This is a genomic window from Pseudomonas linyingensis (genome assembly GCF_900109175.1).
Classification (GTDB): domain Bacteria; phylum Pseudomonadota; class Gammaproteobacteria; order Pseudomonadales; family Pseudomonadaceae; genus Geopseudomonas; species Geopseudomonas linyingensis.
The window spans coordinates 109,491-167,161 of sequence record NZ_FNZE01000009.1; the positions used below are offsets into that span (position 1 = coordinate 109,491).

Consider the following 57,671-nt stretch of genomic DNA (forward strand, 5'->3'; position numbering starts at 1 on the left):
CTTGGCCTGGCGGATGTAGGGCAGGCCGATGAAGCCGATGCCCTGCGGGTCCTGGCTGACCGAATCGGACAGCTTGACGCTCGACTCGAAGCGCTTTGCCGACGCGGCCAGGCTCTTGCCCTGGCTGCTCAGCACCAGCTCCTTGAAGGTGTCCCAGGTGCCCGAGTTGTCGTCGCGGGCGTACAGGTTGATCGCGCCACCGCGACCACCCAGTTCCTCCCAGGTCTTCACCTCGCCGGCGAACACCTGGCCCAGCTGCGCGACCGACAGTGCCGTCAGCGGGTTGGCGGGGTGCAGGATCACCGCCAGGCCGTCGATGGCGATCACCTGTTCGCCTTCCGGGCTCTTCAGGTCGCCGAGGCGGGCCAGACTGGCGGCTTCACTGTCCTTGATCGGGCGCGAGGAAGCGGCCAGCTCGGCGCTGTTGTTGTCCAGAGCGACGAACCCGGTGCTCGAACCGTGGGCAGCGATGGCGATGTTGACCAGGCGACCCTTGTCGTCACGCGCGGTGACACGTTGCTCGTTCTCGCCGCTGTCCTCGATGCGCACCTCGGTGAAACCGTCCTTCTCCAGCATGCCGCCGACCAGCGCCGGCCCCAGCTTGGCGCCGATGGTGTTGGAACCCTGCAGGCGCAGGGCCGGCTTGCCGTCGGTGGGCAGGGGCAGGGCGGCGAAGCTGCCGAGCGGAGTGGCAATGGCCAGCAACCCGCCGAACAGCAGACGGGCAGTGAAAGGCAGACGGCGGGGGGAGCGCAGCATGGCGGCAGGGAACCTTGTTGGTCAGGTTTGAAGATGCCGCGCAGATTAAGTCAATGCGATGACCGTTCTGTTACAAGACAACCGCGCAAGTGTGAACTGGTTCACGCCAGCTCAAGCCATATCGGCGCGTGGTCGGAAGGCTTGTCCATGCCGCGCAGGTCGTAGTCGATGCCGGCAGCCTGCAGGCGCGGGATGAGGCCGCTGGAGGTCATGATCAGATCGATGCGCAGGCCGCGCTTGGGCTGGTCCTCGAAGCCGCGGCTGCGGTAGTCGAACCAGCTGAAGCGGTCGCAAACCTCGGGGTGCAGCTGACGGAAGCTGTCGACCAGCCCCCAGGCGTGCAGGCGGGCCATCCACTCGCGTTCTTCCGGCAGGAAGCTGCACTTGCCGCTGCGCAGCCAGCGCTTGGCGTTCTCTGCACCTATTCCAATATCAATATCTTGCGGCGAAATGTTGAAGTCACCCATCACCACCAGGCCGTCCTGCGGAGTGAAGCGTTCTTCCAGCAGGCGCTGCAGATCGGCGTAGAACTGCGTTTTGGCCGGAAACTTGATCGCATGATTGCGGCTCTCGCCCTGGGGGAAGTAGCCGTTGAATACGTGCAGTGGCTGGCCGTGCTCGTCGGTGAAGGTGGCGCCGATGAAGCGGCGTTGCGAGTCCTCGCCGTCCCAGGGGAAGCCCTTGAGCAGATTCTGCGGTGCCTGGCGCGACAGCAGGGCAACTCCGTAGTGGCCCTTCTGGCCGTGGTACTCGACGTGGTAGCCAAGCGCCTCGATGTCGGCATGGGGAAACTGCTCGTCGGCTACCTTGGTTTCCTGCAGACCGATGACATCCGGCTGGTGCCGCTCGATCAGCTCAGCCAACTGATGAGGACGTGCGCGCAATCCATTGATATTGAAGGAAACGAGTTTCACGGAGTAGTTTTCCATAGCGACAGTTCAGCGGCGATCCTAACCGATCGTGCGGGCGGACGACCAGATTGCCTGGCGCGACGCGGAGTCGTCAGTAGTGGCGCAAAGTGCATGGAATTGTCTGTTCGGCTGCATGCTAGGCTTTTACGGATAAGTCGCTGCCTGACCGCGATCTCGCGACTGGGCAGGGCTCGATGGCAGTTCATGTGGAATATCATTATCCGCGCTCAACCACCTTGATTAATAAGGAAAAAGAAATGACTCAAGTAACCCTGAAAGGCAACCCGGTTCGCGTCGACGGCAACCTGCCGCAGGTCGGCAGCCAGGCCCCGGCCTTCCACCTGGTGGGAACCGATCTGTCCGAGCACACCCTGGCCGACTTCGTCGGCCGCCGCAAAGTGCTGAACATCTTCCCGAGCATCGACACTCCGACCTGCGCCACCTCGGTGCGCAAGTTCAACGTCGAGGCCGGTGGATTGGACAACACCGTGGTGCTGTGCATTTCCGCCGACCTGCCGTTCGCCCAGAAGCGCTTCTGTGCCTCCGAAGGCCTGGACAATGTGATCAACCTGTCCACCCTGCGCGGCCGCGAGTTCCTCCAGGACTATGGCGTGGCCATCGCCGAGGGCCCGCTGGTCGGCTTGGCCGCCCGTGCCGTGGTGGTACTGGACGAGCACGACAAGGTGCTGCACAGCGAGCTGGTATCCGAGATCGGCAACGAGCCTGACTACGCCGCGGCACTGGCCGTGCTCTGATCGGCCTCGGGCGCGGTGGGCTGCCCTGCGGCCCATCGCGTTTGCCGATGAACCACCGATTGCATGCCTGGCCCCGCAGACGCCGATTCGTCAGCTAGCTTTAAACCAGTTAGGGCGAATCACGGGGCAGCAGCCAATGGCCAAGGGAAAGAAGAAACAAGCAGCGGAAACAGCGGTTGAGAAGGAAAGACTGGGCCGCAAGGACTATGAAACCGAGTTGAGGCGGCTGCACGTCGAGCTGGTCAAGCTGCAGGAATGGGTGGTGGCCAAGGGCCTGAAGGTGTGCGTCGTCTTCGAGGGCCGCGATGGTGCAGGCAAGGGCGGCACGATCAAGGCGATCACCGAGCGGGTCAGCCCGCGGGTGTTTCGCGTGGTGGCGCTGCCGGCGCCCACCGACCGGGAAAAGACCCAGATGTATGGGCAGCGCTACCTCGTCCATATGCCGGCAGCCGGCGAAGTGGTGATCTTCGACCGCAGTTGGTACAACCGCGCCGGTGTCGAGCGGGTGATGGGCTTCTGTACCGAGGAGCAGGCCCAGCGTTTCCTCGGCATTGTGCCGCTGTTCGAGAAGATGATGGTCGAGTCCGGGATCATCCTCATCAAGTACTGGCTCGAGGTGAGTGCCGAGGAGCAGCAACGCCGCCTGGAGGACCGCATCGACGACGGGCGCAAGATCTGGAAGCTGTCGCCCATGGACCTGAAATCCTTCAGTCGCTGGGACGAGTACACCCGCGCCCGCGACGAGATGTTCGCGGCCTCCGACACCTCCTGGGCCCCCTGGTACATGGCGCGCTCCGAGGAAAAGCGGCGGGTGCGCCTGAATATCATCAGTCACCTGCTCCAGCAGATTCCCTACGAGGACATCACCCGGCAGGAGAAGGTCAAGCTGCCCAAACGCACCAGGATCGGCCGCTACAAGGCAGTGCCGTATCCCTTCAGGATGGTGGAAGAGCGCTTCTGAAGGGTGACGCACAAGGCAAAGGCCCGCGGACATGCCGATGGGCCTTTGCCGACAAGCAACGGCATTCAGCGGTAGGTCAGGCCCGCTTGCTGGGTGGTGACGCGAGTGCCGGCGGTGCCCTGGACGATTGCCTCGATATCCGGCAGCGAACCGATCACCGCCACCTTGCCGGTATGGCGGGCGAACTCGCAGGCGGCCTGGACTTTCGGACCCATGGAACCGGCGGCGAAGCCGAGGCGCTCCAGCTCGTCCGGGTGCGCCTCGGCGATGGCTTTCTGCGTCGGCTTGCCCCAGTCGATATAGGCCGCGTCGACGTCGGTGGCGATCACCAGCAGGTCGCTTGCCAGCTGTTCGGCCAGCAGGGCCGAGCAGAGGTCCTTGTCGATCACCGCTTCCACGCCCTGCAGCTTGCCGTCCCGATACAGGGTCGGGATGCCACCACCACCGGCGCAGATCACCACCGAGCCCTTTTCCAGCAGCCACTTGATCGGGCGGATCTCGATGATCCGTCGCGGGCGCGGGCTGGCCACCACGCGCCGGAACTGGTTGCCATCGGGGGCGATGCTCCAGCCTTTGTCCCGGGCCAGGCGCTCGGCTTCTTCCTTGGTGTAGACCGGGCCGATCGGCTTGGTCGGCTTCTGGAAGGCCGGGTCGGCGCCGTCCACCTCGACCTGGGTGAGGATGGTAGCGAAGGGCAGCTCGGCCGGCAGCAGGTTGCCCAGCTCCTGTTCGATCATGTAGCCGATCATGCCTTCGGTCTCGGCGCCGAGTACGTCCAGCGGGTAGGGGTTGGCGGCATCATAGGCCGCGCCCTGCAGGGCCAGCAGGCCGACCTGAGGGCCGTTGCCATGGGCAATCACCAGTTCGTTGCCGGCGGCCACCTTGGCGATCTGCTCGCAGGCGACGCGCACGTTCTCGCGCTGATTCTCCGCGGTCATGGCCTCGCCACGGCGCAACAGGGCGTTGCCGCCCAGGGCGATGACTAGTCGCATGCTCGATCTCCTCTCAGATGTCCGCCAGGGTCGATACGAGGATCGCCTTGATGGTGTGCATGCGGTTTTCCGCCTGGTCGAAGGCGATGCAGTAAGGCGACTCGAAGACGTCGTCGGTCACCTCGATGCCATTGGCCAGGTGCGGATACTGCGCGGCGATCTGCTGGCCGACCTTGGTCTCGCTGTTGTGGAAGGCCGGCAGGCAGTGCATGAACTTTGCCCGCGGGTTGCCGGTGGCCTTCATCATGTCCATGTTGACCTGGTAGGGCAGCAGTTGCTGGATGCGTTCGCCCCAGGCCTCCACCGGTTCGCCCATGGACACCCACACGTCGGTGTGGACGAAATCCACGCCCTTGACCGCGGCCTTGGCATCTTCGGTGAGGGTGATGCGGGCGCCGGTTTCCTCGGCGAACTTCTTGCAGGCGGCGACGTGTTCGTCGCTCGGCCAGAGGGCCTTGGGCGCGGCGATGCGCACATCCATGCCCAGCTTGGCGCCGATCAGCAGCAGCGAGTTGCCCATGTTGTTGCGCGCGTCGCCCAGGTAGGCGTAGCTGATTTCGTGCAGCGGCTTGTCGCTGTGCTCGCGCATGGTCAGCACGTCGGCGAGCATCTGGGTCGGGTGGTATTCGTCGGTCAGGCCGTTGAACACCGGCACGCCGGCGTACTTGGCCAGGTCTTCGACGATTTCCTGCTTGAAGCCGCGATACTCGATGGCGTCGTACATGCGACCGAGCACGCGGGCGGTGTCCTTCATGCTTTCCTTGTGGCCGATCTGCGAGGAGCCCGGATCGATGTAGGTGACGCTGGCACCCTGGTCATAGGCGGCCACCTCGAAGGCGCAGCGGGTGCGGGTGGAGGTTTTCTCGAAGATCAGCGCGATGTTCTTGCGCTTGAGGTGCTGCTGTTCGGTGCCGGTGTACTTGGCGCGCTTGAGGTCGCGGGACAGGTCGAGGAGGTAACGCAGTTCGCGGGTGCTGTGGTGCATCAGGCTGAGCAGGTTGCGGTTGTGCATGTTGAAAGCCATGACGGATCACCTCTGGTGAAATCTGGGCTGAGCTGTATGAACGTGGACCAGCGCGGCGGTCGGGAGAGGCCGCTGCGCTTGCGAATCAGTAGTCGACCGGGTCGCGGATGATCGGGCAGGTCATGCAGTGGCCACCGCCTCGGCCGCGGCCCAGTTCACCGGCGCTGATGGTGACCACTTCCACCCCGGCCTTGCGCAAGAGGGTGTTGGTGTAGGTGTTGCGGTCGTAGCCGACCACCACACCGGGCGACAGGCAGACCACGTTGTTGCCATCGTCCCACTGCTCGCGTTCGACCTCGTAGGCGTCGCCACCGGTCTCGACCACGCGCAGCTTCTTCAGGTTGAGGGCCTCGCCAACTACCTGGATGAAGTGTTTGCCCTCGCGGCGGATGTCCAGACCGCCCGGCTTGCTGGCGTCGGGGCGGATGCTGAACGGGACGATCTGGTTGACCACTTCGGGGAAGACGGTGACCAGGTCGCGGTCGCAGAAGGTGAACACCGTATCCAGGTGCATGGCGGCGCGCGACTTGGGCAGGCCGGCGACGATCACGCGCTCGGCCGCGCCCTTGGCGAACAGGGCCTGAGCCACCTGACCGATGGCCTGGCGTGAGCTGCGCTCGCCCATGCCGATCAGCACCACGCCGTTGCCCACCGGCATCACGTCGCCGCCTTCAAGGGTGGCGGCGCCATGCTCTTCATCCGGATTGCCCCACCAGATGTCGAATTCGGCATTCACGAAGTCCGGGTGGAACTTGTAGATCGCCGTGGTCAGCAGGGTTTCCTGGCGGCGAGCCGGCCAGTACATCGGGTTGAGCGTCACGCCGCCGTAGATCCAGCAGGTGGTATCGCGGGTGAACTGGGTATTCGGCAGCGGCGGCAGGATGAAGCTGGTGTTGCCGAGGAAGTCGACCAGCATCTTCAGCACGCTGCTGTCGCCGAGACCCTTCTGCAGGTCGGCGGCCGAGACGCCACCGATGAGGAACTCGGCCAGCTGGCGGGCCTCCAGGCCTTCCAGCCAGCTGCGCATTTCCTCGCCGAAGCCAACGCCGACCTGATTGGCCGACAGCTTGCGGTCGAGGATCCACTTCAGCGCTTCCTTGTTCTGCACGGTGTCGGTCAGCAGGTTGTGCATCTCCACCACGTCGACGCCTCGGTCGCGCATCTTGGTGGCGAAGTCGAAATGGTCGCGCTTGGCCTGGGACACCCAGATCACATCATCGAACAGCAGCTCGTCGCAGTTGCTCGGGGTCAGGCGCAGGTGCGCCAGGCCCGGCGAGCAGACCATCACCTTGTGCAGCTTGCCGGCTTCGGAATGAACGCCGAGTTTGATCTTGGACATCGGGAACTCCTTCTCTATTAGAGACTGACGAAGCCTGCGTAGAGACCGCAGGCGGCAATTCCGGCTGCGATGACGGCACCTCTGAAAGTCAGCTTTTTCACGCTGTTAACACCCGCTGGTTCTGCTTGCGCTTGCCCTTGGCGATTCAAGAACGTCCGCGAGCTCCCGGCTCAGGGCGTCCAGTCCACCCCGTGATCGCCGAGGTAGTCATCCACGCCGGCGCCCACGGTGGGCTGGAAGATGTTTCCGCCGAACACTTCCAGCAGTCCGAAGCGCTTGAACTTGTCCTTGACCGGGTCCTTCATCTCCGCGAAATGCAGCTCGATATCGCGCGCGCGCAGGGTTTTGCACAGCTCGGCGAGCATGTCGGCGGAGGTGACGTCGATGCTTGTAACCGGCTCGGCCGCCACCATCACCCGGCGTACCGGCGTCGGCGACTCCGCGATGGCCTCCAGCAGGCACTCTCGGAACAGCTCGGCATTGGCGAAGAACAGCGGCGCGTCCCAGCGGAACAGCACCAGGCCGGGCACCCGGCGGGCTTGCGGATAACGCTTCACATCGTGAAAGCCACGCACGCCGTCGGCGCGACCGAGAATGGCGTAATGCGGGCGCCAGCCATCCCACAGGTACTCGATCACGGCGATACCCACCGCCAGGCCGATGCCGGGGATGGCGCCGAAGACGGCGACCCCGGCAAAGCAGGCCATCGACAGCCAGAACTCCCAGCGCTGGATGCGGTAGATGCGCTTCAGGTCGGTGAACTCGAACAGGCCGATGACTGCGGCGATCACCACCGCGGCCAGCGCGCTGCTGGGCAGGTAGCGCAGGAGATCTGGAGCGACCAGCAGCAGGGCCGCCACCGCCAGGGCGCCGACCACCCCGGTCAGCTGGGTCTTGGAGCCAGCCGCCTCGGCCACCGGCGTGCGCGAGGAGCTGCTGCTGATGGGAAAACCCTGGAACAGTCCGGCGGCCAGGTTGGCGGCGCCCAGACCGATCATCTCCTGGTTGGGGTCGACCTGGGTTTGCGTGCGCGCGGCATAGGTACGCGACAGCACGCTGGTATCGGCGAACGACACGATGGCGACGGCGCAACCGCCGAGCACCACGGTGGCGATGTCGACGCCGCTGAGCCAGGGCAGGGTGAAGGTGGGCAGACCCTGGGGCAAGTCGCCCAGCACCTTGACGCCATGGCTGCTGAGATCGAAGAAGCTGACGGCCAGGGTCGCCAGGATCACCACGATGAGAATGCTCGGCAGCCGCTCGAAGCGCTTGAGCAACAGGATCAGCGCCAGGCTGCCGCCGCCGACCGCAAAGCTGTACCAGTTGGCCTTGCCGGTAGCGATGGCCTCGACCAGATGCCACAGGTCGAGCAGGGGGCCTTCGCCGTCGATGGAAATGCCGAACAGCTTGGGCGTCTGGGCGATCAGCACGACCAGGGCAATGCCGTTCATGTAGCCGTAGCGGATCGGCGTGGACAGCAGCTCGGTGATGAAGCCCAAGCGCAGCAGGCCGGCGAGGATGCACACCAGTCCGGAAACCACCGCCATCATGCTGGCCAGGGTGATGGCGCGCAGCGGGTCGCCGCCGGACAGCGGCAGCACCACGGCGAGGATCAGCGCGGCGAGCGACGAATCCGGGCCGAGCACCAGAATGCGGCTGGGGCCGAACAGGGCGTAGGCCAGCAGCGGAATGATGGTGGCATACAGGCCGTAGATGCCCCGCACGCCGGAGGCTTCGGCGTAGGCAATGCCAACCGGCACCAGCATGGAGGTGAGTACCAGGCCGGCAGCGATATCCTTGGGTAGCCAGTCGAGGCGGTACTGCTTGAGCATCAGCAGCCCCGGCAGCCAGCGCAACCAGGAGGAAGCAGTGGGCGGGCTGGCTGGGCTGTCGGGCTCTGGGCGCATGCGAAGGTGTCCTTGTCGAGCGCACGAAACCGGCTCGGAAGGCCGGGTTGCTGGTGATCAAGAAGAAGACTAGGCCGAGAATCGGGGATATGCCCGCGAGACAGACGAAGACATGCAGGCGGCTGGCGGGAGGAGCGGGTAGTTCGAGACGCTGGCGGGATTGCACACAGCCGTGCCGGGAGGCCGACAGCAAGAAGCCCGCATTGCGCGGGCTTCTTGCGATGAGCGATGTGCTCAGCCGGGCAGGGGTTTAGCGCCCCATGTTGTTGCCGACCGCACCGCCAGCCGCGCCGCCGAGGCCCGCGCCGATGGCGCCGCCGGTGCTGCCGCCGAGGGTGTTGCCCAGCAGCGAGCCGCCGGCCGCGCCGAGGCCACTGCCTACGGCGACTTTGGTCTTTTTGCCATCCTTCGCGGTGACCGCGCCACCGGCCGCAGCGCCCAGGCCGGCACCGACTGCAGCGCCAGTCTTGCCGCCGAGTGATTGACCGAGGACGTTGCCCAGGGCACCGCCGAGACCGCCACCGACCGCCGCACGAGTAGTGCTATCGGCCATGGCGCCCTGGGCGCACAGCAGGCTCAGGGTCAGGACGGAAAGTGCTTTACGCATGTTGTGAACCTCGTTGAAAAAAAACAGTGGATTGTCACGGGCGGCTCGACACTAGGCAAACGTCAAGCGCGCCGGTTGAGAACTGCCGCGCCCATTGGGGCAGGCGCGGCGGTGAGTATTCATGCGCGGCATTGTCGCGTGCAGTTTCCGGAGACCAACGGTCAGATGACGCTGCGGTGCCGCCGCCGCAACGTCTGACAACAACGAAGGAGCCGGGTTCGCTGGAGCGCGAAGCTGGGCTGCAAGCTTGCGTCAGGTGGAGCCGGCGTCGGCCAGATCCATCTCGCCGCAATGCGCGAGTATGGCGCTCCTGGCACCCTCGCGCAGGGCGAGCGCGGCGTGCCAGTCCTCACCCTCGGGGGCAAGCGGCGGGCAGACGGTTACCGCCAGCGGGCCGCGGCGCGGGCGCCAGGAGCCGTCCGGCAGGACCTGACGACTGCCGGCGAGCGCCACCGGCACCACCGGCAGGCCCTGCTGCACGGCAATCAGGAAAGCGCCGAGGCGGAACGTCCGCAGTCCAGGTTGTGCGCCGAAGGTGCCTTCGGCGAAGAACAACAGCGGCGGTGAATCGCTGGCCAGCGCAGCGAGCGTTTGCACATCCTCCATTCCCTGCAGGGAGTCGCCGCGCGCGACGAAGCGCGTGCCCATGCGCTCGAGCAGTCGCCGCAGCAGCGGCCAGCGTTTGAGTTCAGCTTTGGCGACGAAGCCGACCGCCTGCGGCAGGCTGGCGGCCAGCAGCAGGGCGTCGATATAGCTGGCATGGTTGGCGACCAGCACGCAGGGGCCCCGGGGCAGCCACTCCAGGCCGGCGACCCGCAGCGGGCAGGCGCAGAGGGCGGCGAGCAGGCGGGCTAGGCCCTGGGCTACCGTCCAGCGCAGGTCCAGACCCGGGAGCAGGAAGATGGCCAGCACGGCGAACGGCGCCAGCAGCCCGAAGCAGCTCCAGGCCCAGACACCGTAGAGCCAGGCGCCCAGGCTGCCGATACCGTTGCGCAGCCGCCCTGGCAGGCTGGCGCCGGCCAGGTGCAGCAGCTGCAGCCAGGGTGCCTGTGCCGACGCGCCGAGGGTGCCGCGCTCGAAGGCCTCGCGGATGGCCGCCCGGCGGATCTTGCCGCTGGAGGTTTTCAGCACGCTGTGTGGCGGCGCCAGCACCACCACGTCCGGCGGCAGTCCGAGCTGCTCGGCGGCCAGCGCGACGATACGACGCTCCAGCGCGGCGCGGGCGCGGGTGTCGCGTTCGCGGGTCTCGGCGACCACCACCAGCCGCTCGCCCGCGCTCGCCGTGGCGGGAATGCCGAACACCGCCACGCAGCCGCGGCGCACACCGGCGAGTTCGCCGACCGCCTGCTCCAGGTCATAGGGGTAGAAGTTGCGGCCGCCGCGGATGATCAGGTCCTTGCTGCGCCCGGTGATGTGCAACTCGCCGCCGGCGAGATAGGCATAGTCGCCGGTCACCAGCCAGTCGTCATGGAACAGCCCGGCGCTGGCCGTCGGGTTGCGGTAATAGCCGGCGGTGGCCGAGGGGCCGCGGAACTCCAGGTGGCCCACATGGCGCTCCGGCAGCGGCAGGCCGGCATCGTCGACGACCCGCAGCGCGTGGCCGGGCAGCGGCGGCCCGCAGGATACGAAGCGCAGTGCCTGGGCATCTTCGGCCGCCGCGGGCTTCGCGAGGCCGCGGGTGATGAACGTCTCGCGCACGATCCGGTCGACCTGCACGCCGCGTCCCGGTGGCGGTACGGCAAGCCCCACGGTGGATTCGGCGAGGCCATAGGCCGGCGTCAGGATCTCGCGGCGCAGACCGTAGCGGGCGAAGCAGTCGGCGAAACGCTCCAGGGTGTCCGGGCTGACCGGCTCGGCGCCATTGGCTGCCAGCCGCCATGACGACAGGTCAAGGCCGGACAGCGGGCGGTCGGCGAGGCGGCGCACGCAGAGGTCGTAGGCGAAGTTCGGCGCTGCCGCGACGGTGCCGTGATGCCGATGGATGGCCCACAGCCAGGACTCCGGACGGGCCAGGAAGTCCAGCGGCGAGAGCAGCACGAGCGGGCAGGCGTGATACAGGCTGCCCAGCCAGGCGACGATCAGCCCCATGTCGTGATACAGCGGCAGCCAGCTGACGCAGACGTCGGTCGAGGACAGGTCGATGGCACCGCCCCAGGCGCGGATGTTGGCGAGCACGTTGCGGTGGGCGAGGGCGACGCCCTTCGGATCGCCGGTCGAACCCGAGGTGTACTGGATCAGGGCCAGCGAGTCCGCTCCGGCCGCCCGCGGCGCCAGCGGTGTCGTGGCCTGCAGTTGCTCGGGCAGCAGCACCTGCCGGAGATCGGGGGCGAGCCCGGTAAGCAGCCGGGCCAACGGGCGAACCAGCCCGGAGGTGATCAGCACCGGCGCCTGGCAGTTGCGCAGGATGCCGGCCTGGCGACGCAGGTGGTCCTCGATCTGCGCGGGGCGCGCTGGCGGGTACATCGGCACCGGAATGCCGCCGGCGAACAGGATGCCGAAGAAGCAGCGGAAGAAATCCAGCCCCGAGGGCAGCATCAACGCCACGCACTGTCCCGGTTGCAGGCCGCCTGTCGCCAAGGCGGCAGCGATCCGTCCGGCTGCATCGGCGAGCTGGGCGTAGGTCAGGGTTTCGGTCGTCTGCTCGTCGCGATAGAAGATCACCTGGGGGCGATCGGGGTGGCGGTCGACATGCCATTGCAGCACCTCGACCAGCGTCGCCTGCGCCTCGGGGCGGCCCTCGGCCTGCTCCGGGCCGGACTGGCGGGTATGGGGCGCTTCGGCGGGGGCGGGGCTCAGGCCGGCGGTCTCGAGGGCGGTGAGCAACTGACGCGGGGTGAGCGCCGTGGCCAGGGTGGCGCTGGGCAGGCGCAGGCCGAACGCAGCCTCGACGCGGGCCAGCAACTCGACCCGGGCCAGACTGTCGAGGCCCAGATCGCGGTCGAGCACGCTGTCGAGCGTGGCGCGCACCGGCATGCCGGGCTGAACTTCCTGGATCAGCTGATCGACCAGCGCCAGCAACCGGGCGGCCTCGGACGGTTGAGCGGAAAACTTGGAACGAGGCATGCCTGCAGTGTGGGGAGCGGGCGGGCGCTTGGCAAGTGGCGCGTCAGGTTCGTCGCAGAGCGAGTCTGGCGCGCTGGCGGCTCCATGGCCAGGCCCACAGGAGCCGATTTATCTGCGCTCACTAGCTGGACGCTGAGCCGAATAGATCGCACAATCGGCTCACTTTATGAGCTGAATAGCGCTGCGATTCGGCTCGCCACCCGGGGGCAGGCCCAAGATGGAAGACTCACGCTGGATCTGGCAGCAGCCGGATTGGCCGCATTTCTGCTGGCAGGCCGAGCGCCTGGCGCCGTTGCTACGCGACTGTGCGCAGGCTCAGGGGCGCCTCCTCGGTATGGCCGGAGCGGTGGGGGGCGAATTCAGCGTGCAGAGCGAACTGGATGCCCTGCTGCAGAACATCGTCACCTCCTCGGCCATCGAAGGCGAGCAACTCAACGTCGGCTCGGTTCGCTCCTCGCTGGCGCGCCGCCTGGGCCTCGAGACGGACGGCGACAGTCGTGTGAGTGCGCGCAGCGAAGGCCTGGCCGAGCTCATGCTGGATGCCACCCGGCACTTCCAGCAGCCGTTGACGCTCGATCGCCTGCGGCACTGGCACCGCCTGCTGTTCCCCGAGCAGGACCGCGACCTGCTGCCACGGAACATCCGCGTCGGTGCCCTGCGCGGCGATGAGCCGATGCAGGTGGTCTCCGGACGTCTCGACCGCCCCACCGTGCACTTCGAGGCGCCGCCGCGTGACGGGCTGGAGCAGCAACTGGCCGCCTTCCTCGACTGGTTCGAGGCGAGCCGCAGCGATGCCGGCCTCGACCCGCTGCTGCGCGCGGGCATCGTCCATTTCTGGTTCGTCACCCTGCATCCCTTCGACGACGGCAACGGTCGCCTGACCAGGGCGATCACCGACCTGGCGTTAGCGCAGGCCGAGCGCCAGGCGCTCCGCTTCTACGCCATGTCGGCCAGCATTCTCGACGACCGCCAGGGCTACTACCGCATCCTCGAAGCCAGCCAGAAGGCCACGCTGGAGATCACGTCCTGGCTCGAATGGTTCCTGCAAACCCTGCTGTGCAGCCTGCAACAGGCCCTGGCGCGCATCGACCGCGTGCTGGCCAAGTCGCGCTTCTGGCAGCAGCACCGCCAGCTGGCGCTGTCCGCCGAACAGATCAAGGTGCTCAACCGCCTGCTCGATGGCGGCGAGCGCGGCTTCGTGGACGGCATCAGCGCCGCCCAGTATCAGGCCGTTGCCAAGGTCTCCAAGGCCACCGCCACCCGCCACCTCGGCGACCTGCTCGACAAGGGTTGTCTCGTCCGCCTGCCCGGCGGCGGGCGCAGCACCCGTTACCAGATCAACTGGCCCACCCCCGGCCTGGCCAATACCACCCTCTAGGAGCAGATTTATCTGCGACCGCGGCCATCGCGAATACATTCTCTCCTCCGGGGGCTATCCGGGGCGCGTAGCAGGAGCGGCGCACCCCCTCTGGCTGTAAAGTGCAGGTAAAGAGCCTTTGCGCTCCAACTGAGAAGCCTTATCGTTCAGGCTCCCAAGGAAAGTGACCTGCACCATGTCCGAACTAAACCTCCCAAACCGTTCCTCCCGTAATCGCTGGCTGGCCATTGCCGGTGTCGTTCTGCTCGCCGGCGCGCTGGCCTGGTGGCTGTGGCCGGCCGATGAATCCGCCTCGCAGCAGGGCGCTGCCCGCGGGCCGGGCAGCGGCAGCCTGAGCGGTCCTGGTGGCCGGCCGGGTGGTCCGGGCGGCTTCCGCGGCATGGGCATGGGCGGCCCGGTGCCGGTGCGCCTGGCCACGGCGGCACTCGGCGAATTCCCGGTGGAGCTCAAGGCGCTGGGCACCGTGACCGCCTACAACGCGGTGAACGTGCTGCCGCGCGTCGACGGCCAGCTGGCCAAGGTGCTGTTCGAGGAGGGCCAGCTGGTCAAGGCCGGCCAGGTGCTGGCGCAGATCGACCCGCGCCCGTACCGCGCGGCGCTGGACAAGGCCGAGGGCGACCTGCAGGAGCGTCGCGCCGAGCTGAAGAATGCCGAGCTGGACCTCAAGCGCTACCAGGGCCTTTACGCCGAGGACTCGATCGCCAAGCAGACCCTGGACAGCCAGCAGTCCACCGTCGAGCAACTGCGCGGCGGGTTGAAGAGCCTGGAGGCGGCGGTGGCCGAGGCGCGTCTGAACCTCGACTTCACCGAGATCAAGGCGCCGATCACCGGTCGCCTCGGCCTGCGTCAGGTGGATGCCGGCAACCTGGTGACCTCCGGAAATGCCACGCCGCTGGTGACCATCACCCAGACCACGCCGATCACCGTCAGCTTCACCCTGCCCGAGGCCGAACTGCCGGCGCTGCTGGCGCGTCATCGCACCGGCGAGTCGCTCAGGGTCGAGGCCTGGGACCGCGGCGAGCGTCAGCGTCTGGCCGAGGGCGTGCTGGCCAGCCTGGACAACCAGATCGACACCACCACCGGCACCGTGAAGCTCAAGGCGCGCTTCGAGAACGCCGACGAGCGCCTGTTCCCCAACCAGTTCGTCAACGTGCGCCTGTTGCTGGAAACCCGCCGCGAAGCCCTGCTGCTGCCGGCGGCGGCGGTGCAGTTCGGCTCCAGCGGCACCTTCGTCTACGTGGTCGACGCCGACAACAAGGTCAAGGTGCGCCAGGTCGCGGTCACCGCCAGCAACGGCGAACAGAGCCTGATCGGCGCGGGCCTGCAGGTCGGCGAGCAGGTGGTGCTGGAAGGCACCGACCGCCTGCGTGAGGGCAGCACGGTCGAAGTGGTGGAGGGCGCCTTCAAGGAAGCCACGCCGCCGGTCGCGCCCGCTTCGGGTAGCAACCCGCGCGGCGAGCGCCCGGCTGACGCTGCTCCGGCACGGAAGCCTGCGGCATGAGCCTGTCGCGCCCGTTCATCCTGCGCCCGGTGGCCACCACCCTGCTGATGGTGGCGATCTTCCTCGCCGGGCTGATCGCCTACCGCATGCTGCCGGTGGCGGCGCTGCCGCAGGTCGACTATCCGACCATCCGCGTGCTGACCCTGTATCCCGGCGCCAGTCCCGAGGTGATGGGCAGCGCGGTGACCGCGCCACTGGAACGCCAGTTCGGTCAGATGCCGGGGCTCAAGCAGATGTCCTCGACCAGTTCGGGCGGCGCCTCGGTGATCACCCTGCGCTTTGGCCTGGAGGTCGAGCTGGACGTCGCCGAGCAGGAGGTGCAGGCGGCGATCAACGCAGCCAACAACCTGCTGCCCAACGACCTGCCGGCGCCCCCCATATACAACAAGGTCAACCCGGCCGACACCCCGGTGCTGACCCTGGCGATCACCTCAAAGAGCCTGCCGCTGCCCGAGGTCAACGATCTGGTCGACACGCGCATGGCGCAGAAACTGGCGCAGATCAGCGGCGTCGGCCTGGTCAGCCTGGCCGGCGGCCAGCGCCCGGCGGTACGCATCCGCGTCAACCCGCAGGCGCTCGCCGCCTATGGCCTCAACCTGTCCGACGTGCGCAACCTGATCAACGCCGCCAACGTCAACCAGCCCAAGGGCAACTTCGACGGTCCGACCCGGGTCTCCCAGCTGGACGCCAACGACCAGCTGAAGTCCGCCGCCGAGTACCGCGACCTGGTGCTCAACTACAGCGCCGGCGCCACCCTGCGCCTGGGCGACATCGCCGAGGTGGTCGACGGCGCCGAGAACGAGCGCCTGGCCGCCTGGGCCAACCAGAGCGCGGCGGTGCTGGTCAACGTGCAGCGCCAGCCGGGCGCCAACGTCATCGAGGTGGTCGACCGCATCCAGGCGCTGCTGTCGCAGATCACCGCCAGCCTGCCGGCCGGGGTCGAGGTGACGGTGCTCAGCGACCGCACCCAGACCATCCGCGCCGCGGTGCGCGACGTGCAGTTCGAGCTGCTGCTGGCGGTGTGCCTGGTGGTGCTGGTGACCTTCCTGTTCCTGCGTCGCCTGGCGGCCACGGTGATCCCGTCGATCGCCGTGCCGCTGTCGCTGATTGGCACCTTCGCGGTGATGCACCTGGCCGGCTTCTCGGTCAACAACCTGACCCTGATGGCGCTGACCGTCGCCGCCGGTTTCGTGGTCGACGACGCCATCGTCATGCTGGAGAACATCGCCCGTCATCTGGAGGAGGGCGAGACGCCGCTGAACGCCGCGCTCAAGGGCGCCAAACAGATCGGCTTCACCCTGATATCGCTGACTTTCTCGCTGATCGCCGTGCTGATCCCGCTGCTGTTCATGGCCGACGTGGTGGGGCGGCTGTTCCGCGAGTTCGCCATCACCCTGGCGGTGGCCATCCTCATCTCGCTGGTGGTGTCGCTGACCCTGACGCCGATGATGTGCGCACGCCTGCTCAGGCATCAGCCGGAGGGCGAACAGGGTCGCTTCTACAAGGCCAGCGGCGCCTGGATCGACTGGCTGATCGCCCGCTACGACGGCGGCCTGACCTGGGTGCTGCGCCATCAGGGCAAGACCCTGCTGGTCGCGCTGCTCACGCTGGGTCTCACAATTGTGCTGTATATGGCTGTTCCCAAAGGGTTTTTCCCGATCCAGGACGTCGGGGCCATCCAGGGCATCAGTCAGGCGCCGCAGAGCATCTCCTTCAAGGCCATGAGCGAGCGCCAGCAGCGCCTGGCCGAGGTGATCCTGCGCGATCCGGCGGTGGACAGCCTGTCGTCCTACATCGGCGTCGACGGCGACAACGCCACCCTCAACAGCGGACGCATGCAGATCAACCTCAAGCCGCACGGCGAGCGCGACCTCACCGCCGCCGAGGTGATCGAGCGCCTGCGCCCCGAGCTGGCGCAGGTGCCGGGCATTGAGCTGTTCTTGCAGCCGGTGCAGGAGCTGACCATCGAGGACCGCGTCAGCCGCACCCAGTACCAGTTCAGCCTGGAGTCGCCGGACGCCGCGCTGCTCGAGGAGTGGACGCCGCGTCTGGTCGAGGCGCTGGAGCCGCTGGCCGAGCTGAGCGATGTGACCAGCGACCTGCAGACTCGCGGCCTGCAGGCCTACCTGCAGATCGACCGTGACCTGGCCGGGCGCCTCGGTGTGACCATGAGCGACATCGACGGCGCGCTGTACGACGCCTTCGGCCAGCGGCAGATCTCCACCATCTTCACCCAGACCAGCCAGTACCGCGTGGTGCTGGAGAGCCAGGGCGCCCGCGACCGTGGCCTCGACGCCCTGCGCGAGCTGCACGTGGCCGGCACCGACGGTGTGCAGGTGCCGCTGGCCAGCCTGGTGCGCGTCGAGGAGCGCGCCACCGCGCTGCAGGTCAACCGCATCGGCCAGTTCCCGGCGGTCACCGTGTCGTTCAACCTGGCACCCGGCGTGGCGCTGGGCGAGGCGGTGGCGCGCATCGAGCAGGTGCAGGCCGAGGTCGGCCTGCCGGAAGGCATCCAGAGCCGCTTCCAGGGCGCCGCCGAGGCGTTCCGCGCCTCGCTGTCGAGTACCCTGTGGCTGATCCTCGCCGCCATCGTCACCATGTACATCGTGCTGGGCGTGCTCTACGAGAGCTACATCCACCCGATCACCATCCTCTCGACCCTGCCCTCGGCCGGCGTCGGCGCGCTGCTGGCGCTGCTGCTGAGCGGCAACGACCTGGGGATGATCGCGGTGATCGGCATCATCCTGCTGATCGGCATCGTCAAGAAGAACGCGATCATGATGATCGACTTCGCCCTCGAGGCCGAACGCCACCAGGGCATGGACCCGCAGGCGGCGATCCACCAAGCGGCGCTGCTGCGCTTCCGGCCGATCCTGATGACCACCCTGGCCGCGCTGTTCGGCGCCATCCCGCTGATGCTGGCCTCGGGCTCCGGCGCCGAGCTGCGCCAGCCGCTGGGCCTGGTGATGGTCGGTGGCCTCTTGGTCAGTCAGGTGCTGACCCTGTTCACCACCCCGGTGATCTACCTGTGGTTCGACCGCCTGAGCCGGCGCTTCATGGGCCGCAGTGCGGCGGGTGTGATGATTGAGCCGGCGGCCGAGGGCGGTCGATGAACCTCTCCGCCCCCTTCATCCTCCGTCCGGTCGCCACCCTGCTGTTGAGCCTGGCGATCCTGCTGGCTGGCGCCTTGAGCTTCGGCCTGCTGCCGGTGTCGCCGCTGCCGCAGATGGACTTCCCGGTGATCACCGTGCAGGCCAGCCTGCCCGGCGCTAGTCCGCAGGTGATGGCCTCCAGCGTGGCCACACCGCTGGAGCGCTCGCTCGGTACCATCGCCGGCATCAGCCAGATGACCAGCCGCAGCAGCCAGGGCTCGACGCGGGTGATCCTGCAGTTCGATCTGGATCGCGACATCAACGCCGCCGCCCGCGAGGTGCAGGCAGCGATCAACGCGGCGCGCAACCTGCTGCCCAGCGCCATGCGCAGCATGCCCACCTACCGCAAGGTCAACCCGTCGCAGGCGCCGGTGATGGTGCTGTCGCTGACCTCTGACGTGCTGGAAAAGGGCGCGCTGTACGACGCCGCCTCGACCATCATCGCCCAGAAGCTGTCTCAGGTGCCGGGCGTCGGCGAGGTGCAGATCGGCGGCAGCTCGCTGCCGGCGGTGCGCGTGGAACTGCAGCCGCGCCTGCTCGAACAGTACGGCCTGGCCCTCGACGACGTGCGCCAGACCATCAGCGAAGCCAACGTGCGCGGCCCCAAGGGCGCTCTGGAAGCCGGCGAGCGCCACTGGCAGGTGGCCAGCAACGACCAGCTGGACAAGGCCGCCGACTACATACCGCTGATCATCCGTCACCAGGACGGGGCGGCGATCCGTCTGGGCGACGTGGCCACGGTGCGCGACAGCGTGGAGAACCGCTACAACAGCGGCTTCTACAACGACGAGCAGGCGGTGCTGCTGGTGGTCAACCGTCAGGCCGGCGCCAACATCATCGAGACCATCGAGCGCATCCGCGCCGAGCTGCCGGCGCTGCGCGCAGTGCTGCCGGCCCGCGTCGCGCTGGAGGTGGCGATGGACCGCTCACCGACCATCCGCGCGACCCTGCACGAGGCCGAGCGCACCCTGCTGATCGCCGTCGGCCTGGTGATCCTGGTGGTGCTGGCCTTCCTTGGCCGCTGGCGTGCGGCGCTGATTCCGGCACTGGCGGTGCCGGTGTCGCTGGTCGGCAGCTTCGCCGCCATGCACCTGCTGGGCTTCTCGCTGAACAACCTGTCGCTGATGGCGCTGATCATCGCCACCGGCCTGGTGGTGGACGATGCCATCGTGGTGCTGGAGAACATTTCCCGGCACATCGAGGCCGGCGACAAGCCGCTGGCCGCGGCGCTCAAGGGCTCGCGAGAGGTCGGCTTCACCCTGTTGTCGATGAACGTGTCGCTGGTGGCGGTGTTCCTCTCCATCCTGTTCATGGGCGGTATCGTCGAGCGGCTGTTCCGCGAGTTCGCCATCACCCTGACGGTGGCCATCGTCATCTCCCTGCTGGTGTCGCTGACCCTGACGCCGATGCTCTGCGCGCGCTGGCTGCGCGCCGAACGTGGCGAGCGCGTACCCAATCGCCTGCAGCGCCTGGGCAATCGGCTGCAGGAGGGCGTGCTGGCCTTCTACCGCAAGAGCCTGGAGTGGGCGCTCAGGCATTCGCTGCTGACCCTGCTCAGCCTGCTGGCGACTATCGCCCTCAACGTCTGGCTGTTCGTCAGCGTGCCGAAGACCTTCATGCCGCAGCAGGACACCGGCCAGCTGGTCGGCATGGTGCGCGGCGACGACGGCCTGTCGTTCCAGGTCATGCAGCCGAAGATGGAGATCTTCCGCCGCGCGGTGCTCAGGGACCCGGCGGTGGAGAGCGTGGCCGGCTTCATCGGTGGTGACGGCGGGATCAACAATGCCTTCATGATCGTGCGCCTGAAGCCCGTGGCCGAGCGTGACGTCAGCGCCCAGCAGGTGGCCGACCGCCTGCGCAAGAGCCTGCCCAAGGTGCCCGGCGGCCAGCTGTTCCTGATGCCCGACCAGGACCTGCGCTTCGGCGGCCACCAGGGCGGCAGCTCGCAGTACGAGTACGTGCTGCTGGCCAGCGAGCTGGACGACCTGCGCACCTGGATGCCCAGGGTGCGCGACGCGCTGAAGACCCTGCCGGAGCTGACCGACATCGACGCCAACGAGGGCGAGGGCGCCCAGCAGATCACCCTGGTGGTCGACCGCGACGCCGCCAAGCGCCTGGGCGTGGACATGAGCATGGTCACCGCGCTGCTCAATAACGCCTTCAGCCAGCGCCAGGTGTCGACCATCTACGAGAGCCTCAACCAGTACAGCGTGGTGATGGAGATCGACCCGCAGTACGCCCAGCATCCCGAGGCGCTCGACCAGGTGCGGGTGGTCGGTAGCGATGGTGCGCAGGTGCCGCTGTCGACCTTCGCCCGCTGGGAGCGCAGCCTGGAGGAGGACCGCGTGCAGCACGATGGCGCCTTCGCCGCCGAGAGCATCAACTTCGCCCTCGCCGATGGGGTGAGCATGGACCAGGCCAGCGCCGCCATTGCGCGCGCCGTGGCGCTGATCGACCTGCCCACCGCGGTGCAGGGCAAGATGGGCGGCACCGGCGGGGCCTTCCAGCAGGCCCAGAGTTCCCAGCCGCTGATGATCCTCGGCGCGCTGCTGCTGGTGTACATCGTCCTTGGCATCCTCTACGAGAGCTACATCCACCCGCTGACCATTCTCTCCACCCTGCCGTCGGCCGGGGTCGGCGCGCTACTGGCGATCCGCCTGACCGGCGGCGAGTTCAGCCTGATCTCGCTGCTCGGCCTGTTCCTGTTGATCGGCGTGGTGAAGAAGAACGCCATCCTGATGATCGACCTGGCCCTGCAGCTGGAGCGCCAGGAGCGCCTGTCGCCTCAAGAGTCGATTCGTCGTGCCTGCCTGTTGCGCTTCCGGCCGATTGTGATGACCACCCTGGCCGCCATCCTCGGCGCGCTGCCGCTGTTGCTCGGCAGCGCCGAGGGCGCGGAGATGCGCCAGCCGCTGGGCATGACTATCGTCGGCGGGCTGATCCTCAGCCAGCTGCTCACCCTCTACACCACCCCGGTGGTCTACCTGTACCTCGACCGCCTGCGCCATCGCGTCAACCGCTGGCGCGGACGGCCCAGCGATGCCGCACTGGAAGCTCCGTTATGACAGCCCCCATCCCCGAACTTGCTCGCCCTGTAGGGGCGAATTCATTCGCCCGCCGGCTCGGCGTGGCAACGGACAAGGCGAATAAATTCGCCCCTGCATTGCTGCTGGCGCTCACCCTGAGCGGCTGTGCCATCGGCCCGGACTACCAGCGTCCCGAGCTGAACACCCCGGCGGCGTTCAAGCAGGCCGCCGGCTGGAAGGCCGCCGAGCCGGCCGACGCCCTGGCGCGCGGCGCCTGGTGGGAACTGTACGACGACGCCGCCCTCAACGATCTGCAGCAGCGACTGGAAAGGTCCAACCAGAGCCTCGCCCAGTCGCTGGCGCAGTACCGCGAGGCGCAGGCGCTGGTGCGCGGCACCCGCGCCTCGTTCTTCCCCTCGCTGTCGGGCAACGCCAGCAAGACCCGCTCTGGGCAGGGGACCGGACAGAGTACGGTGCGCCTGGCCGACGGCTCGACGGTGACCAGCGGGGTCAGCACCGGCGCGATCTCCACCAGCTACGACCTGAGCTTCGGGGTCAACTGGGAGCTGGACCTGTGGGGCAAGCTGCGCCGCCAGCTGGAAGCCGACAACGCCAGCCTCTCGGCCAGCGCCGCCGACCTGGCCGCGGTGCGCCTGAGCCTGCAGTCCGAGCTGGCGCAGAACTACCTGCAGCTGCGCGTGCTGGACGAGCAGCAGCGCCTGCTGGATGCCACGGTGGCCGCCTACGCCCGCGCGTTGAAGCTCACCGAGAACCAGTACCAGGCCGGCATAGTCCCCAAGTCCGACGTCACCCAGGCGCGCACCCAGCTGAAGAGCACCGAGGCCCAGGCCATCGACCTCAGGTACCAGCGCGCCCAGCTCGAGCACGCTATCGCCGTGCTGATCGGCGTGCCGCCCTCCGAGTTCGCGCTGGCCGCGGTGGACGGCGTGCCGGCGCTGCCGCAGGTGCCGGTCAGCGTGCCCTCGCAGCTGCTCGAGCGCCGCCCGGACGTGGCCAGCGCCGAGCGCTCGGTGATCAGTGCCAACGCCGAGATCGGCGTGGCCAAGGCCGCGTACTTCCCCAGCCTGAGCCTGAGCGCCGCCGGCGGCTATCGCAGCGACATGCTCAGCCAGTGGATCAGTACGCCCAACCGTTTCTGGTCGATCGGCCCGGAGTTCGCCATGACCCTGTTCGACGCCGGGCTGATCCGCTCGCAGGTCGACCAGGCCGAGGCGCGCTATGACCAGACCGTGGCCGGCTACCGGCAGACCGTGCTGGACAGTTTCCGCGAGGTGGAGGACTACCTGGTGCAGCTGCGCGTGCTGGAGGAGGAGAGCGGCGTGCAGCAGGAGGCGCTGGACGCCGCCCGCGAGTCGCTGCGCCTGGTGGAGAACCAGTACAAGGCCGGCACCATCGACTACAACAGCGTGGTCAGCGTGCAGACTGCCGCGCTGTCCAACGAGCGCACCCAGCTCAACCTGCTCGGCAGCCGGCTGACCGCCAGCGTGCAGCTGATCGCCGCGCTGGGTGGCGGCTGGCAGGGTGTCGCGGCGGAGCAGAGCGCCAGCGGCGACTGAACCCGGCGCTCGGGCGTTTTCTGGACTAGTTTTCATGGACAGTGGAGGTGCGCGGTGCCTCCTTCCGGTCGATCCTCCGCGTAGCGGAGGCGGCCCCGCGAACTGCCCGCGGCGGACTGACCATGAAAGAGAAAGAACTCCGGCTGGCGCTTGTCTTCTTCGGCGGGGTGTCGCTCGCGGTCTACCAGCACGGCATCAACCGGGAAATCCTCAACCTGGTGCGCGCCTCGAAGATCTACCACGCCGGCCGCTCCGGCGAGGACGAGGCCGGGGCGGGACGCAGCTTCCACCAGCACTATCCCGACGAGCCGGAGCGCTCTACCGGCGACATCTACCACGAATTCCTTCAGGCGCTGGGCAAGGACATTGCCCTGCGGGTGATCGTCGACGTGATCGCCGGCTCCTCGGCCGGCGGGATCAACGGCATCACCCTGTCCGCCGCCCTGGCCCATGATCGCTCGCTGATGCCGATCACCAGCATGTGGCTGGAGGAGGCCGACATGCTCAACCTGCTGGCCCCGGAGGCCAAGGCGCGGATGTGGAGCAAGTGGTATTTCTGGCCGCTGCTGCGCCCCTTGCTCTCCCGCCTCGGCCGCGAGGGTCTGCTGCCGGGGCAGGCCGATGCCGAGATGGGCAAGCGCATCTCGGTGTTCCTGCGCTCGCGCTGGTTCAAGCCGCCGCTGGATGGCCGGCGCTTGAGTACGCTGATCCTCGATGGCCTGAGCGCGATGCACAGCGCCACCCTGCCCGGGGCGGAGTCGCTGCTGCCCAAGGGCGAGCGACTCGACTTGGTGGTGACCGTGACCGACTTTCGTGGCCTCGAGCGGCCGATCTTCATCCATGACCCGCCGGTGGCCTACGAGCGCGAGCATCGCCATCTGCTGTGCTTCGGCCTGGAGCACCGCAAGACCGGGCACCTGCTCAGCGATTTCGACGCCGACAGCTTTCCCTCGCTGGTCTTCGCCGGACGGGCCTCGGCATCCTACCCGGGGGCGTTCCCGCCCGCCCAGTTGCGCGAACTCGACGACTTGCTCGCCGCGCGCCACACACCCTGGCCGGCGCGCTCGCGCTTCGTGGCGCGCAACTTCCACGACTATCTGGAACGCGGAGAGAACCCCGATGAGGCGGTGCTGGTGGATGGCAGTGTGCTCGACAACAAACCGATCGCGGCCTGCGTGGAGGCCATCCACACCCACGGCTCGCTGCGCGAGGTGGATCGTCGCCTGGTGTACATCGACCCCCATCCGAAAGGTACCCGACGGCAGCCGGGAACGGGGGTTCCCGGGTTTTTCGCCACCCTGCGCGGCGCCCTCAGCGACCTGCCGCGCCAGGATCCGGTGTACAACGAACTGGCGGTAATCAGCCGCTACAACGTGCAGGCTCGGCGCTTGAAGGTGGCCATCGAGCATGCCCGGCCGCAGATCGCCCGGCTCATCGAGGAAGAAACGGCCGGCAAGCTCAAGGGCGGCTACAGCATCGACGACCTGCGCCACTGGCGGCTGCTGTCGATCACCCTGCTGTCCGGCACGGCCATCGTCTACGACGCCTGGATGCGCGCGCTGATTTTCGAGGCGCTGGACTTCGTGGTGCGGATCATCGCCGCAGCGTGCCAGTACACCGCCGATTCGCCGCAGGCGCGGCGGGTGCAGGAAGTGATCGAGGCCTGGGCTCGCCGGCAGGGCATCATCGCCGAGGCCTACAAGATGCCGGAGCATCTCTACAGCAATCTCGATCTGCCGTTGTTCGCCCGGATGATCCTCGACTTCGGCCTGATCTACAAAAAGCGCCGGTTGAATTTCGTCCTGCACGAAATCAACGACCGCTATCCCGACCTTGGCAGCGGGAGTGTCGTTGAGTCCGAGGACCTCGACCTGCTGAAGCTCAAGATCCACAAGTGCATCGCCGAACTGGCGGTCTACGACGACCTCGACTTCCTCAGTCGTCATGCCGTGAGCGCCTGCCGGGAACTGTTTCTGGAAGATGATGAAGCCCCTGCGCTCACCGCAGAGCGTCTGGAGGCCGATCCCGAGGCCTGTGCGGAAGTGTCCCGGCTGGTCGAGCGCCTGGCCCAGGAGTGCGACCTGGCGCGTACGGTCGACAATGTCGACGCCGTGCTGGCGTCGCCGCTGATGCAGAACCTGCGCGAAGAGAGTCGCATCGCCATCCTCACCGGCTACCTGGGCTATTTCTTCTGGGACATCATCCTGCGCCCGACGGCCAGTGCGCTGTCGCTGGAAGCGGGCCCCATCGAGGAGATCCTGGTGGATCGCATCAGCCCGGAGGACGCCAGCAGCATCGTCCTCGACGAGGGCAAGCCGGTGCTGCTCGGCAGCTCCTTCGCCGGCTTTGGCGGCTTCCTAGGCCGCGGGGTGCGCGAGAATGACTACCTGTGGGGGCGCCTGCACGCGGTGGACCGCCTGTTCGACATCCTGCTCAGCACCGTGCCGGCCAATCTGCGCGCGGGCCTGGCGGTCGATGCGCTGAAGAAACGGGCCTTCGAGCGGGTGCTGGAGGAGGAGGGGCAGCGTCTGGAACTGGTCCCGGAGCTGATCGCCCGGCTCGGCGAGGCGGTCAGCCGGCTGTAGCCTGCGGGCCCGGTCGAATCGCCATTCACCCGGCGCAGCTAAGGGTGAACGGCGAGCAAGCTTGTCGCCTCAGTTCTGCGCCGAACGGTTGGCGGCCTTGGCGGCGCGCAGCACGGTGGCGCCGATTTCGCCCTCGAACTGTTGCCACACCGGTTGCATGGCCTCGCGCCAGGCGGCGCGCTCCGCGTCGCTGAGGGCGATGATCCGGCTCTTGCCGGAAGCGGCGATGCGCTCGCGGTCGGCGGCGTTGAGGCGTGCCGCCTGCTGGTTCACCGCGTAGGTCACCTCGTCGATGATCGCTTCCAGCTCGCTGCGGATCTCATGGGGAATGCCGTACCAGAAGCGCGCATTGCTCACCAGCATGTAGTCCAGCACCCCGTGGTTGGTCTCGCTGATGTAGGGCTGCACCTGGTACAGCTGCTGGCTGTAGAGGTTCGACCAGGGATTTTCCGCGCCCTGCACCTTGCCGCCCTGCAGGGCGCTGCGCACCTCGGCGAACGGCAGCTTGACGCTCCTGGCGCCGACCGCGGCGAACTGCGCCTCGAGCACCTTGGACGACTGGATGCGGAAACTCAGCTCGCGGGCGTCCGCCGGCTGCTGCAGGGGACGGTTGGCGGACAGCTGCTTCATGCCGTTGTGCCAGTAGGCCAGACCGATGATGCCGTGCTGGCTCATCGACAGCAGCAGGTCGCGGCCGGTCGGGCGTTGCTGGAAGCGGTCGACCGCCGCCAGGTCGTCGAACAGGAACGGCAGGTCGAACACCTTGAGCTTGGGGGTGTACTGTTCGAACTTGGCCAGCGAGGGCGCGAGCAGATGGACGTCGCCGCGCTGCAGGGCGGCCAGCTCCTCGGCATCGCCGACCAGGCTGGAGTTGGCGTGCACCTCGACCTTCACCCGGTCGCCCAGGCGTTCCGCGACCAGTTTCTGCAGCAAGAGGGCGCCCTGGCCCTTGGGCGTGTCGTCCGTCACCACATGGGCGAAGCGGATCACAATCGGCTCGTCGGCCTTGGCCGCCTGGGCGACGGCGCCGGGCAGGGTCAAGCCGGCGGCGAGGCAGGCGGCAAGCAGTGTTTTCAGCATGGGGTTCCCTTTTTTTCTGTTTTCTCGGCCCGTGAGGGGCCAGCCGAGAGGGCAATAGCTGTGCCACCGGGCCGGATCGGTACTGGCGGACGGAAAAGGGTGATGGAGTTGGCATTGCAGTGGCGGGATTTCGCCTTGATTGGTCCTGTTTTGGGCGGAAATCCGCCGTCATGCTGCGCCGGACAAGCCTCCGGTAATCTCCGGCGGTCGTGCTAGCATCCGGAGCATGAAAAGCATTTTCCTTTCCGCCCCCGCCGCGCTGCTCGCCCTGCTGGCCGCCACTACCAGTGCCGCCGCGGCCGAGCTGGAGGTGTTGTTGTCGCCCAAGAGCAAGGCGCTGCGCGAGAACGTCGAAGCGCATATCGGCGATCTCGGCAAGCGCGATGCCGCCAGGCTGCAGCGCTTCTCCCGCCACGCCGAGCGCGAGGCGGCCAAGGCGTTGCAGGCGCTTGGCTACTACCGGCCACAGATTCGCAGCGAGGTGCTGGGGGAGGGCGACCAGGCCGTGCTGCGCCTGCACATCGAGCAGGGCGAGGCGGTGCGCCTGCGCACGGTGGAGATCCGTGTGGAGGGCGAGGCGGCTGCGCTGCCCAGCTTCAACGTGCAGCACAGCGCCAAGCTGGCCCCGGGCGCGGTGCTCGATCACGGCGCCTACGAGGATGCCAAGCGGCTGATTCGCAACCGGGCGTTGCGCTTCGGCTTCTTCGACGGCCGCTTCGTCGAGCAGAGCCTGCTGGTCGATCCCCAGGCCGGGGTGGCCGACATCCGCCTGGTCTATGAGAGTGGCCAGCGCTACCACCTGGGCGAGGTGCACTTCGAGGGCGAGACGCCGTTCGACGACGAGCTGCTGGCGCGCATGGTGCCGTTCAAGGCCGGCGAAGCCTACGACTCCGACCTGATCGGCGAGCTGAACCGCGCGCTGGTCTCCAGCAACTACTTCGAGGACGTGCGGGTGGACGCGGTGCCCGAGCATGCCGAGGGGCATACCATCCCGGTGCAGGTACGCCTGCATACGCGCAAGCCGCGCACCCTGGCGGCCGGTGCCGGCTACTCCACCGACGTGGGGCCGCGCCTGCGCGGCACCTGGCGGCGGCATTGGCGCGGCGAGCAAGGCCATCGCCTGGGTTCCGACTTCGAGTTCTCCAGCCCGCGGCAGAGTATCAGCACCTGGTACGAGATCCCCCTCGATCCGCCGCTGACCGAGAGCCTGCGCTTCACCACCGGCTATCAGATGGAGGATCTGGTCGACACCGAGAGCGAGCGGCTGACCATCGGCGCCCAGTGGCAGCACCTGCCGGAGAACGAGTGGCAACGCATCGTCTCGCTGCGCTGGGAGCAGGAGCGCTACGAGACTGGCGAGGACGAGGGGCGCAGTACCCTGCTGCTGCCGGGGATCGGCTTAAGTCGCACGGTCAGCGACCACAAGATCGATCCCAGCAGAGGCTGGCGCCTGCAGGCGGACCTGACCGGTGCCAGTCGCAGTTTGTTGTCGGATACCGACCTGCTGCACCTCGATCTGCTGGCCAAGGGGTTGACCAGCTTCGCCGGGGGGCATCGCCTGCTGGGTCGCGTGCAGTTGGGCGGCATCGCTACCAACGACTTCGAAGCCATTCCCCCTTCGCTGCGTTTCTTCGCCGGTGGCGACCAGAGCGTGCGCGGCTACGACTACCAGACCCTGTCGCCGCGCGACAGCGAGGGCGAGCGCGTCGGTGGCCGCTACCTGGTGGTCGGCAGCCTGGAGTACCAGTACCCGCTGCGTGACCGCTGGCGCCTGGCCACCTTCGTCGATCACGGCAACGCCATCGACGGCCTCAGCGATCCGCTGATGACCGGCGTCGGCATCGGCGTGCGCTGGGTCTCGCCGGTCGGCCCGCTGCGCCTCGACCTGGCCCACGCCCTGGACGAGGACGAGGGCTCGGGCTTTCGCATCCACTTCTCCATGGGACCGGAGCTGTGATGGGCAGATTACTGCGCTGGTTCGGTATTGCCGGGCTGCTCCTGCTGCTGGCGCTGGCGGCCACCCTCAGCCTGCCGGCGACCGAAACCGGCAGCCGCTGGCTGCTCGGCCGCGTGCCGGGACTGGCGGTGGAGGACTTCCGCGGTCGACTGCTTGGCGACTGGAGCGCCGCTGCGCTGCGCTGGCAGTCCGGCGAGACGCGCATGGCGCTGGAGTCGCTCAGGGTGACCAACCGTCTCGGTTGTCTGCGCGAGCGCCTGTTGTGCCTGGATGAACTCGCCGCCGCCCGTCTGCAGATCGATCTGCCGCCATCGCCCGAGCAGGCGGTCAGCGAACCGCTGAGCCTGCCGGACATCCGCCTGCCTCTGGGGCTTGATATCGGTCGCCTGCAACTGGGCAGCCTGGAGGTCAATGGCGTCGAGCAGCTGCGCGACCTGGTGCTGGCCGCCCGCCTGGATCGCCAGGGGCTGCAGCTGACCGCTGTGGACCTGCAACGCCCGGATCTGCGCCTCACCATCAGCGAGCTGAGCCTGCAGCCCCATGGCGACTGGCCGCTGCACGCCCGCGCCATCCTGCAACTGCCGCCGGTGGACGAGCGCGCCTGGCAGCTGGATCTACAGCTGGATGGCCGCCTGCTGCAGCGGCTGGAGCTGGTCGCCCACAGCCAGGGCTATCTCGACGGCGAACTGCGTGGCTGGTTGCAGCCGCTGGCCGAAGGGCTGCCGCTGGAACTGCAACTGACGACCCGCGACTTCCAGGCGTTGGCCAGCCTGCCGCCGAGCCTGCGCTTCACCAGTCTCGGCCTGAACGCCAGCGGCACCTTGAGCGAGGGTTATGAGGTGAGCGGCACCGCCACCCTGGCCGGGATGGAGCAGCCGGTGGGCGTGGCGCTGCGCGGCAGAGTCGATGCCGGTGGAGCGCAAGTAGAGCAACTGCAGCTGCAGGACGCCGCCGGCGAAACCCTGCAGCTTGCCGGCAGACTCGACTGGCGTGCGGCCTTCGCCGCCGACCTGAACCTCAAGGGTGGCGCCTTCGCCTGGCAGCAGCTGTATCCGCTGCCCGACGTGGAGTTGCAACTGCAGCAGTTGCAGGCCGCGCTGAACTATGCCGACAGCCGCTACCAGGGCGACTTCGACATTCGTCTGCTCAGCCCGGCCGGGCCGCTGCGCCTGACCAGCCCGCTGCAGGGCGACAGCGGCCAACTGCAGCTGGCCGAACTGCGCCTGGAGGCCGGCAAGGGCCGGGCGGAGGGCGAGCTGTCGCTGGGCTTCGCCGAGGCGCTGAGCTGGCAGACCCACCTGCAGCTGGCCGATCTCGATCCGGCCTACTGGCTCAAGGAGCTGCCTGGGCGCATCGGCGGCGCGCTGGCCAGCAATGGCGAGCTGCGCGACGGCCGGCTGCAGCTGCAGGCCGACTGGGCGCTGGACGGCGAGCTGCGCCAGCAACCGCTGGCATTCAAGGGCCGGCTGCAGGGCGAGGGGGCGCACTGGCAGCTACCCGAACTGGCCCTGCGCCTGGGCGACAACCGCATCGACGGCCAGGGCGGCTGGAACGAGCGTCTGGACGGCCAGTTCAAGCTGGCGCTGGCGCGCCTCGACCAGCTGTGGCCCGACCTGCGCGGACAGGCCACCGGCGAACTCAAGCTCGCCGGCACCCCGGCGGCGCCGCAGGGCAGCCTCGCTGTGCAGGGCAAGGGGCTGGGCTATGCGGAGCAGCGTGTGAGCGAGCTGGCGCTCGACGCCCGTCTCGATGCCCGCCAGCGCGCCAGCGTGCAACTGGACGCCCGTGGCCTGCGCAGCGGCGACAGCGACTTCGGCCAGCTCACCCTCAAGGGCAGCGGCAGTCTGCAGCAGCACAGCGTCGAGCTGAACCTCGACGGCGAGCCGCTGCGCCTGACGCTGGCCCTGGGCGGCGGCCTCGACCGCAAGCAGGACTGGCGCGGCCGCCTGAACCGCGGTGCCGCCAGTGCCGCCGGTTTCGACTGGCAGCTGCAGCGCCCGGCCAGCCTGGAGCGCACCGCCGCCGGACGCATCACCTTGGGCGCCCATTGCTGGCAGTCGGAAGAAGCCAGCCTGTGCGCCGACAGCCAGCGCCTGCTGCCCGAGCCGCAACTGCGCCTGCGCCTGCGCGACTTCGATCTGGCGCGCCTGCGCCGCAGCCTGCCACGCGGCACGGCGCTGGTCGGTCGGGTGAATGGCGATGTGCGCCTCGACCTGCCGGCCAGCGGGCCCAACGGCGAGGTCCGCCTGGACGCCGGCAGCGGCCAGCTGCGCATCCGCGAGCGCGGCGAGTGGCTGGAGATTCCCTACCAGCGGTTGCTGTTCACCAGCCAACTGCGCCCGCAACAGATCGACAGCCAGCTGCGTCTGGCCGGTCCGACGCTGGGCGCGCTGGAGCTGGACGCGCGTATCGACCCGCGCCCGCAGGACAAGCCGCTGTCCGGCAGCTTCCGCTTCGACGGTCTGGACCTGGCCCTGGCGCGGCCCTTTGCCCGCCAGGTCGAGCGTATCGAGGGCCGCATCGACGGCAGTGGCCGGCTGTCCGGCAGCCTGCTGGCGCCGGTGGTCAACGGTCGCGTGCAGCTGCGCGACGGGCATCTCAGCGGCGGCGAACTGCCGCTCACCTTCGAGCAATTGCAGCTGGCCCTGAACATCAATGGCCAGCAGGCGCAGCTCGATGGCCGCTGGCGCAGCGGCGCGCAGGGGCAGGGCAGTCTGGCCGGCAGCATGAACTGGGCCGGTACGCCACTTATGGACCTGCAGATCCGCGGCAGCCGCCTGCCGGCCGTGATCGACCCCTACGGCACCCTCGAGGCCGACCCCGACCTGCAGCTCAGCCTGCGTGACAACCAGTTCACCCTCGGTGGGCAGGTGGCGGTGCCGCGCGGACAGATCACCGTGCGCGATCTGCCGCCAGAGACGGTCAGGGTTTCCGAGGATGCGCAGATCGTCGGCCAGCAGCCGGCCGCGGCGGCCGCCCCCGGGCTGAAGATCGACCTGCGTCTGGCCCTCGGTGAGGATCGCCTGCGCTTTTCCGGCTTCGGCCTGACTGCCGACATCAAGGGCAACCTGCGTATCCGCGACAACCTCGACAGCCGCGGCAGCCTCGACCTGGAGAACGGCCGCTACCGCGCCTATGGCCAGCGCCTGACCCTGCGCCGCGCGCGGCTGATCTTCGCCGGCCCCATCGATCAGCCGCTGCTGGACATCGAGGCGATCCGCAAGGTCGACGACGTCACCGCCGGCCTGCGCATCAGCGGCCGGGCCGATGCGCCGGTCAGCGAGGTGTTCTCCGAACCGGCGATGGGCCAGGAGCAGGCGCTGTCCTACCTGGTGCTCGGTCGTGCCCCCGGCAGCAGCGGCGACAGCGACATGCTCAGCCAGGCCGCGCTGGCCCTGGGCCTGGCCGGCGGCACGCCAGTGGGCGGCGCCATTGCCGAGCGTCTCGGGATCAAGGACTTCATGCTGGAAAGCGAAGGCTCCGGCGACTCCAGCAGCGTGGCGGCCAGCGGCTACCTCTCGGAGAGGCTCAGCCTGCGCTACGGCGTCGGCGTGTTCGAGCAGGGCAACGTCTTCGCCCTGCGCTATGACCTGACCAAGAAACTCTACCTGGAAGCGGCCAGCGGCCTGGCCAGCTCGCTGGACCTGTTCTACAAGCGGGATTACTAGAGCAAACCGTCATTCCCGCGCAGGTGGGAATCCACCAGGCCCGTAGCAGTTGGACTCCCGCCTGCGGGGAGCGACGTTCAGCGTTGCTCTAGGCTACCTGCCCCTGTTGCAGGTAGCGCTCCAGTTCGGCAAACGGCATGGCCTTGGCGTAGAGGTAGCCCTGGAAGGCGTCGCACTGGTTGCGGCTGAGGAAGGCCGCCTGTTCGGCGGTCTCCACGCCTTCGGCCACCACCATGAGGTCGAGGTGGTGGGCCATGGAGATGATGCCCTGGGTGATGGCGGCGTCGCGGCGGTCGCTGATCAGTTCGTGGACGAAGGAGCGGTCGACCTTCACCTTGTCGATGGGCAGGTCCTTCAGGTAGCTGAGACTGGAGTAGCCGGTGCCGAAGTCGTCCAGCGCCAGGCCGACGCCCAGGCCCTTGAGTTCGTGGAGCAGCTCGATCGCCCGCTCGGTATTCTTCAGCAGCACGCTTTCGGTGATCTCCAGCTCCAGCAGGTGCGCCGGCAGGCCGCTGTTGTCCAGGGCGCGGCGCACGGTGTCGACGAAGTTGCTGCGCAGGAAGTGCACGGCCGAGATGTTCACCGAAACCGCGCCGTGGGCCAGGCCCTTGTCGAGCAGTTGGCGATTGTGGCGACAGGCCGTATCCAGTACCCACTGGCTGATCTGGATGATCTGCCCGGTGTCCTCGGCGACCGGAATGAACTGCATGGGCGAGATCATGCCGCGCTCGGCATGCGGCCAGCGCAGCAGCGCTTCGCTGCCGATCACCCGTCCGCTGCGCGCATCGATCTGCGGCTGGTAGTGCAGCTCGAAGCTCATGGTCTCGATGGCTTTCTGCAGCTCGTTGCGCAGGGTCATGCGCTCGCTGACTTCCTGGTTGAGGTGCTCGGTGTACCACTGGTAGTTGTTGCGGCCGTGCTGCTTGGCCTGGTACATGGCCAGGTCGGCTTCCTGGATCAGCTTCATCGGCTGCTCGATGTCGCCGTCGCTGAGGGTGATGCCGATGCTGGCGGTGACGTGCAGTTCCAGTTCGTTGAAATGGTAGGGGCGGGCGATGCTGCGGATCAGCCGCTCGGCCACCAGCAGCACGTCCTCGCCATGGGCCAGGTCGGGCAGCAGCACGACGAACTCGTCGCCGCCGAGGCGGGCGAGGGTGTCGCCAGGGCGGATCTGCGCGCCCATGCGCTGGGCGACCTCCACCAGCACCTTGTCGCCGATCGCGTGGCCCAGGGTGTCGTTGATCGGCTTGAAGCCGTCGAGGTCGATCAGCATCACCGCCAGTTCCCGCGAATAGCGCCGGGCGATCTGGCAGCCCTGCAGCAGGCGGTCTTCCAGCAGCGATCGATTGGGCAGGCCGGTGAGCACGTCGTGGCTAGCGTTGTAGGCCAGTTCGGACTCGAAGCGCTTGCGCTCGGAAATGTCGTTCTGCACGCCGATGTAGTGGGTGACCACGCCGCGCTCGTCCGGCACCGGAGCGATGTACAGGTCGTTCCAGAAGGCGCTGCCATCCTTGCGGAAGTTGCGCAGCACCACATGGGCCTCGCGCTGTTCGGCCAGACAGCGACGGATTTCGGCGATGCCCGGCTGGTTGGTCTGGCTGCCCTGGAGGAAGCGGCAGTTGCGGCCGAGTACTTCTTCCTTGCGAAAGCCGGTGATGCGCTCGAAGGCCTGGTTGGCGTAGATGATCGGCTGATCCGCAATGCGTGCATCGACGATCAGCACGCCGTTGTAGCTGGCTTCCAGGCAGCGTTGCAGCAGGGTGGTGCGGGTGTTGCTGTGGTTCAGCCGTTCGTGCGCGCTGGCGCGCTCCAGGGCGTAGCGAATGCTGCGTCCGAGCAGGCGACCGTCGAACTGGCCCTTGACCAGATAGTCCGAGGCACCCAGGTCGAGGGCGCGGGCGTCGAGATCGCTGTCGTCCTGGCCGGTGAGGAGGATCAACGGATGCTGGATGCCGCGGGCGCTGGCATGGCGCACCAGCTCCAGGCCGGAGTCGGCGCCCAGCCGGTAGTCGATCAGGTACAGGTCGTGGGCATCGCTGTCGATGGCGTTGAGGCCGCGTTCGAAGCTGTCCACCCAGTCCAGCACGTAGTGCAGGTTGCCGGCCTCGCGCAGCAGATCGCGGATGATCAGGAAGTCGTCCTCGTCATCCTCGATCAGCAACAGGCGCAGTGGGTGCTCGGGCAGGCTCATGAACGGGGCGGCTCCGATGGTCATTCGATGGTTTCCAGGCAGTAGTCGCCGAGGCTGCGGACCACGTCCAGCAAGCCGTTGAAACTGGCCGGCTTGCTTATGAAGGAGTTTACCCCGTCCGCGTAGCTGCGGCGGATATCCTCCTCGTCGCAGGAGGTGCTGAGCATGACCACCGGGATGTCGCGCAGCCGCGGTTCGGCCTTGAGCGCGCGCAGGGCTTCCCGGCCATCCATGCGTGGCATGTTCAGATCGAGGAGGATCAGGCCCGGTCGCGGGTAGCGCTGCGAGTCGTCGTAGGGCGGGCGATGGTTCAGGTAGTCCAACAGCTCTTCGCCATCATGGACGAAGTCCACCCGGTTGGCTGGCCGGCTTTCGCTGAACGCCTCGCGGGTGAGCAGGCGGTCATCGGGGTCGTCCTCGGCAATCAGGATGGTGACTGGCAGGCAGCGCGACATGACTTCACTCCTTGTCTGACGCGGGAAAGGTGAGGCGAAACAGGGCACCCCCGCCCGGCTGGCTGCTGGCGCTCAAGCGGGCGAAGTGACGCTCGGCGATCTTCTTGACGATCGCCAGGCCGATGCCCGTGCCGGGGTACTCCTGACGACTGTGCAGGCGCTGGAACGGATTGAAGATGCGGTCGAGGTATTTCTCGTCGAACCCCACGCCGTTGTCGCTGACGCACAGGCTCCATTCGCCAGTCGGCTGATTTTCAGCATAGATGCGGATGTTTGGCAATTGACCCGGCTTATGGAACTTGATCGCGTTGCTCAGCAGGTTCTGCAGCAACTGGCGGATTTGCGACGGGTCGCCGTCGATGGTCGGCAGTGGCTCGCGCTCGATCTGCGCGCTGCTGCTCTCCACGGTGCCCTCCAGGTCTTGCAACACCTCGTCGAGCACCCGGTCCAGCTCGAGGCGGATGAACGGCTCACGACGCGTGGCAACCCGCGAGTAGGCCAGCAGGTCGCGGATCAGCGCCTGCATGCGGGTGGCGGCCGAACTCATGCGCGTCAGGTAGTCGCGGCCTTGCTCGTCGAGGGTGTCGGCACGGGTCTGCAGGCGCTCGGCAAAGGTCTGGATCTTGCGCAGCGGCTCCTGCAGGTCGTGGGAGGCGACGAAGGCGAACTCCTGCAGCTCGCGATTGCTGCGCTCCAGCTCGGCGAGGATGTTCCGGTGTTCGATGGCAATGGCTGCCAGTTGGCTGGCGGTCGCCACCAGCTCCTCCAGTGTGTTATCCACCCGCAGCGGGCCGCGCTGGTAGATGGCGAAGGTGCCGAGCAGGCTGCCGTCGCCAGCCAGCAGGGGAGTGGACCAGCAGGCGTGCAGCCCTTCTTCGGCGGCCAGTTGGTGCATGCCCTGCCAGCGCGGATCGTTGGCAATGTCGGCGACCAGCACCGGTTGGCGCAGGAAGGCGGCACTGCCGCAGGCACCCATGCCCTCGCCGATGCGCAGGCCCTCCACGGCCTGGTTGTAACGCTCGCCCAGTCTGGGCGCGGCACCGATGGTCAGGCGCTGACGGCTGTCGTCGACCAGCAGCACCGAGCAGATCACCTGGGGGTTGCGTTGCTCAATGAGCAGGCAGAGTTCGCGCAGGATCTGCTCCAGAGGCTGCATGGTCGAGATCATCCCCATGATCCGCCGCTGTGCGGCGTCGTACTGCTGCTGCTCCTGCAGGCGCTGCGCCTGTTGCTGGGCGCGCCAGGCCAGGCGCAGACCGACCATCAGGAAAAAGCTCAGTGCCAGGCCGCAGAGCAAGACGAGCAGCGCCAGGTACTGGCCCGAGGCGTAGATGTGGTGACGGTCGAGGTGGGTGCGCAGGGTCCAGGCGGACGTTTGCGGCAGGCCTAGCGGCTGCAAGCCAATCGGGATGATGTCGCCTGGCGAGTCATTGTCGAGCGAGGTGTACAGCAACAGATCGCCCTCGTGGACATCGAAGACGAACTCGCCGAGGTGGTCGCCCAGAACACGGTGCAGTGTGTCATTCACGGCCAGGCTGGCGACCAGCAGCCAGCCTTCGGCGCCCGGCAGGCTGAGAGGCACGGCGATCAGCGCTTGAGGCGGATTGCCGGAACGCGCCAGCGCGGGGCTCAGCCGGGTGGTGCGCCCGCTGCGCACGTCGTGCAGCCAGGCCCGGCGCTGTGGGTCGGCGAGAAACTCCTCGAGCCAGAGGCGGGCAGCGGGCAGGCGCAGCTCGTTGCGGCGCACCTCCAGGTTCGCGTCGACGATGGCAATCAGGCCTAGATCGGGCAGGTCACGCAGGTAACTGCCGGCCTCCAGCTGCCAGAACGAGTTGGAAGGCAGGCTGCCGATGTTCTCCCAGCGTTCGGCCATGCGCCGGATCAACGCCAGGCGGGCAGCGAGCGTGTCCTCGGCGGAGTCCTTGATGCGATTGAGCAGCAGCTGGCTCTGCTCGGAGATGAGAGTGATGTTCTGCAGGTTTAGCAGATACCAGCCGAGCGTCGACAGCAGCACACCGAGCGCGCCCGCCAGCAGAGTGCGGCGGTCGCAGGGCGGCAGTTTCGGCCCGCCGCTCTGGCGCTGGAGCAGCCATGCCCCCAGGCCGGGCAGCAACAGCAGGCTGAGGATCGCCAGCAGGCTGCCGTCGGACAGCAACTGTTGCCGGCCGAGCCCTGACGTCGGCAAGTGAGTCGAAGGTTGCACCAGAAGATCGAACAGGCTGACGACGGCAACCGCCACGAGGGTGAACGCCAAGGTATACAGGTAGGCTTGGAAGATCAGGTGACGATTTTTCATCGGCAGCAATGCTGTCCCGCGTTGTAGTTATCGCGAGCGATCATGTCTGCTTCGATGATGGGTGACAACCGGCGTTTGCGGTCCTGCGCAGGCAGGAATGGGGCGAGTGTCAGCCTGTGGGGGGCGCTGCAGTCGGGCGCAGCGGCGGGAAGTCGTCGGGGGTGATGGTCTCGCGCTCCAGTAGCAGTCGGGCGCCTTCGTCCAGATCGGCGCGGCGTTGCTGGAGAATTTCTCCGGCGCGGCGGTAGGCCTTGTCGATCAGCTGGCGCACGGCCAGGTCGATTTCCCGCGCGGTCTGCTCGGAATAGTCCTTCTCGCGCATGGCGATCACGTTGTCGCCGAGAAAACTGTTGCCCTGGCGCTCCAGCACCGCCTGGCCGAGGTCGGCGCTCATGCCGAAGCGGGTGACGATCTGTCGGGCAATGTCGGTGACCTTGGCGAGATCGTCGGCGGCGCCGGTGGATATCTCGCCGAACAGCAGCTGCTCGGCAGCACGGCCGGCGAGCAGCACCACCATGCGGTTTTTCAGCTCGCTGAAGGTGATCAGGAAGCGGTCGTCGGTCGGCCTCTGCAGGGTGTAGCCGAGCGCACCGATGGAGCGGGGGATGATCGATACCTTGTGCACCGGGTCCATGCCCGGGAGGCTGCTGGCGACCAGCGCGTGGCCCATCTCGTGGTAGGCCACCACCTCGCGCTCGTGGGGCTGCAGCAGGCGACCGCGGCGTTCGGCGCCGGCGACGATGCGCTCGACGGCGCGGGTGAAGTCGTCCATGGCCACCTTGTCGGCGCTGCGACGGGTGGCGAGGATGGCCGCCTCGTTGACCAGGTTGGCCAGGTCGGCGCCGGTGAAGCCGGGGGTGATGCCGGCGACCTGGTCGAGGTCGACGTCGGCGGCGGTCTGCACGCGCTTGATGTGTACCTTGAGGATGGCCACCCGTCCCTTGCGGTCCGGACGGTCGACCACGATCTGGCGGTCGAAGCGGCCGGCGCGCAGCAGCGCCGGGTCGAGGATTTCCGGGCGGTTGGTGGCGGCCAGCAGCACCACGCCTTCGCGCGGGTCGAAGCCGTCCAGTTCGGCGAGCAGTTGGTTGAGGGTCTGCTCCTTCTCGTCGTTGCCGCCGAAGGCGCCCACGCCACGCATCTTGCCCAGCGCATCCAGCTCGTCGATGAAGATGATGCAGGGCGCCGCCTGACGCGCCTGCTCGAACAGGTCGCGGACCCGCGCGGCGCCGACGCCGACGAACATCTCGACGAATTCCGAACCGGAAATGGAGAAAAATGGCACGCCGGCCTCGCCGGCCACCGCTTTGGCCACCAAGGTCTTGCCGGTGCCGGGCGGGCCGACCAGCAGGATGCCCTTGGGAATCCGTGCGCCGAGGCGGCTGTACTTGGGCTGGTCTTTGAGGAAGGAGACGATTTCCTCCAGCTCGGCCTTGGCCTCGTCGATGCCGGCGACATCGTCGAAGGTCACCCCGGTGTCGCGCTCCACGTACACCTTGGCCTTGGACTTGCCGACGCTGACCAGGCCGCCGAGGCCCTGCTTGTCGGTCAGACGGCGGAACAGGAAGCTCCAGAAGGCGAAGATCAGCACCAGCGGCAGCAGCCAGGACAGCAGGTTGGAGAGGGCGGTGTTTTCCCTGACCGCGCTGAACTTGGCGCCCGCAGCGGACAGCTCCTCGGCCAGCGCCGGATCGACGCGATTGGTGACGAAGCTGCTGCGGTTGTTGATCGGTTCCAGCAGTTTGCCGCTGATCTGCTGGTTGTTGATGCTCAGCTCGCTCAGCTTGCCCTCGTTGAGCAGCTTGAGAAATTCGCTGTAGGCGATCGGTTCGACCGCCTGGCGCTCGGCCCACCAGCCCTGAAACATCAGTAGCAGGCTGAAGGCCAGCAGGAAGTACCAGGCGTTCCACTGAAACTTCTTGTCCATGCTCTACCTCGGTTCGCACGTTACCCGCCTGTGCAGGATAGACCCAGCACACCGGGGAGGGCGTGAGGTGACGCCCGCCATCCTCAGGCCAAGCGGCAGAGCCTGCCTGCGTATTACGCTATTTAACATAATGAAATTGGTATTGGGCGCCGATGCATTTTCGCTCCGTGCATAACCCGGTAATCAGCAGGCAGGGGGAGGGGCGCGCTCAAGGTGGATGGCGAGTGGAGGGGCAAGCAACGCGGGCGTCAGGGCTTGAGCAGTCGCCGTACTGCGCCGAGCGGTCGCGTATTCAGCACGTCCCTGGCTTCCAGCCAACCGCGTCGCGCCTGACCGATCCCGAAGCGCAGCCCGGCGAATTCCAGGGTGCTGTGGGCATCCGAACTGATCGCGATGGGCACACCCTGGTCGCGCGCCTCGCGGCAGTGCAGGTCGTCGAGGTCGAGCCGCTCCGGCTGGGCGTTCAGCTCCAGAGCGCAGCCGCGCTCGCGCGCGGCGGCGATCAGCGCGGAGAAGTCGCAGTTGATCGGTGGTCGCTCGCCGAGCAGGCGGCCGCTGGGGTGGGCGAGGATGCTGAAGTGCGGGTGCTCCAGGGCGCGCAGCAGGCGGCGGGTTTGTTGCTCCTTGGTGAGCGTGAAGGCGCTGTGCACGGCGCCGACCACCAGATCGAGGCGAGCGAGGATGCTGTCCGGCAGGTCGAGGCTGCCGTCCTCGAGAATGTCCACCTCGATGCCCTTGAGCAGGGTGATGCCGGACAGGCGTTCGTTGAGGGCGTCGATCTCGTCGATCTGCCGGGCCAGGCCGTCGGCGTCCAGGCCATGAGTGATAGCCAGGTGGCGGGAGTGGTCGGTGATCGCCAGGTACTCCAGCCCCGCGGCCTGGGCGGCGAGGGCCATTTCCTCAAGGCTGTTGCGCCCGTCACTGGCGCGGGTATGCGCGTGCAGGTCGCCGCGCAGGTCACCGAGTTCAACCAGATGGGGCAGGCTGCCGGCCTGCGCGGCCTCGATCTCGCCACGCGCCTCGCGCAGTTCCGGGGCGATCCACGGCAGACCGAGGGCCTGGTAGATCGACGCCTCGCTGTCGCCGGCGATGCGCTGCTTGCCGCGGTACAGGCCGTATTCGCTGATCTTCAGGCCGCGCTCCTGGGCCATGCGGCGCAGGGCGATGTTGTGCGCCTTGCTGCCGGTCAGGTAGAGCAGCCCGGCGCCCCAGGACTGCGGCGACAGCAGGCGCAGGTCGACCTGCAGGCCCGAGTGCAGGCGCACACTGGCGCGGGTGGTACCGGCGGCCAGCACGCTGGCGACCTGCGCATCGCCGGTGAGGCGCTGGATCACCGGGCTGCCTCTGCGCGCGCTGACCAGGATGTCCAGGTCGCCCACGGTATCGCGGCAGCGGCGCAGGCTGCCGGCGGTGGCCACCTCGATCACTCCCGGCACTTCGCGCAGATCGGTGAGCAGGCGCTCGGCTATCGGCGCCACGCGGGCCAGCAGCCAGCGCTGCGGGGTATGCAGCAGCAGCTCGACCGACTGCAGGAGTTTTTCTTCGCTGCCCTCGCCGAACCCGTGCAGCTGGCGAATCTGTCCGCTGCGGGCGGCCCGATGCAGCTCGGCCGGGGTCTGGATGCCCAGTTCGTGCCACAGGCGGCCGACCCGCCGCGGGCCGAGGCCGGATACCTTGAGCAGTTCGCGCAAGCCGGTCGGGACCTCACCACGCAGTCGCTGGAGTAGGGCACAGCTGCCGGTGCTGGCGATTTCGCCGATCTTGCCCGCCAGGTCCTCGCCGATGCCCGGCAGTTTGGGCAGTGCCTTACCGCTGGCCAGCAGGCTGGCGATGTCCGGGGCGAAGGCCTGCAGGGTGCGAGCGGCGTTGCGGTAGGCGCGGATGCGAAAGGGGTTGGCCGCCTCCAGTTCGAGAATGTCGGCGATTTCCTCGAGCACCGCGGCGATCTCGGCATTGCTGACCGTCACGGCCCGCCACTCCGTGGCCAGGCCAGGGCAAAGGAGCCGTCGTGCTGGATGTGGATGCCGCAGCCGAAGTTGGCACACTCGCGGGCCAGGGTGTCGTAAAGCCAGCGCTGGTCGACGCCTTCGGCGTGGTTGATGCGCAGGCGCTGGAGGATGGTCGGCACCATCTCCAGCGCCTGCAGGCGACCGTCGTCGTGCAGGCGCACGAAGTACAGCAGACCCAGGTCGCCGCGAAAGGCGGCGTGGCTCTCGATGCCCTCGTAGTCGTTGAGGCGGTCGCCGCAGCCATAGAGGATCAGCCGGTCGCGATGTACCTCGAGTCCCTTGATGTGGTGCGAGGAGTGGCCGTGGACCAGGTCGACGCCGGCCTGCTCGATCAGGCCGTGGGCGAAGGCGCGCTGTTCGTCGGGAATCGCGAAGCCCCAGTTGTCGCCCCAGTGCAGCGATACCACCACACGGTCGCCGCTCTGTCGGGCGGCGCGCACCAGGCTGGCGACATGGGCCAGGCTGCGCGGCGACAGGTCGTCCAGCCTGGCCACGCCGGCCTGGTGCGGCCCGGCCGCCCACCAGGCCGGAATGCCGCTGTCCGGCAGGCCGAAGGCGAACACCAGCAGTCGCCTGCCACCGGGCAGGGCCAGCACGGCCGGGGCTTCGGCCTGGGTGCGGTCGAGGCCGGCGCCAGCGCTGGGCATGCCATGGGCGGTGAGGGTGTCCAGTGTGTCGCGCAGGCCGGTTTCGCCCCAGTCGAGCACGTGGTTGTTGGCCAGCACGCAGCAGTTGATCCCGGCGGCGCGCAGTAGCGGGAAGTTTTCCGGAGTCATGCGGTAGTTGATGCCCTTGGGCTCCGGGCGGCCATGGCGGGTCACCGCGGTTTCCAGGTTGATCAGGCGCACCTGGGGCTGACGGCGCTGCAGCTCGGCCAGCGCATCGCCCCACACGTAGGCGAAGTCCACCGGATGCTCGATGGGCCCGCAGCGTTGCTCGGCCAGCGTCACGTAGTCGCGGGCGTCGTGCACGTAGTCTTCGTACAGCCGTGGGTCGCCTGGGTGCGGAAGTATCTGGTCGATGCCGCGGGCCGGCATGACATCTCCGAGGAGAAACAGACTGAGCGGGGGATGCACGCTGGCCATGGGAGCCTACCTTGCGGCGGTCGATCCACCGCCGGGACGATCAGAGTGGTTGTCTCCCTGGATTAATGTTCGGTCTGCCCGTTGCCGGCAGGTCCGTCCTGCTGTGGATGAGCATAGCTCTGCCGCAGCGCGCCATTGATCGTATCCGCTGGCTGCTCGTCGGCGCTGCCGGCCGGCTGGTCGGCGAGCAGCTCCATGGCCTGGTCGGGTCAGCCCACGGGCGGCGCAGAGCAGGGGTAGGGCGATACTCCACTTCGCGCTCATCGCTGCACGCAAGCGTATGCAGTCCGTGTGAGTTAGGCGCAGAAAGACAGGGCAGGTATCGCCGGAGGCGGAACCCTGCCCGGAGCCGGGCAGGGTTTGGCGGGGTCAGCTGGACTTGATATCGATGGTTTTTTCGGCCTGTTTCGCCTCGGGCTTCTTGGGCAGGGTCAGGGTCAGAACACCCTTACTGAAGTGCGCCTCGATCTTCTCGGGGTCCACACCATCGGGCAGGCCGAAGGTGCGCTGGAAGGAACCGTAGTGCCGCTCGGAGAGGTGGTAGTCCTTCTTCTTTTCCTCGCGCTCATCGGTCTTTTCCCCCTTGATGGTCAGCGCGCCGTTGCTCAGCTTGATCTGGATGTTCTTCTCGTCCATGCCCGGCAGTTCGGCGGTGATCTCGAAGGCATCATCCTTCTCGATGATGTCGACGGCCGGCATGCCGGCGAAGCTCAGCTCGCGCCGCCAGAACGGCTCGATATCGAAGCTGCTGCGGGAAAAGGGCAGGTGCCAGCCGCGGTCGAAATCCTCGAACAGCCGGTCGACCTGGCGGCGCAGGCTCTCCAGCGGGCGCAGGGCGGTTGGCGTTGGGCTGGCGGCTTTGGTCGATTTGTCTTCGGTTTCCACAGGGATCTTCTTGTCGGTCTGGTTCATCGCGGACTCCTCCAAAATGGCCTGACGTGGCCTTACGTGGCCGGGTGGGAATTGCCCCCCCAATTTCGAACGGCGCGGGGGCGTGCGCCTTGACTTTCATCTAGCTGCATATGAGCTACTCGTCTGCCAGCGCCGCCGCGCACAACCCGCACAGCTGCTGCAGCCGCTGCACATCCTTGAGCAGTACCTCTCGACCGCGGATCTCCACCAGGCCCCTGTCGCGATAGCGGGTGAACAGGCGGCTGACGGTTTCACTGGTCAGGCCCAGGTAGTTGGCGATCTCGCAGCGGCTCATCGGCAGGATGAAGTTCTGCGCGGAATAGCCGCGCAGGAGAAAGCGCTGCGACAGTTCGAGCAGAAAGGCGGCCAGGCGCTCTGCGGCGGGTTTGCGGGTCAGGCGCAGCTGTTGGTGATCGGCATGGATGGCTGCGCTCATCACCCACAGCAGCTCGGCGCGCAAGTGTGGAATGCTGCCGGCCAACTCTTCCAGGCGGGCCAGCGGGATGCTGCAGACCATGCTGGTTTCCAGCGCCACGGCAAATCCCGGGTGGCTGGAGGCGCCCATACCGTCGAGGCCGAGAATCTCGCCGGGCAGGTGAAAACCGGTGATCTGTTCTTCACCTTCGCGGCTCAGCAGGTAGGTCTTGAGTGCGCCACTGCGCACCGCATGGAAGTAGTGGAGCGGGGTGCCGGCATCGAACAGCGGTTCGCCCTTCTGCAGGGGACGGCTGCGCAGGATGATGCCGTCCAGTTGCTGCAGTTCACTGCCTTGCAGGTTGGCCGGAAAACAATGCGGGCGAATCGAGCAGTCGCGGCAGTTGATGCGCTCTCGCGAGCACCGACCGGAAGGCGACAGCGCGTTGTTTTCGGGTATCAAAACAAGCTCTCCCGGATGCCAGATGGGTGGTGAGCAATTTCCAGTCTAGGTCATCGGCGAAAAACGGCCGCTCCTGACCATGATCAAGTTCGCCGCCGGTCTGGTGGTCTAGCTTGATAAGGATTGCATGGCGGGAGAGGCGGCGATGCGTGTGGTTCCGAGTATTTGCACGTTCTGCGGGGTTGGCTGCGGCATCGGTCTGCGGGTAGAGGGGGCCCGGGTGGTCGGTGTCGAGCCGCAGCCCGGTCATCCGGTCAGCCAGGGTCAGCTGTGCAGCAAGGGTTGGTCGACCAGCTTCGCCATCGACACGGCCGGCCGTTTGACCCGTCCGCTGATCCGCGAGGCGGCAGGCTTGCGCCCGGCCAGCTGGGACGAGGCGCTGCAGCGGGTGGCCGGCGCCTTTCGCGAGGCGCTGGCCGAGGGGGGGCCGGGCGCGGTGGGGGTGATCAGCTGCGCGCGGGCGACCAACGAGGACAACTACGCGGCACAGAAATTCGCCCGGGCCGTGCTGGGCAGCAACAACGTCGACCACTGTGCGCGCATCTGCCACAGCCCCTCGGTGGCGGGGCTGACCCTGACCCTCGGCTCGGGGGCGATGACCGGCAGCATCGCCGATATCGACAGCGCCGACCTGATCCTGCTGATCGGCGCCGATGCCAGCGAGAACCACGCGATGATCGGCGCGCGCATCCTCCGTGCCCAGGCGCGCGGTGCGCGGCTGGTGGTGGTCGATCCGCGCCGCACGCGGCTCGCCCGCCTGGCCGAGCAGCACATCCAGCTCAAGCTGGGCAGCAACATCGCCCTGCTCAACGGTCTGCTGCAGATCATCTTCGCCAACGGCTGGGAAAACCGGGCATTCCTCGACGCGCGCTGCGAGAACGTCGAGGTCCTGCGCCAGCATGTCGCCGGCCTGACCCCTGAACTGACCAGCGCGCAGACCGGCGTGCCGGTGGCCGAGTTGGAGCGGCTGGCGTATACGGTCAGTCACGCCAAGGCCGCCTTCATCGCCTACGGCATGGGCATCACCCAGTTCCAGAGCGGCACCAACAACGTGGTGGCGGTCTCCAACCTGGCCCTGGTGTGCGGCCAGGTCGGCCGTCCCGGCGCCGGCATCAACCCGCTGCGCGGGCAGAACAACGTGCAGGGCGCCTGCGACATGGGCTGTCTGCCCAACGTCTATCCCGGCTATCAGCCGGCCGACAGCAGCGAGGTGCAGGCCAAGTTCGCCCAGGCCTGGGGCGTGCCGATGCCGCAGGCGCCCGGGCTGACTTCGCTGGGCATGACCACGGCGGCGCTGGCCGGCGACTTCAAGGCGCTGATGATCATGGGCGAGGAGCCGGTGCTTACCGACCCGGACCAGCACCACGTCGAGCACGCCCTGCGCGCGCTGGACTTTCTGGTGGTGGTCGAGCTGACGATGACCGAGACGGCCAAGCTGGCCGACGTGGTGCTGCCGGCGGCGTCCTTTGCCGAGAAGGACGGCACCTTCACCAACTGCGAGCGCCGGGTGCAGCGCATCCGCCGCGCGGTCAACCCGCCGGGAGAGGCCTGGACCGACTGGCAGATCCTCGGTGCACTGGCGGCGCGCATGGGCTATCTGGGGATGATCTGGGCGGATGCCGAGGCTATCTTCGACGAAATGGCCGCGCTGACGCCGCTCTTCTCGGCCATGAGCTACCCGGCGCTGGATGCCCACCACGGCCTGCACTGGCCGTGCGATGCGGCCCATCCGCAGGGCTCGCCGCGGCTGCATGCACAGAGCTTCCCACGTGGCCGCGGTCGTCTGCTGCCGGTGTCGCAGGTCGACCCGGACGAGTGTCCGGATGCCGACTATCCGTTCTTCTTCACCACCCAGCGCCTGCACTTCCATTACGGCGGCGGCTCGATGACCCGCAAGTCGCCGCTGCTGGAGCGGGAAACCCCGGCGGGCCTGCTGTTCATCCATCCTCAGGATGCCGCCGACCTGCATCTGCACGACGGCCAGGGCGTGCGCCTGCGCTCGCGGCGCGGCAGCCTGGAAACCTGCGCCCAGATCACCGACGACATGCCCCCCGGCACCCTGTCCATGCCTTACCACTTCCGCGAGGCGCCCTGCAACATCCTGACCAACAGCGCCCAGGACCCGCAGAGCAAGATGCCGGAGCTGAAGGCCTGCGCCGTGGCCATCGAGCCGCTGCCGCCGGGCGTGGCGCCGCGCTCAGCGGATGAACTGAACAAGGAGGCTGGCTATGGTTCCTTCTGAGTCGCGCCACTTCGACCTGACCTGTTGCGAGCTGGACAGCGTCGAGCGTCTGCGCGCCCACCTCGCCGGCGGCCGCACGCTGTACGAAGTGCGCGAGGACGGCCAGGGCGGGCGTCACTGGCAGGCGCTGACGGCCGACGATCCCACCCCATTCGTGGCGCAGACCGAGCCGCCGCCGTTTGCCGCCAAGGCGTTCTTCTTTGCCGAGCGCGAGGCGGTATTCCGCTTCGACGGCGAGCGTTTCGTCGCCATCGAACCCACGGCGCCTGCGCAGGTGCTGTTCGGTCTGCATGCCTGCGACCTGGCGGCCGTCGCCTATCAGGACCAGTTCTTCGCCGCGGATGCGCACTATCAGGCTCGCCGTGCGGCGGCGCTGCTGGTCGGGCTCGACTGCCGACACAGCTGCAGCCAGGGTTTCTGCACGCTGGTGGATAGCGGCCCGGAGGTACGCGCCGGTACTGCCGACCTGATCCTGCTGCCCACCGAGGCCGGCTGGCTGCTGCTGATTGCCTCGGTGGCCGGCGCCGCGGCGGTCGCCGACCTTGCCCTGCCGGCCGCCAGCCGGGACTGGCCGGCACAGCGGGTGGCCCATCGTCAGCAGGTGGCCAGCGAGCAGGGCGACGGGCAGTGGCTGCAGGACGGTATCGCCGCGATCAATGCCGCCAAGGTCAGCGCGGCGACCTGGGAGAGTCTTGGCCTGCGCTGCCTGGTCTGTTCCGGCTGCACCACGGTATGCCCGACCTGCTCCTGCTTCGCGCCGCTGGAGCGCAAGCTGCCTGACGGCAGCATCGAGCAGGAGCGGGTATGGGATTCGTGCCTGTACGAGGGCTTCCAGAAGGAAGCCAGCGGCCACAACCCCAGCGCCTTGGCGGGGCAGCGCGTGCAGCGTTTCTGGCAACACAAGTTCGGCGAGGGCTTTCGCCAGACCTTCGGCCGCTATGGCTGCGTCGGCTGCGGGCGCTGCGATCACGTCTGTCCTGGTGGCATCGGTGTGCATGCTGTCATGCGCAAGGTAGGCAAGCCATGCTCGAACTGACGCCGCGGGCGCTGCGCCTGCTGGACTTCTACGCCGACGGCCAGGATAGCCGGCACTTTCGCCTGCGCATCGACGCGCCACAGCCCGGGGATCTGGCGGTGATTCCCGGGCAGTTCTTCATGCTCGGCGTGCCCGGCTTTGGCGAGGCGCCGTTCACCTATGTCAGCCCGCCGGACGAGGGTGGCGAGTTCAGTGCGCTGATCCGCAGCAGCGGCCGCTTGACCGCTCGCCTGTTCGAACTGGAGTCGGGAGCTTCGCTCGGTTATCGCGGCCCGTTCGGCAAGGGTTGGCCGCTGCTGCTCGGAGCGCGGCGGGTGCTGGTGGTCGCCGGCGGTTGCGGCCTGGCGCCGTTGGCCGGCTGGATCGAGGAGGCCCTGCACCATGCGGCGCCGCTGCAGTTACGGGTGCTGTACGGCGCGCGCAGTGCCCCTGCCCAGGTGCTCGGCCGCGAGCGGGAGCGCTGGCGGCAGGTCCTGCCGCTGATCGAAACCCTCGAGCACGGCGGGCCCGAGGCGTTGCGTGGCTCGCCACTAGCGCAGCTGGATCGCCTTTTCGCCGAAGAGCAGCCGCAGGTAGTACTGTGCTGCGGCCCGGAGGCCTTCATGCTGGCCATCGCCAAGACCTGCGTGCGGCGCGGTGTGGCGGCGGACAACGTCTGGCTGTCGGTGGAGCGCCGCATGCACTGCGCGGTGGGCCTGTGCGGGCATTGCTACATCGCCGACAGCTATGCCTGCGTCGACGGGCCGACCTATCGCTATGATCACTATCTGCAGCTGCTCGCGCACGGCAATACCGGCCACGCTGGCGGCGAGTTGGGGGTGGGGCCCTGTTGAGATGCCAGCCCGTCTCGCTGGACTGCGGGCCCGGGCTGGTGTTCGGAGGGGTGGATTTGCAGGCAGCCTTTGCCTGCCTCAGCTCTTATCTGCCGTAGTCGCCGAAGTCGGGCGTGGTGATCGGCAGGCTCGGGGTGGTCACGCTGTTGAATGCCTCCAGAGCCTCGCGCCAGTCTTCGGGAGCTGTCTGGGCTTTGGCGCCATACATGCTCAGGCGGTGGAGAATGTCCGACATGGCGACCATGCCATGCAGCTCGCCGTCGGCGCCGATCACCGGCAGACGCCGGACCTTCTTGTCCGCCATCATGTGCAGTGCCTCGTGCACATCGGTGTCGTCATGGCAGGTGTACAGGTCGTGCTGGCCGGTCAGCTCGCCGGCCTTCAGCTCCCACAGTGGCTTGTGCCGCTGCGCCGCTGCCAAGGCGATGTCGCGGTCGGTGACGATGCCGACCGCATGATTGCTCTGGTCGACCACGGCGATGGCGCCGCAATCGTGCTGCGCCATCATTTCTGCCGCCTGCTCCAGACTGTCGCCGGCATGGCAGCATTGCGCCGGCGCATGCATCACTTCACTGACGTTCATGATCCTGCTCCTCGCTAAGCGGGCGCGCAGTCGTTCCCGGGGCGCTGACCGCATGGACCGAGAACTCATCCTCCGGATGAGCATGGATACATCGACCATTAAACGCGCGTGGTGGGGGTTCGGCAACGACCGTCGGACGCCTCGCCTAGACTGTTGGAGACGCTCTCAATTTCATCAGGAGGCCGCGATCATGGGCGAAGCACAACCGCCGCTCCAGCGCAGCATCAGCGTAGATATGGAGGATGCCCTGCTGCAGGGCGAACTGACGCTGCCGGAGGGTGCCGAGGGACTGGTGCTGTTCGCCCACGGCAGCGGCAGCAGCCGTTTCAGTCCGCGCAACCAGATGGTGGCGCGCTATTTCAACGACCTCGGGCTGGCGACCCTGTTGTTTGATCTGCTCACCGAGGACGAGCAGGACGTCGACGAGGTGACCCGCGAGTTCCGTTTCGACATCCCGCTGCTGGCGACCCGCCTGGCCGGGGTGGTCGACTGGCTGCAGCAGGACGAGCAGCTGCAGGAGCTGGCGATCGGCCTGTTCGGCGCCAGCACGGGCGCGGCGGCGGCGCTGATCTGCGCGGCGCAGCGCCACCAGGCGATTGCCGCAGTGGTGTCCCGCGGCGGGCGTACCGATCTGGCCGGCGAGGCGCTGGGGCAGGTGCGGGCGCCGACCTTGCTGATCGTCGGCGGCGAGGATGATCAGGTGCTGGCCCTCAATCGCGACAGTGCGCGGCGCCTGGCGGGCATCCAGCGCCTGGAAGTGCTGGCGGGCGCGACCCACCTGTTCGAGGAGCCAGGCAAGCTGCTGATGGTGGCGGAGCTGGCAGGGGAGTGGTTCCTGCGCTATCTGCGCCGGATCTGAGCATTCGGGGGTTATCTACCGATTGGGCAGGATCGCCGTTGTGCCAGCGCCGATGACTGCGGACGCGCAAGGCGGGGCAGATCGAAGTCTTGCGCGGCAGACATTCCCTGGCGGTGCAAGCCGCTCAGTCTTCGTCGACGACCGGGTTGCTCAGGGTGCCGATTCCCTCGATTGACACCTCGACCAGGTCGCCGGCCCTCAGGTATGCCTTGGGTTCTCTCGCGAAGCCGACACCGGCCGGGGTACCGCTGACGATCACGTCGCCCGCCTGCAGGGTCATCGCCTCGCTCAGCGTGGCAATCAGGGTCGCGACATCGAACAGCATGTCGCAGGTGTTGGCCGACTGCACCACCCTGCCGTTCACCCGGGTCTCGAGGTGGAGACCCTTGCCACCGGCCGGCAGTTCGTCCGCGGTGACCAGCTCCGGACCGAATGCGCCGGTGTTGTCGAAGTTCTTGCCCACCGTCCATTGCGGCGACTTGAACTGGTAGTCGCGCACCGAGGCTTCGTTGAACAGCGTGTAACCCGCCACGTGCTGCAGCGCCTCCTCCTTGCGGATATGCCGTCCGCCGCTCTTCAGCACCACCGCCATCTCGCCCTCGTAATCAAGAGAGTCGGAGAGGCGCGGACGCACCAGCGGTTGATTGTGCGCAGTCAGGCAGGAGGCGAAACGCGCGAAAAAGGTGGGGTAGTCGGGTTGGACAAACGCCGCCTCCCGTGTGTGATCGGCATAGTTGAGGCCGACGCAGATGATCTTGGGCGGCTGTCGCATCAGGGGCAGCCAGGCATCCGCCGCCACCTGCACCAGCGGCCCTTGCGCTTCCCTGGCGTGGTGCAGCAGATCGACGCCTCGCGCCAGCAGCGACTCCAGGGATTCGCTGCCGAGGACCTGCACCCCTTCGGCGCGGCGCACGCCGAGAACGGGCTCTCCCTGGTGGAGAAAATGGACATAGCGCATGGGAGAGATCTCTTGTCGTTACAAGTCGCGCAGCGATGCATCCCGGCCCGTGATGGACGGGCCGGGATGCAGTGGTCAGCCGCGGTGTAGCACGTACTGGCCAGGGGCGGGTTCCAGCGGCATGTAGTCGCTCGATCCGAGGCTGATGGTAGCCTGGCCGCGCTTGCCGGCACGCTTGCCCAGCCAGTCGATCCAGTCGCCCCACCAGCTGCCCGGCTGCTCGACGGCACCTTCCAGCCATTGCTCCGGATCGCCCGGCAGCGCCTCGTTGGTCCAGTAGCTGCGCCTGTTCTTCGAGGCCGGATTGATGACCCCGGCGATGTGCCCGGAAGCGCCGAGGACGAAGCGGGTCGGCCCTTTGAGCAGGCGGCCGCTGGTGAAGGCGCTGCGCCAGGGCACGATGTGGTCCTCGCGGGCACCGACCAGGTAGGTCGGCATGTCCAGTTTGGACAGGTCGAGGGTTTCGCCGCAGACCTGGAGCTTGCCGGTCTTCAGCTCGTTCTGCAGGTAGGTGTGGCGCAGATACCAGCAGTACATGGCGCCGGGCAGGTGGGTGTGGTCGTTGTTCCAGTACAGCAGGTCCAGGGAGCGCGGCTTCTGGCCCTTGAGGTACTTCTCGACGCCGTAGTTCCACCACAGCTCGTTGGGGCGCAGCAGGGAGAAGGTGTTGCCCATGTCCTCGCCGCGGAACAGGCCGAATTTGCCCTGAGCCCCACCGATGGTGTGCTCGCGGTAGCGGACGACATCCTCGTCGATGAAGGTGCTGAGCACCCCGGTGTCCTCGAAGTCGAGGAGGGTGACCAGCAGGGTCAGGCTGGCCGCCGGCTTCTCGCCGCGTGCGGCGAGTACGGCCAGTCCGCAGGCGAGCAGGGTGCCACCGACGCAGTAGCCGAGCAGGTTGAGCTGCTTCTCGCCGCTGATGGCCTGGGTGACCTTGATCGCCTCGAGGATGCCCTGTTCCACGTAGTCGTCCCAGGTAGTACTGGCGAGGCTCTCGTCGACGTTGCGCCAGGACACCAGAAACACCGGATGGCCCTGTTCCAGGGCATGGCGCACCAGCGAGCTTTCCGGCTGCATGTCGAGGATGTAGTACTTGTTGATCGCCGGCGGCACCATCAGCAGCGGACGCTTGAACTGCGTTTCGCCCTGCGGTGCGTACTGGATCAGCTGGAACAGCGGGTTCTGGTAAACCACCTGGCCCGGGGTGGTGGCCAGGTTGACGCCGACCTCGAAGGCGCCGCTGTCGCACTGGCGCAGCTTGCCTTCCTTGAGGTCGCTGGCCAGGTGCAGCAGGCCGCTGAGCAGGCTGGCTCCGCCGGTCTGCACCACGCGCTCGAGGGCTTCGGGGTTGCTGCTGAGGTAGTTGCTGGGCGCCCCGGCGGCGATCAGCTGCTCGACCAAGAAGATCAGGCGCTGACGCAGCTTGCCGGACTCGATCGGCAGCTCGTCGATCAGGCGCATCAGGAAGCGTGAATTGAGCAGGTAGAGCGCGGCCAGCGAGCCGAACATTGGCTGGTTCCAGGCATTGCCGGCAAAGCGCGAGTCGCTGAAAGCGAAGGGTTGCCGGGTCAGCAACTGCATGCCCAGTTGCGCCCATTCGCCGTTGTATTCGGCCTGCAGACGATCGAGGACGGCAGCGTCGACCTCGAACCAGGCGTCAGTGTTCTTGCCCTGGAACCAGGGGCTCTGGCGTACCCAGAAGCGCAGTGGCTCCAGTGCAGCGCGGGCGACGAAAGGCAGGTTGGCCGAGAAAAAGGCCATGAAGGGCGGGGGGTTGTTCATTCTTGTATCCGCTATCTGGAGGGTAGCTGTTTCATGCAGGAAGCGCCCCTGAACTGGTCGTTGTGCCGATGTTGGGGCGCGCTGCAATTGCACCACTGTGGAGTAGCGGTGCTTGCAGGGAAGGGAATTTAGGGCGTAGTCCCTGGAAGTGCTTAACATCTCGGGACATTCGCTTTTCATTGCATGACAGGCGGGTGGTGATCGCGGAGGAAGTGGCACTTGAACCATCGGCGCGGAGGTCGAAAACAACCCGGCCCGCGCAAGGCGGGCCGGGCGATGTCACCTGTATCAGTCCCGTTGCAGGACGTACTGGCCGGGGGCCGGTTCCAGCGGTGGGTAGTCGGCGGAGCCGAGGCTGGCTTCGGCCGGAGCGCGTTCGCCGGCAAACTGGCTCAGCCAGGTATTCCAGTCGCCCCACCAGCTGCCCGGATGCTCTTGCGCAGATTCCAGCCAGCTGTCCGGATCCATCGGCAGTGCGTCGTTGGTCCAGTAGCTGCGTTTCTTCTTCGCCGGAGGATTGATCACGCCGGCGATATGGCCGGAGGCGCCGAGGACGAAGCGGGTCGGGCCCTTGAGCAGGCGGGTGCTGGCGTAGGCGCCGCGCCAGGGCACGATGTGGTCCTCGCGGGTACCGACCAGGTAGGTCGGCATGTCCAGCTTGGTCAGGTCGATGGTTTCGCCGCAGCACTGCAGCTTGCCGGTCTTCAGGTCGTTCTGCAGGTAGGTGTGGCGCAGGTAGCCACAATACATCGGGCCGGGCAGGTGGGTGCTGTCGTTGTTCCAGTACAGCAGGTCCAGCGAGCGCGGCTTCTGGCCCTTGAGGTACTTCTCGACGCCGTAGTTCCACCACAGCTCGTTGGGGCGCAGCAGGGAGAAGGTGTTGCCCATGTCCTCGCCGCGGAACAGGCCGAACTTGCCCTGTTTCCCGCCGATGGTGCGTTCGCGGTAGCTGACGATCTCTTCGTCGACGAACACGTCGAGCACGCCGCTGTTCTCGAAGTCGAGCAGGGTGACCAGCAGGGTCAGGCTGGCCGCCGGCTTCTCGCCGCGTGCGGCGAGTACCGCCAGGCCGCAGGAGAGCAGGGTGCCGCCGACGCAATAGCCGAGGATGTTCAGCTGTTCCTGGCCGCTGATGGCCTGGGTGACCTTGACCGCCTCGATGATGCCCTTTTCGACATAGTCGTCCCAGGTGGCGCTGGCGATGCTCTCGTCGGCATTGCGCCAGGACACCAGGAACACCGAGTGACCCTGCTCCAGGGCATAGCGCACCAGCGAGCTTTCCGGCTGCAGGTCGAGGATGTAGAACTTGTTGATCGCCGGCGGCACGATCAGCAGCGGGCGCTCGAACTGCGTTTCGCTCTGCGGCGCGTAGTGGATCAGCTGGAACAGCGGGTTCTGGTAAACCACCTGGCCCGGGGTGGTGGCGAGATTGACGCCAACCTCGAAGGCGCCGCTATCGCACTGGCGCAGCTTGCCTTCCTTCATGTCGCTGGCCAGGTGCAGCAGGCCGCTGAACAGGCTGGCACCCTGGGTCTGCACCACGCGCTCGAGGGCTTCGGGGTTGCTGTTGAGGAAGTTGCTCGGTGCGCCGGCGGCGACCAGTTGCTCGACCAGGAAGCTCATGCGCTGACGCATCTTGCCGGATTCGATCGGCAACTCGTCGAGCAGGCGCATCAGGAAGCGCGAATTGAGCAGATAGAGCGCCGCCAGCGAGCCGAACAGCGGCTGGCTCCAGGCGTTGCCGGAGAAGCGCGAATCGCTGAAGGTGAACGGTTGCTGGGTCAGCAGCTGCATGCCCAGTTGTGCCCATTCGACGTTGTACTCGGCCTGCAGGCGGTCGAGTACGGCCCCCTCCACCTCGAACCAGGCGTCAGTGTTCTTGCCCTGGAACCAGGGATTGTGACGCACCCAGAAACGCAGCTGTTCAAGAGCCGCCCGGGCGACAAAGGGCATGTTGGCCGAGAAAAAGGCCGAGAAAGGTGAAGAGGGTGGGGAGTTTTCCATCTCAGTGTCCGCTATCCAGAGGCTGCAAGTTGTCAGAGCCTGTTCACGATCCCAGTGCAGCATGGCCGCCGCACTGCAGATCGTGAACAGGCTCTCCGGCCGGTAGAGGCCTGCACCGGCATGGTCATTGACCACGCCGGTGCAGTAAACCTATCAGCGTTCGACCGCGAGGGCGACACCCTGACCACCGCCGATGCACAGGGTAGCCAGCCCCTTGCTCAGGTCGCTGCGCTGCATCTCGTGCAGCAGGCTCACCAGGATGCGGCAGCCGGAAGCACCGATCGGGTGGCCAAGGGCGATGGCACCGCCGTTGACGTTGATCTTGGCGGCATCCCAGCCCAGCTCCTTGTTGACGCTCAGGGCCTGCACGGCGAAGGCCTCGTTGGCTTCGACCAGGTCGAGCTGCTCGATGTCCCAGCCGGCCTTTTCCAGGCACAGGCGGGTGGCGGCAACCGGGCCGATGCCCATGATCGCCGGGTCGACGCCGGAGCTGGCGTAGGCCTTGACCTTGGCCAGCACCGGCAGACCCAGTTCAGCGGCCTTCTTCGCGCTGGCCAGCAGCACCACGGCGGCGCCGTCGTTGAGGCTGGAGGCGTTGCCGGCGGTGACGCTGCCGTCCTTCTTGAAGGCCGGACGGAGCTTGCTCAGGCTGTCATAGGTGGTGTCGCCGCGCGGCTGCTCGTCGGTGTCGAACACCAGCGGATCACCCTTGCGTTGCGGGATCAGGATCGGAGTGATCTCGCTCTTGAAACGGCCGGACTCGATGGCGGCGGCGGCCTTCTGCTGGGAGGCGGCGGCGAAGGCATCCTGCTGCTCGCGGCTGATCTCGAAGCGGGCGGCCAGGTTCTCGGCGGTGACGCCCATATGGTAGTCGTTGAAGGCATCCCACAGGCCATCCTGGATCATGCTGTCGACCAGTTCGGCATGCCCCATGCGCAGGCCGGTGCGAGCCTTGGGCAGGACATAGGGGGACAGGCTCATGTTTTCCTGGCCGCCGGCGATGATCAGTTCGGCATCGCCGCAGCGGATGGCCTGCACGGCCAGTTGCACGGCCTTGAGGCCCGAGCCGCAGACCTTGTTCAGGGTCAGTGCCGGCACCTCATGGGGCAGGCCGGCCTTGATCGCGGCCTGGCGAGCGGGGTTCTGGCCGGAGCCGGCGGTGAGCACCTGGCCGAGGATCACTTCGTCGATGGCAGACGGCTGCACGCCGGTCTGCTCGAGGATCTGGCGAATCACCGCGGCGCCCAGGTCGGGAGCGGAGATCGAGCTCAGGGCACCCTGGAAGCTGCCGATGGCGGTACGGGTAGCGGCGACAATCACAACATCATTCATGGTGATACCTCTGCTGCAAACACAATCAAGGGAGGAGGCGGCTGCCCGGGGGAGCGATTGCCCGGGCAGTCGCCGAGGTCGGCTGAGCGGGCCGGGTCAGGCCATGTTCAGACCGCCATTGACCGAGAAGTCGGCGCCGGTGGCGTAGGCGGCCTCATCGGAGGACAGCCAGGACACCATGGAGGCGATTTCCTCGGGCTGGCCAAGGCGGCCAACCGGAATCCCGGCAACGATCTTCGCCATCACGTCTTCACGGATCACCGCGGTCATATCGGTGAGGATGTAGCCGGGGGAAACAGTGTTGACGGTGACGCCCTTACTGGCCACTTCCCGCGCCAGGGCCATGGTGAAGCCATGGATGCCGGCCTTGGCTGCCGAGTAGTTGGTCTGGCCGAACTGGCCACGCTGACCGTTGACCGAGGAGATGTTGATGATGCGGCCAAAACCACGCTCGACCATCGAGTCGACCACCTGCTTGGAGGTGTTGAACAGGCCGTTGAGGTTGGTGGAGATCACCGCGTTCCAGTCTTCCGGAGTCATGCGCTTGAAGGTGGTGTCGCGGGTGATACCTGCGTTGTTGACCAGGATGTCGATCTGGCCGACTTCCTCGCGTACCTGGGCGAAGGCACGCACGGTGTCGTTCCAGTCGGTGATATCGCTGGTCATGCAATGAAATTCGTAGCCTTCCTGGCGCTGTTGCTCCAGCCATGCGTCCTTGCGGGTGGACTGCGTGCTGCAGCCGACCACGACGATATAGCCGTCGCGGTACAGGCGCTGGCTGATCGCCGTGCCGATACCACCCATGCCGCCAGTTACCAGTGCAATACGCTTGTTGTTGTTGGTCATGCTCGGTCACTCCATCGAATGTTTGAAAAGCTGGATAAAGCTTGCCGGTGCGCTCGGGTCGTGCGGTGCCCGTGCATCTGACCGGCGATCGGGTTCGTTCTGTTCAGGCCCGATGTGACTACCTTGCTGGGGGAATATTGCGTTTTCTTGACGGGAAATCGCGTGGATGCTCCCGACGGCCGCTTCACCTCCTGTTGCTCTGCAAAAATGCTGTCTGGGTCCATGTCCATAGGCATCGTCACGCGAAACATAATGGACACAAAAAAATGGTAAGGCTAGCTGTCTCGGTAGTGATTTCTGCGGTTCACCTCCTTGTGCGTAGCGGGTGGCGGGCTGAAAATTATTTTTGTGCAGTGCAAAAAAATAGTTGCGCATCGCGCCAGAATCGCCAAGAATGAAATTGCAGGTCGGGTGCATGGGTACACGACAGCATGGTTTTTCAGCCTTTCTCATCCTCAGGAGATTCATCCATGACCTTCTTCGATTCGGAAAAACTGCAGGCGACCCAGAAGTCCAATCTCGAGCTGCTGCAGCAGATGAACAGCAAGTTCCTCAAAGGCATCGAGCAGATCAGCCATCTGCAGATCGCCACCCTGCGTTCGGCCAGCGAGGAAACCTTCGCTACCGCCAGCAAGCTGCTTTCCGCTCGTGACCCGCAGAGCTTCACCGAAGTGTTCAGCTCCCTCGCTCATCCGGCCCAGCAGGCCGAGCGCCTGATGGACTTCAACCGCAAGGTCTACGACCTGCTGTCCAGCACCCAGGCCGACATCGCCAAGCTCAGCGAGCGTCAAGTCGCTCGCAACGCCCAACAGGTGCAGGAGCTGGTAGAAGAGATTGCAAAGAATGCGCCAGCTGGCTCCGAGTCGGCGGTAGCAGTGCTCAAATCTGCCGTAGAAACTGCCGGTAGCGTCTACGAGAGCGCCCAGAAGACCGCCAAGCAGGCTGCCGAAATCGCTGAAAACGGCATCACTGCCGCAGCCACCGCTGCCGGCCAGGCGACCCGTGAAGCCACCAAGGCTGCGGGTGCCGCGCGCAGCAAGTAAGCGCTAGGGCTGTTGAAAGGAGAGGGGAGTCGCTTGTCAGTGCCGCAAGGTGCTTGATGAGCGACTCCCTTCTTGCATCAGGCGTTCGCTCCCGGCAGGCACTTGGCACTTGTTGGTGGGGACAATGGCGGTGTGACCCGCTATGCGTTGCCCGGATGC

40 protein-coding genes (1 of these 40 only partly in view) are annotated in these 57,671 nt (G+C 67.1%); 15 read left to right on the forward strand and 25 right to left on the reverse strand.

The genetic code is table 11. The features are described from left to right. Both BMZ19_RS12605 and xthA read right to left on the reverse strand, forming a co-directional pair. Positions 1-759 carry the 5' portion of a substrate-binding domain-containing protein gene (locus BMZ19_RS12605; RefSeq protein WP_090311412.1) on the reverse strand. Its footprint begins 609 nt before the window's first position, so 759 of the gene's 1,368 nt are visible here — the first part of the coding sequence; its start codon is at positions 757-759; its stop codon lies beyond the left edge, outside the window. A 101-nt stretch (positions 760-860) separates the two neighbouring features. After that, positions 861-1,673, reverse strand: a complete 813-nt coding sequence (gene xthA, locus BMZ19_RS12610) for an exodeoxyribonuclease III (protein ID WP_090311563.1) — start codon at positions 1,671-1,673, stop codon at positions 861-863. A 254-nt stretch (positions 1,674-1,927) separates the two neighbouring features. On the opposite strand from xthA, the gene tpx reads away from it, so the two are divergent. Continuing rightward, a complete protein-coding gene (tpx, locus tag BMZ19_RS12615; RefSeq protein ID WP_090311414.1) occupies positions 1,928-2,425 on the forward strand; it encodes a thiol peroxidase in 498 nt (165 codons plus the stop codon). Positions 2,426-2,561: 136 nt separating this feature from the next. Beyond that, on the forward strand, positions 2,562-3,386 hold the full coding sequence (gene ppk2 / locus BMZ19_RS12620) for a polyphosphate kinase 2 (protein ID WP_090311416.1): 825 nt from the start codon (positions 2,562-2,564) through the stop codon (positions 3,384-3,386). Positions 3,387-3,451: 65 nt separating this feature from the next. On the opposite strand, the gene arcC is transcribed toward ppk2, so the two are convergent. The 6 genes from arcC to BMZ19_RS12650 form a co-directional block, all read right to left on the reverse strand. Then, positions 3,452-4,378 (reverse strand): carbamate kinase, encoded by a 927-nt coding sequence (gene arcC / locus BMZ19_RS12625; RefSeq protein WP_090311418.1) that lies wholly within the window; start codon positions 4,376-4,378, stop codon positions 3,452-3,454. Positions 4,379-4,391: 13 nt separating this feature from the next. Then, the gene (locus BMZ19_RS12630) at positions 4,392-5,402 is read right to left on the reverse strand and encodes an ornithine carbamoyltransferase (RefSeq protein ID WP_090311420.1); all 1,011 of its coding nucleotides are present in this window, start codon (positions 5,400-5,402) and stop codon (positions 4,392-4,394) included. An 85-nt stretch (positions 5,403-5,487) separates the two neighbouring features. After that, positions 5,488-6,741 (reverse strand): arginine deiminase, encoded by a 1,254-nt coding sequence (gene arcA / locus BMZ19_RS12635; protein ID WP_090311422.1) that lies wholly within the window; start codon positions 6,739-6,741, stop codon positions 5,488-5,490. Between the two features lie 170 nt (positions 6,742-6,911). After that, a complete protein-coding gene (locus BMZ19_RS12640; RefSeq protein WP_090311424.1) occupies positions 6,912-8,648 on the reverse strand; it encodes a SulP family inorganic anion transporter in 1,737 nt (578 codons plus the stop codon). Between the two features lie 250 nt (positions 8,649-8,898). After that, positions 8,899-9,255 (reverse strand): bacteriocin, encoded by a 357-nt coding sequence (locus tag BMZ19_RS12645; RefSeq protein WP_090311426.1) that lies wholly within the window; start codon positions 9,253-9,255, stop codon positions 8,899-8,901. A gap of 252 nt (positions 9,256-9,507) precedes the next feature. Then, the gene (locus BMZ19_RS12650; protein WP_090311428.1) at positions 9,508-12,318 is read right to left on the reverse strand and encodes an AMP-binding protein; all 2,811 of its coding nucleotides are present in this window, start codon (positions 12,316-12,318) and stop codon (positions 9,508-9,510) included. Positions 12,319-12,535: 217 nt separating this feature from the next. On the opposite strand from BMZ19_RS12650, the gene BMZ19_RS12655 reads away from it, so the two are divergent. The 6 genes from BMZ19_RS12655 (at position 12,536) to BMZ19_RS12680 (ending at position 25,537) form a co-directional block, all read left to right on the forward strand. Further along, positions 12,536-13,696 carry a Fic family protein gene (locus BMZ19_RS12655; RefSeq protein ID WP_090311429.1) on the forward strand — a complete coding sequence of 387 codons (1,161 nt, stop codon included), beginning with the start codon at positions 12,536-12,538 and terminating at the stop codon, positions 13,694-13,696. Between the two features lie 175 nt (positions 13,697-13,871). Further along, complete coding sequence (locus BMZ19_RS12660) at positions 13,872-15,197, forward strand: MdtA/MuxA family multidrug efflux RND transporter periplasmic adaptor subunit (RefSeq protein WP_090311431.1); 1,326 nt, start codon at positions 13,872-13,874, stop codon at positions 15,195-15,197. Continuing rightward, the gene (locus BMZ19_RS12665) at positions 15,194-18,310 is read left to right on the forward strand and encodes an MdtB/MuxB family multidrug efflux RND transporter permease subunit (protein ID WP_090311433.1); all 3,117 of its coding nucleotides are present in this window, start codon (positions 15,194-15,196) and stop codon (positions 18,308-18,310) included. The genes BMZ19_RS12660 and BMZ19_RS12665 overlap by 4 nt, the downstream gene beginning before the upstream one ends. Next, positions 18,307-21,414 (forward strand): efflux RND transporter permease subunit, encoded by a 3,108-nt coding sequence (locus BMZ19_RS12670; RefSeq protein WP_090311434.1) that lies wholly within the window; start codon positions 18,307-18,309, stop codon positions 21,412-21,414. Before BMZ19_RS12665 ends, BMZ19_RS12670 begins: the two co-directional genes overlap by 4 nt. Further along, a complete protein-coding gene (locus BMZ19_RS12675; protein WP_090311436.1) occupies positions 21,411-22,952 on the forward strand; it encodes an efflux transporter outer membrane subunit in 1,542 nt (513 codons plus the stop codon). The genes BMZ19_RS12670 and BMZ19_RS12675 overlap by 4 nt, the downstream gene beginning before the upstream one ends. A gap of 122 nt (positions 22,953-23,074) precedes the next feature. Further along, a complete protein-coding gene (locus BMZ19_RS12680; protein WP_090311437.1) occupies positions 23,075-25,537 on the forward strand; it encodes a patatin-like protein in 2,463 nt (820 codons plus the stop codon). A gap of 69 nt (positions 25,538-25,606) precedes the next feature. Here BMZ19_RS12680 and BMZ19_RS12685 read toward each other — a convergent pair whose 3' ends face one another. Beyond that, a complete protein-coding gene (locus tag BMZ19_RS12685; RefSeq protein ID WP_090311439.1) occupies positions 25,607-26,617 on the reverse strand; it encodes a DctP family TRAP transporter solute-binding subunit in 1,011 nt (336 codons plus the stop codon). A gap of 226 nt (positions 26,618-26,843) precedes the next feature. Here BMZ19_RS12685 and BMZ19_RS12690 point away from each other — a divergent pair, with 226 nt between their 5' ends. Both BMZ19_RS12690 and BMZ19_RS12695 read left to right on the forward strand, forming a co-directional pair. After that, on the forward strand, positions 26,844-28,574 hold the full coding sequence (locus BMZ19_RS12690; protein WP_090311441.1) for an autotransporter assembly complex protein TamA: 1,731 nt from the start codon (positions 26,844-26,846) through the stop codon (positions 28,572-28,574). Then, a complete protein-coding gene (locus BMZ19_RS12695) occupies positions 28,574-32,242 on the forward strand; it encodes a translocation/assembly module TamB domain-containing protein (protein WP_090311443.1) in 3,669 nt (1,222 codons plus the stop codon). Before BMZ19_RS12690 ends, BMZ19_RS12695 begins: the two co-directional genes overlap by 1 nt. Before the next feature lie 88 nt (positions 32,243-32,330). On the opposite strand, the gene BMZ19_RS12700 is transcribed toward BMZ19_RS12695, so the two are convergent. From BMZ19_RS12700 to fnr, 9 genes are all read right to left on the reverse strand, one after another. Further along, positions 32,331-34,457, reverse strand: a complete 2,127-nt coding sequence (locus tag BMZ19_RS12700) for a putative bifunctional diguanylate cyclase/phosphodiesterase (RefSeq protein WP_342028243.1) — start codon at positions 34,455-34,457, stop codon at positions 32,331-32,333. Further along, complete coding sequence (locus BMZ19_RS12705) at positions 34,454-34,888, reverse strand: response regulator (protein ID WP_090311445.1); 435 nt, start codon at positions 34,886-34,888, stop codon at positions 34,454-34,456. Before BMZ19_RS12705 ends, BMZ19_RS12700 begins: the two co-directional genes overlap by 4 nt. Positions 34,889-34,892: 4 nt before the next feature. Then, the gene (locus tag BMZ19_RS22665) at positions 34,893-37,184 is read right to left on the reverse strand and encodes a sensor histidine kinase (protein WP_244517193.1); all 2,292 of its coding nucleotides are present in this window, start codon (positions 37,182-37,184) and stop codon (positions 34,893-34,895) included. A gap of 109 nt (positions 37,185-37,293) precedes the next feature. Continuing rightward, complete coding sequence (ftsH, locus tag BMZ19_RS12715; protein ID WP_090311447.1) at positions 37,294-39,111, reverse strand: ATP-dependent zinc metalloprotease FtsH; 1,818 nt, start codon at positions 39,109-39,111, stop codon at positions 37,294-37,296. A 248-nt stretch (positions 39,112-39,359) separates the two neighbouring features. After that, on the reverse strand, positions 39,360-41,078 hold the full coding sequence (gene polX / locus BMZ19_RS12720) for a DNA polymerase/3'-5' exonuclease PolX (protein ID WP_090311449.1): 1,719 nt from the start codon (positions 41,076-41,078) through the stop codon (positions 39,360-39,362). Further along, a complete protein-coding gene (locus BMZ19_RS12725) occupies positions 41,075-42,205 on the reverse strand; it encodes a CapA family protein (protein ID WP_090311451.1) in 1,131 nt (376 codons plus the stop codon). The genes polX and BMZ19_RS12725 overlap by 4 nt, the downstream gene beginning before the upstream one ends. A 62-nt stretch (positions 42,206-42,267) precedes the next feature. Beyond that, entirely contained in the window at positions 42,268-42,402 is a 135-nt protein-coding gene (locus BMZ19_RS22815; RefSeq protein WP_280142158.1) for a hypothetical protein, read from the reverse strand. Between the two features lie 172 nt (positions 42,403-42,574). Continuing rightward, positions 42,575-43,117 (reverse strand): Hsp20/alpha crystallin family protein, encoded by a 543-nt coding sequence (locus tag BMZ19_RS12730; protein ID WP_090311452.1) that lies wholly within the window; start codon positions 43,115-43,117, stop codon positions 42,575-42,577. 115 nt (positions 43,118-43,232) lie between these two features. Then, positions 43,233-43,994 (reverse strand): fumarate/nitrate reduction transcriptional regulator Fnr, encoded by a 762-nt coding sequence (gene fnr / locus BMZ19_RS12735; RefSeq protein WP_280142159.1) that lies wholly within the window; start codon positions 43,992-43,994, stop codon positions 43,233-43,235. 145 nt (positions 43,995-44,139) lie between these two features. Here fnr and fdhF point away from each other — a divergent pair, with 145 nt between their 5' ends. Genes fdhF through BMZ19_RS12750 form a run of 3 tightly spaced genes read left to right on the forward strand, consistent with a single transcriptional unit; the run spans position 44,140 to position 48,105 of the window. Next, positions 44,140-46,236: a formate dehydrogenase subunit alpha gene (gene fdhF, locus BMZ19_RS12740; RefSeq protein ID WP_090311454.1), complete on the forward strand. Its 2,097-nt coding sequence runs from the start codon at positions 44,140-44,142 to the stop codon at positions 46,234-46,236. Continuing rightward, on the forward strand, positions 46,223-47,272 hold the full coding sequence (locus BMZ19_RS12745; protein WP_244517195.1) for a 4Fe-4S dicluster domain-containing protein: 1,050 nt from the start codon (positions 46,223-46,225) through the stop codon (positions 47,270-47,272). Before fdhF ends, BMZ19_RS12745 begins: the two co-directional genes overlap by 14 nt. Then, the gene (locus BMZ19_RS12750; protein ID WP_090311456.1) at positions 47,260-48,105 is read left to right on the forward strand and encodes an iron-sulfur cluster-binding protein; all 846 of its coding nucleotides are present in this window, start codon (positions 47,260-47,262) and stop codon (positions 48,103-48,105) included. Before BMZ19_RS12745 ends, BMZ19_RS12750 begins: the two co-directional genes overlap by 13 nt. 85 nt (positions 48,106-48,190) lie before the next feature. Here BMZ19_RS12750 and BMZ19_RS12755 read toward each other — a convergent pair whose 3' ends face one another. Further along, complete coding sequence (locus BMZ19_RS12755; RefSeq protein WP_170847757.1) at positions 48,191-48,688, reverse strand: CBS domain-containing protein; 498 nt, start codon at positions 48,686-48,688, stop codon at positions 48,191-48,193. Between the two features lie 190 nt (positions 48,689-48,878). Here BMZ19_RS12755 and BMZ19_RS12760 point away from each other — a divergent pair, with 190 nt between their 5' ends. Then, positions 48,879-49,547 carry a dienelactone hydrolase family protein gene (locus BMZ19_RS12760; RefSeq protein ID WP_170847758.1) on the forward strand — a complete coding sequence of 223 codons (669 nt, stop codon included), beginning with the start codon at positions 48,879-48,881 and terminating at the stop codon, positions 49,545-49,547. A gap of 124 nt (positions 49,548-49,671) precedes the next feature. Here the strand turns inward: BMZ19_RS12760 and BMZ19_RS12765 are convergent, their stop codons facing one another. The 6 genes from BMZ19_RS12765 to BMZ19_RS22165 all read right to left on the reverse strand — a co-directional run bounded on the left by BMZ19_RS12765 (position 49,672) and on the right by BMZ19_RS22165 (position 56,937). Next, the gene (locus tag BMZ19_RS12765; RefSeq protein ID WP_090311461.1) at positions 49,672-50,505 is read right to left on the reverse strand and encodes a fumarylacetoacetate hydrolase family protein; all 834 of its coding nucleotides are present in this window, start codon (positions 50,503-50,505) and stop codon (positions 49,672-49,674) included. Between the two features lie 75 nt (positions 50,506-50,580). After that, positions 50,581-52,287: a class I poly(R)-hydroxyalkanoic acid synthase gene (gene phaC, locus BMZ19_RS12770; protein ID WP_090311464.1), complete on the reverse strand. Its 1,707-nt coding sequence runs from the start codon at positions 52,285-52,287 to the stop codon at positions 50,581-50,583. A 288-nt stretch (positions 52,288-52,575) separates the two neighbouring features. Next, positions 52,576-54,291 carry a class I poly(R)-hydroxyalkanoic acid synthase gene (gene phaC, locus BMZ19_RS12775; protein WP_090311468.1) on the reverse strand — a complete coding sequence of 572 codons (1,716 nt, stop codon included), beginning with the start codon at positions 54,289-54,291 and terminating at the stop codon, positions 52,576-52,578. 153 nt (positions 54,292-54,444) lie between these two features. Continuing rightward, positions 54,445-55,623 carry an acetyl-CoA C-acetyltransferase gene (locus BMZ19_RS12780; protein ID WP_090311469.1) on the reverse strand — a complete coding sequence of 393 codons (1,179 nt, stop codon included), beginning with the start codon at positions 55,621-55,623 and terminating at the stop codon, positions 54,445-54,447. Positions 55,624-55,719: 96 nt separating this feature from the next. Beyond that, entirely contained in the window at positions 55,720-56,469 is a 750-nt protein-coding gene (phbB, locus tag BMZ19_RS12785; RefSeq protein ID WP_090311470.1) for an acetoacetyl-CoA reductase, read from the reverse strand. Between the two features lie 6 nt (positions 56,470-56,475). Next, positions 56,476-56,937, reverse strand: coding sequence for a hypothetical protein (locus BMZ19_RS22165; protein ID WP_139214672.1), 462 nt, complete (start codon positions 56,935-56,937; stop codon positions 56,476-56,478). A 2-nt stretch (positions 56,938-56,939) separates the two neighbouring features. On the opposite strand from BMZ19_RS22165, the gene phaP reads away from it, so the two are divergent. Continuing rightward, positions 56,940-57,512 carry a TIGR01841 family phasin gene (gene phaP, locus BMZ19_RS12790; protein WP_090311471.1) on the forward strand — a complete coding sequence of 191 codons (573 nt, stop codon included), beginning with the start codon at positions 56,940-56,942 and terminating at the stop codon, positions 57,510-57,512. Positions 57,513-57,671: the final 159 nt, after the last annotated feature.

What these genes read in the sequence shown, in the direction of transcription:
- tpx (WP_090311414.1), top strand. Translation starts at nt 1,928, where the DNA reads ATGACTCAAGTAACCCTGAAAGGCAACCCGGTTCGCGTCGACGGCAAC.
- ppk2 (WP_090311416.1), top strand. Translation starts at nt 2,562, where the DNA reads ATGGCCAAGGGAAAGAAGAAACAAGCAGCGGAAACAGCGGTTGAGAAG.
- arcC (WP_090311418.1), bottom strand. Translation starts at nt 4,378, where the DNA reads ATGCGACTAGTCATCGCCCTGGGCGGCAACGCCCTGTTGCGCCGTGGC.
- BMZ19_RS12630 (WP_090311420.1), bottom strand. Translation starts at nt 5,402, where the DNA reads ATGGCTTTCAACATGCACAACCGCAACCTGCTCAGCCTGATGCACCAC.
- arcA (WP_090311422.1), bottom strand. Translation starts at nt 6,741, where the DNA reads ATGTCCAAGATCAAACTCGGCGTTCATTCCGAAGCCGGCAAGCTGCAC.
- BMZ19_RS12640 (WP_090311424.1), bottom strand. Translation starts at nt 8,648, where the DNA reads ATGCGCCCAGAGCCCGACAGCCCAGCCAGCCCGCCCACTGCTTCCTCC.
- BMZ19_RS12645 (WP_090311426.1), bottom strand. Translation starts at nt 9,255, where the DNA reads ATGCGTAAAGCACTTTCCGTCCTGACCCTGAGCCTGCTGTGCGCCCAG.
- BMZ19_RS12650 (WP_090311428.1), bottom strand. Translation starts at nt 12,318, where the DNA reads ATGCCTCGTTCCAAGTTTTCCGCTCAACCGTCCGAGGCCGCCCGGTTG.
- BMZ19_RS12655 (WP_090311429.1), top strand. Translation starts at nt 12,536, where the DNA reads ATGGAAGACTCACGCTGGATCTGGCAGCAGCCGGATTGGCCGCATTTC.
- BMZ19_RS12660 (WP_090311431.1), top strand. Translation starts at nt 13,872, where the DNA reads ATGTCCGAACTAAACCTCCCAAACCGTTCCTCCCGTAATCGCTGGCTG.
- BMZ19_RS12665 (WP_090311433.1), top strand. Translation starts at nt 15,194, where the DNA reads ATGAGCCTGTCGCGCCCGTTCATCCTGCGCCCGGTGGCCACCACCCTG.
- BMZ19_RS12670 (WP_090311434.1), top strand. Translation starts at nt 18,307, where the DNA reads ATGAACCTCTCCGCCCCCTTCATCCTCCGTCCGGTCGCCACCCTGCTG.
- BMZ19_RS12675 (WP_090311436.1), top strand. Translation starts at nt 21,411, where the DNA reads ATGACAGCCCCCATCCCCGAACTTGCTCGCCCTGTAGGGGCGAATTCA.
- BMZ19_RS12680 (WP_090311437.1), top strand. Translation starts at nt 23,075, where the DNA reads ATGAAAGAGAAAGAACTCCGGCTGGCGCTTGTCTTCTTCGGCGGGGTG.
- BMZ19_RS12685 (WP_090311439.1), bottom strand. Translation starts at nt 26,617, where the DNA reads ATGCTGAAAACACTGCTTGCCGCCTGCCTCGCCGCCGGCTTGACCCTG.
- BMZ19_RS12690 (WP_090311441.1), top strand. Translation starts at nt 26,844, where the DNA reads ATGAAAAGCATTTTCCTTTCCGCCCCCGCCGCGCTGCTCGCCCTGCTG.
- BMZ19_RS12695 (WP_090311443.1), top strand. Translation starts at nt 28,574, where the DNA reads ATGGGCAGATTACTGCGCTGGTTCGGTATTGCCGGGCTGCTCCTGCTG.
- BMZ19_RS12700 (WP_342028243.1), bottom strand. Translation starts at nt 34,457, where the DNA reads ATGACCATCGGAGCCGCCCCGTTCATGAGCCTGCCCGAGCACCCACTG.
- BMZ19_RS12705 (WP_090311445.1), bottom strand. Translation starts at nt 34,888, where the DNA reads ATGTCGCGCTGCCTGCCAGTCACCATCCTGATTGCCGAGGACGACCCC.
- BMZ19_RS22665 (WP_244517193.1), bottom strand. Translation starts at nt 37,184, where the DNA reads ATGAAAAATCGTCACCTGATCTTCCAAGCCTACCTGTATACCTTGGCG.
- ftsH (WP_090311447.1), bottom strand. Translation starts at nt 39,111, where the DNA reads ATGGACAAGAAGTTTCAGTGGAACGCCTGGTACTTCCTGCTGGCCTTC.
- BMZ19_RS12725 (WP_090311451.1), bottom strand. Translation starts at nt 42,205, where the DNA reads ATGGCCAGCGTGCATCCCCCGCTCAGTCTGTTTCTCCTCGGAGATGTC.
- BMZ19_RS22815 (WP_280142158.1), bottom strand. Translation starts at nt 42,402, where the DNA reads ATGGAGCTGCTCGCCGACCAGCCGGCCGGCAGCGCCGACGAGCAGCCA.
- BMZ19_RS12730 (WP_090311452.1), bottom strand. Translation starts at nt 43,117, where the DNA reads ATGAACCAGACCGACAAGAAGATCCCTGTGGAAACCGAAGACAAATCG.
- fdhF (WP_090311454.1), top strand. Translation starts at nt 44,140, where the DNA reads ATGCGTGTGGTTCCGAGTATTTGCACGTTCTGCGGGGTTGGCTGCGGC.
- BMZ19_RS12745 (WP_244517195.1), top strand. Translation starts at nt 46,223, where the DNA reads ATGGTTCCTTCTGAGTCGCGCCACTTCGACCTGACCTGTTGCGAGCTG.
- BMZ19_RS12750 (WP_090311456.1), top strand. Translation starts at nt 47,260, where the DNA reads ATGCTCGAACTGACGCCGCGGGCGCTGCGCCTGCTGGACTTCTACGCC.
- BMZ19_RS12755 (WP_170847757.1), bottom strand. Translation starts at nt 48,688, where the DNA reads ATGAACGTCAGTGAAGTGATGCATGCGCCGGCGCAATGCTGCCATGCC.
- BMZ19_RS12760 (WP_170847758.1), top strand. Translation starts at nt 48,879, where the DNA reads ATGGGCGAAGCACAACCGCCGCTCCAGCGCAGCATCAGCGTAGATATG.
- BMZ19_RS12765 (WP_090311461.1), bottom strand. Translation starts at nt 50,505, where the DNA reads ATGCGCTATGTCCATTTTCTCCACCAGGGAGAGCCCGTTCTCGGCGTG.
- phaC (WP_090311464.1), bottom strand. Translation starts at nt 52,287, where the DNA reads ATGAACAACCCCCCGCCCTTCATGGCCTTTTTCTCGGCCAACCTGCCT.
- phaC (WP_090311468.1), bottom strand. Translation starts at nt 54,291, where the DNA reads ATGGAAAACTCCCCACCCTCTTCACCTTTCTCGGCCTTTTTCTCGGCC.
- BMZ19_RS12780 (WP_090311469.1), bottom strand. Translation starts at nt 55,623, where the DNA reads ATGAATGATGTTGTGATTGTCGCCGCTACCCGTACCGCCATCGGCAGC.
- phbB (WP_090311470.1), bottom strand. Translation starts at nt 56,469, where the DNA reads ATGACCAACAACAACAAGCGTATTGCACTGGTAACTGGCGGCATGGGT.
- BMZ19_RS22165 (WP_139214672.1), bottom strand. Translation starts at nt 56,937, where the DNA reads ATGAATCTCCTGAGGATGAGAAAGGCTGAAAAACCATGCTGTCGTGTA.
- phaP (WP_090311471.1), top strand. Translation starts at nt 56,940, where the DNA reads ATGACCTTCTTCGATTCGGAAAAACTGCAGGCGACCCAGAAGTCCAAT.